Source organism: Roseovarius sp. (assembly GCF_027019125.1).
Lineage (GTDB): Bacteria > Pseudomonadota > Alphaproteobacteria > Rhodobacterales > Rhodobacteraceae > Roseovarius.
Genome location: NZ_JALUXE010000011.1, coordinates 1 through 49,757, shown reverse-complemented (window position 1 = coordinate 49,757; position 49,757 = coordinate 1). Strand labels below are relative to the sequence as shown.

Sequence of the window (49,757 nt, the reverse complement as noted above, 5' to 3'; positions counted from 1 at the left end):
GCCGGCGCCATCGTCGCGGGCGGCAAGGGCGACGCCGAGAGCAAGATCGAGGCCATGAAATCCGCCGGCATCACCGTGGCCGAAAGCCCCGCTGGCCTCGGCGAAGCCGTGCTCAAGGCGATTGGCTAAAGACCCGTTCGCGCGCGCCCCGGGCCTGACCGGGGCACGCGCGGCCGGGTGGTCCCGGGTCAGGCCCGGGACGTGTTGCGAAAAGGACATCTGACATGACCGACCAATCCCCCAACGACCTCTTTCATGCCTCCTCTTTCATGCAGGGGCATAATGCCGAGTATCTCGAACAGCTTTATGCGCGCTATGCCAATGACCCGAACGCGGTCGACGCGGCGTGGAAAAGCTTTTTCGACGCGCTGGGCGATGGTGATGATGATGTGAAGGCCGAGGCCGCTGGCCCTTCCTGGGCGCGCACCGATTGGCCCCCCATGCCGTCGGACGACCTGACCGCGGCTCTTACGGGCGAATGGCCTGCCGAGCCGGAATTAAAGGACGCCGGCAAGAAGATCGCCGCCAAGGCCGCCGAGAAGGGCGTGAGCCTGACCGATGAGGACGTGAAACGCGCCGTGCTCGATTCCGTGCGCGCGCTGATGCTCATTCGCGCCTACCGTATTCGCGGGCATCTGGCCGCCGATCTCGATCCGCTGGGCCTGCGCGAGACGCCGAACCGCCCGGAGCTCGATCCGAAATCCTACGGGTTTACCGAAATCGACATGGATCGCCCGATCTTTATCGACAACGTGCTGGGCCTGCAAATTGCCAGCCTGCGCGAGATCCTTGCCATCGTGAAGCGCACCTATTGCGGCACCTTCGCGCTGCAATACATGCATATTTCCGACCCCGAGCAATCGGCCTGGCTGAAAGAGCGGATCGAGGGCTATGACAAGGAAATCACCTTTACCCGCAACGGGCGCAAGGCGATCCTGAACAAGCTGGTAGAGGCCGAAGGCTTTGAGAAATACCTGCATGTGAAATACATGGGCACCAAGCGCTTTGGTCTGGACGGTGGCGAGAGCCTCATCCCCGCGATGGAGCAGATCATCAAGCGCGGTGGCCAGTTGGGCGTGCAGGACATCGTGATCGGCATGCCGCACCGTGGCCGCCTCAGCGTGCTGGCCAATGTGATGGGCAAGCCCTATCGCGCGATTTTCAACGAGTTCCAGGGCGGCAGCTTCAAGCCCGAAGAGGTCGATGGGTCGGGTGACGTGAAATACCACCTCGGCGCCTCGTCGGACCGCGAATTCGACGGCAACAAGGTGCACCTCAGCCTGACCGCCAACCCCAGCCACCTCGAGGCTGTCAACCCGGTGGTTCTGGGCAAGGTCCGCGCCAAGCAGGATCAGTTGAACGACACCGAACGCACTAAGGTGTTGCCGATCCTGCTGCATGGCGATGCGGCCTTTGCCGGTCAGGGGGTCGTGGCGGAATGTTTCGGTCTGTCGGGCCTCAAGGGGCATCGCACCGGCGGCACCATTCATATCGTCGTGAACAACCAGATCGGTTTCACCACCGCGCCGCATTTCAGCCGCTCGTCGCCCTATCCCACGGATATCGCGCTGATGGTCGAGGCCCCGATCTTCCACGTCAATGGCGATGATCCCGAAGCGGTGGTGCATGCCGCCCGCGTTGCCACGGAATTCCGCCAGAAGTTCCACAAGGACGTGGTGATCGACATGATCTGCTATCGTCGGTTCGGCCATAACGAGGGCGACGAACCGATGTTCACCAACCCGGTGATGTACAAGAAGATCAAGCAGCAGAAGACCACGCTCAGCCTCTATACCGAGCGGTTGGTCAAGGATGGTCTGATCCCCGAGGGCGAAATCGAGGACATGAAGGCCGCGTTCCAAGCCTATCTCGCGGATGAGTTCGAGGCCGGCAAGGATTACCGCCCGAACAAGGCCGACTGGCTGGATGGCAAATGGTCAGATCTGAACGCGCATCGTGGCAAGTATGAGCGCGGCGAAACCGCGATCAAGCCCGAGACCATGGCCGAAGTGGGCCGTGCGCTCAGCACCGCGCCCGAAGGCTTTCCGCTGCACAAGACCGTCGAGCGGCTGCTCGAGGCCAAGGCCGCCATGTTCGAGAGCGGGGAGGGCTTTGACTGGGCCACCGCCGAGGCGCTGGCCTTTGGCTCGCTCTTGACGGAAGGCTACCGGGTCCGCCTCTCGGGGCAGGATTGCACGCGCGGCACCTTCAGTCAGCGCCATTCCGGCCTGATCCATCAGGACAATGAAGAGCGGTATTACCCGCTCAACCATATCCGCGAGGGGCAGGCGCATTACGAGGTCATCGACTCGATGCTTTCGGAATACGCGGTGCTGGGGTTTGAGTATGGCTACTCGCTGGCCGAACCCAACGCGCTCACCCTCTGGGAGGCGCAGTTTGGCGATTTCGCCAATGGCGCGCAGATCATGTTCGATCAGTTCATCTCGTCCGGGGAGAGCAAATGGCTCCGTATGTCCGGTCTCGTCTGTCTCTTGCCGCATGGCTATGAAGGGCAAGGGCCGGAACATTCCTCGGCCCGTCTGGAACGCTTCCTGACCATGTGCGGCGGGGATAACTGGATCGTGGCCAATTGCACCACGCCGGCCAATTATTTCCACATCCTGCGCCGCCAGATGTATCGCACCTTCCGCAAGCCGCTCATCCTGATGACGCCGAAATCGCTCTTGCGGCACAAGATGGCGGTGAGCAAGGCCGAAGAGTTCACCACCGGGTCGTCGTTCCACCGTGTCCTGTGGGACGATGCGCAATACGGCAATTCGCAGACCAAGCTGGTGGCGGATGACAAGATCCGGCGTGTCGTCATGTGTTCCGGCAAGGTCTATTACGACCTGCTCGAGGAACGCGATGCGCGCGGGATCAATGACATCTACATTCTGCGACTGGAGCAGTTCTATCCCTTCCCGGCCATGTCCATGGTGCGCGAACTGGAACGCTTCAAGGGCGCGGAAATGGTCTGGTGTCAGGAAGAGCCCAAGAACCAGGGGGCATGGTCCTTTATCGAGCCCAATATCGAGTGGGTTCTGACCCGGATCAAGGCCAAGCATCTGCGGCCGACCTATGCCGGTCGCCCCGCCTCGGCGTCGCCCGCCACGGGCCTCGCGAAACAGCACAAAGCACAACAAGAAGCGCTGGTGGATGCCGCGCTGACCATCGAAGGGAACTAACCCATGAGTACCGAAGTCCGCGTCCCCACCCTTGGCGAATCCGTGACCGAGGCGACTGTCGCCACCTGGTTCAAGAAACCCGGTGATCCGGTCGCCGCCGACGAGATGCTGTGCGAGCTGGAAACCGACAAGGTGACGGTCGAGGTGCCAAGCCCCGCAGCTGGCACCATGGGCGAGATCGTGGCTCCCGAGGGCACGACCGTTGGGGTCGATGCGCTGCTGGCGACCATCTCCGCAGGTGAGGCCAAATCGGCCCCGGCAAAGGCCGAGAAATCCGAAAAGCCCGCCAAGTCCGAGAGCGCCGACTCCGGGTCGAGCGTTGACGTGATGGTGCCGACCCTGGGCGAGAGCGTGACCGAGGCCACCGTGTCCACCTGGTTCAAGAAGGTGGGCGATCAGGTCGCCGCCGACGAAATGCTCTGCGAGCTGGAAACCGACAAGGTTTCGGTCGAGGTGCCGGCCCCCGCCGCAGGCACGCTGACCGAGATTCTCGCGGCCGAAGGTTCCACGGTTCAGGCCGGGGGCAAGCTTGCGATCCTGTCCTCGGGTGCCGGGGCATCCGCCCCCGCCGCCGCCCCCAAGGCCGAAGAGACCGCAGCGCCCGCCGCTGCCGGTGGCAAGGATGTCGAGGATGCGCCCTCGGCCAAGAAAGCCATGGCCGAGGCCGGTCTCAGCCGTGATCAGGTGCAGGGTTCGGGCCGCGACGGCCGCGTGATGAAAGAGGATGTGGCCCGCGCCGCCGCCGCCGCCACACAGGCCCCCGCCGCTTCCGCTGCCCCCGCTCAGGCGCCGCGCGCGCCCGCCCCGGCCGAGGATGTGGCCCGCGAAGAGCGCGTCAAGATGACCCGCCTGCGCCAGACCATCGCGCGCCGCCTCAAGGACAGCCAGAACACCGCTGCCATGCTCACCACCTACAACGAGGTGGACATGACCGAGGTCATGGCGCTGCGCAATCAGTACAAGGACGAGTTCTACAAGAAGCATGGCGTGCGCCTCGGCTTCATGTCCTTCTTTACCAAGGCCTGCGTGCATGCCCTGAAAGAGGTGCCCGAGGTCAACGCCGAGATCGACGGCACCGATATCGTCTACAAGAACTTCGTCCATATGGGCATCGCGGCGGGCACGCCCACCGGCCTTGTCGTGCCGGTGATCCGCGACGTCGACTCCATGGGCTTTGCCGCGATTGAAAAGGCCATCGCCGAAAAAGGCGCGCGCGCCCGTGACGGCAAGCTCTCCATGGCGGAAATGCAGGGCGGCACCTTCACCATCTCGAATGGTGGTGTCTATGGCTCGCTCATGTCCTCGCCCATCCTCAACCCGCCGCAATCGGGCATTCTGGGGATGCACAAGATCCAGGATCGCCCCATGGCGATCAACGGCCAGGTGGTGATCCGCCCGATGATGTATCTGGCGCTCAGCTACGATCACCGGATCGTGGACGGCAAGGGGGCTGTGACCTTCCTCGTGCGGGTCAAGGAAGCGCTTGAGGATCCCCGCCGTCTGTTGATGGATTTGTGAGGAAATCGTGGGTTGGCACCCACCCTACGATGTCGCGTAGGGTGGGTGAAACCCGCTACGAGGAAACCAGATGACCCACGAACTCACCGCCCTCACCCTCGCGGCGCTCTGGCAGGTCGTGCAATTCGTCCTCTATGCCATCCCCGCCAATCTCGAGCTTGGGCCGGGCTACACGATGTCCGCGCGCGATCACGAGCCGCCGCGGCCCCTCTCCCCGCAAACCGCCCGCCTTGGCCGGGCGCTTTCGAACCATTTCGAGGGGCTGATCCTCTTTACCATCGCGTGTCTGGTGATCACCCTGTCCGGCCAGTCCAGCCACTTCACCGCCTGGTGCGCCTATAGCTACGTCGCCGCCCGCATCCTCTATGTGCCTGCCTATTACGCCGGGCTCAGCCCCGCGCGCTCCTTCATCTGGGCGGTGGGTCTGCTCGCCACGCTTCTCATGCTTTTGGCGGCGCTCTTCTGATGTTTCATCTGGCTCAAAATACCTCGGGGGAGGCGCGCGCAGCGCGACGGGGGCAGCGCCCCCAGTCTCCCCCGCCCGCACCGACGCAATACCGATAGACGACCGACGCGGCTGCGGCCGCGAAAAACGAAAGGATCTGACCCATGGCCTCTTACGACGTAATCATCATCGGTGCTGGCCCCGGCGGCTATGTCTGCGCCATCCGCTGCGCGCAACTGGGGCTGAAAACTGCCGTGGTCGAGGGGCGCGCCACTCTGGGCGGCACCTGTCTCAACGTGGGCTGCATCCCCTCCAAGGCGCTCTTGCACGCGAGCCACATGCTGCACGAGGCCGAGCATAATTTCGCGGCCATGGGCCTCAAGGGAAAATCCCCCTCGGTCGATTGGAAGCAGATGCTGGCCTACAAGGATGACGTGATCGGCCAGAACACCAAGGGCATCGAATTTTTGTTCAAAAAGAACAAGGTAGACTGGATCAAGGGTTGGGGTTCCATCCCCGAGGCGGGGCGCGTCAAGGTGGGCGATGATATCCACGAGGCCAAGAAGATCGTCATTGCGTCCGGCTCTGTGCCCGCCTCTCTGCCCGGTGTCGAGGTCGATGAAAAGATCGTCGTCACCTCTACCGGCGCGCTGGAACTGGGCAAGATCCCGAAATCACTGGTGGTGATCGGCGCGGGTGTGATCGGGCTCGAGATGGGCTCGGTCTATGCCCGCCTGGGGGCCGAGGTGACGGTGATCGAATATCTCGACGCGATCACGCCCGGCATGGATGGCGAGGTGCAAAAGACCTTCCAAAGAACATTGAAGAAACAAGGGCTTAACTTCATCATGGGCGCCGCCGTGCAATCGGTCGAGACACTCAAGACCAAAGCCAAGGTGAATTACAAACTACGCAAGGACGACAGCACGCATCAGCTGGATGCCGATACCGTTCTGCTCGCCACGGGGCGCAAACCCTATACCGACGGGCTGGGGCTGGCCGAGTTGGGCGTCGAGATGACCAAGCGCGGCCAGATCGCCACGGATGACCATTGGCAAACCTCGGTCAAAGGCATTTACGCCATCGGCGACGCCATCGAAGGCCCGATGCTGGCCCACAAGGCCGAGGACGAAGGCATGGCCGTGGCCGAGGTGCTGGCGGGCAAACATGGGCATGTGAATTACGGCGTCATTCCCGGCGTGATCTACACGCATCCCGAAGTCGCCAATGTCGGCGCGACCGAAGAAAGCCTGAAAGAACAAGGACGTGCCTATAAGGTCGGCAAGTTCTCCTTCATGGGCAATGGCCGCGCCAAGGCGGTCTTTGCGGGCGACGGTTTCGTGAAAATCATCGCCGACAAGGAAACCGACCGCATTCTGGGCGCGCATATCATCGGGCCAGCGGCGGGCGATCTCATCCACGAGATTTGCGTGGCGATGGAATTCGGGGCCTCTGCGCAGGATCTGGCGCTGACCTGCCACGCGCATCCCACCTATTCCGAGGCCGTGCGCGAAGCGGCTTTGGCCTGCGGGGATGGGGCAATCCACGCTTGAGCGGGGGGGCTCTGCGCCCTTCGGGCCGCAGGCCCGGCTGCTTTACAGAACTCCGGCGGGCGGCATGGCGGTTGCAGGGTGCGATGAAAGCACCCTACTTCCGTGCCGGCCGATCGGGATCAAATCCCGCCTCGCGCATCAGCGCGTCCGAGGCCCCTTCGACATCCTGCTCCAGCCGCGCCATGAAAGAATCCCGGTCAAGGCCTTTCGGTATCGCGGGCAGGAATTCGACCACCGCCAGCCCCGGTTTGCGGTAGATGCCGCGTTTGGGCCAGAACACACCCACATTGGTGGCCGCAGGTACGCAGGGCACGCCCATCTGTTCATAAAGCACGGCGGTGCCAATCTTGTAGGGCATCTTGGCGCCGGGGGCCACGCGTGTGCCCTGGGCGTAGATGATCAACTGGCCGGGGGTCTGCGCGCCGCGGGCCACATCCTCGACCATCTTCTTGATCGCAGCGCCCCGCTTGCCACGGTCCACCGGCACGCAGCCGATCCGCATGCCGTAGAGGCCGATGACCGGTGTCCAGAGGATTTCGCGTTTCATGATGAAACGCCCCGCGGGAAGTTCGCTGAAAATCAACAAGATATCGAGAAAGGATTGATGTTTGGAGGCAATCAGAACCTGCCCGTCGGGCGGCGTGCCGCGCACTTCGGTGCGCAGGCCCACCATCCAGGCGGCGGTCCAGCGGACCCAGCGGCAATAGGCCTTGCAGGCCGCAAGCGCGCCCTTGCGGCTGACAATGGCGGCGGGCATGTAGATCAGCCCGACCACGGGCAGCATGACATACATCTGCGCCACAAAGAGCAGCGACCGCACCCATTGAACGGCGTATTTCATGGCATGTCCTTTAACGTGCGTTGCGCGGCAAGGCGGGTGGCGACAAAGGCCACGCCTGCCGCCAGCAGAGGAATGATCAGGGGCCAGATCCAGTGCCAGCCCTGAAACCCCAGCCCGGTCAGGAACCCGCCCTCGATCTGTGCGCGCGGCAAGAGCAGGATCGCGCCGCAGCCCAGAACCACGCCGACACTGGCCCCGCTTAGCGCGCGGAGTGTGAAACGGCGCACGAAAGCGTGGGCGATATAGGTATCCTGCGCGCCCACAAGGCGCAGCACGCTGATAACCTGTGCATTGGCCGCAAGGGCGGCGTTGGCCGCCAGCGTGATCATCGCGCCGACCGCCGCGCCGATGAGGATCAGCGAAACCCACCCCAAGAGCCGCAACCGGCTGGCCGCGCGCACCAGGGGTTGCCGCCAGCGCGTGTGATCGTCGAGCATGGCGCCCGGCACCTCGGCGCTCAGGCGCAGGCGCAGGCCCTCGGCGTCAAAGCCTTCTGAGGTTTCGATCACCTCGATCAGGCGCGGAATCGGCAGATCGGAAATGGGCAGGCCGGGGCCGAACCACGGGGCCAAGAGGGCGGCCTGTTCCTCATCCGTCAGGGCGCGGGCGTGGTCCACCCCGGAGGTGGTTTCAAGTACGCGGAGCGCAGCCGCGGTTTGGGCCGCCATCTGGCCTTCGGGGGCCGAAATCCGCACGGTCGCGGTGCGGGCAAGCTCGTTGCCCCAGCGATCCGCCAGCCGGCCAGTGGCCAGCGACAAGGCGAGCGCGAAGACCGCCAGAAAGGCCATCACGCCCGCGCTGAACAATGTAAGCCAGGCTGTGAATCCGGTGGGCGGCACCACACGGTCGGCCTGCCTGTCGGTCAGAAGCAGAGCCTTGACCTGTGAGAGGTCGAGCTTCATAGATCCGCCCCCGCCAATTGCAGCTTGCGCGATGCAATCCGCAGGACACGGGCCTGAACGTGGCTCTTGGCGGCACGGATCAAGGCGAGATCATGGGTCGCGATCAGGATGGTCTTGCCCATGCGGTTCAACTCGATCAGCAGGCGCAAGAGGCGCTGCGACATCTCCCAGTCGACGTTGCCGGTCGGCTCATCCGCCAGCACCACATCGGGGGACATGATGACGGCACGGGCAAGGGCCGCGCGCTGGCGCTCGCCCCCGGACAATTCCGGCGGCAGGGCATTGGCGCGGTCCTTGAGGCCGACCCAGCCGGTCAACTCGCGCAGGTTGGCATCCTCGGCCAAGAGATCGCGGCCCGAGACGGCCAGCGGCAGGGCGATGTTGTCCGAGACGCTCAGGTGATCGAGAAACTGGCAATCCTGATGCACCACACCGATCCGGCGTCGGACCATGGCGATGTCGTCACGCTCCATTGTGCGCCGTTCCTGCCCGAACAGGCGCACCTGTCCCGCTGTGGGCACAAGAGCGCCATAACATAGCTTGAGCAGCGTTGTTTTGCCCGATCCCGACGGCCCGGTCAGGAAATGAAACGAACCGGGGCTGAGCGCCAGCGACACATCCGCCAGCAACTCGCCGCCGCCATAGCTATAGGCCACATTCTCCAGCTCGATCACGGCTGTCCCCTTGTCACTCACCGCCCCTAAATGCCCCAGAGGCCACACATGTGCAATGATCCTGCACGTGATTCGCTTTGGCCTTTTCCGAAAGCTGCGAACCGCCTATGCTTATGGCTAATGAGAGGGGCCGGACAACGGCGGCAAGAAGCAGGTGGCAGAATGAGGCTGATTTGCCCGAATTGCGGTGCACAATACGAGGTGCCCGACGAGGTGATCCCGGAGAGCGGGCGCGACGTGCAATGCTCCAACTGTGGGGACACCTGGTTTCAGCATCATCCGTCGCACACGCCCGATACGTCGAGCGACGACGATCTGGACGTGCAGTCGCGCGATGACGACGTGCCGCCCCCCGCGCCCGCCGAAGACGGACCGGAGGCCAGTGACGATTCCCTGACCGATGAGTTCGACGACGACTACGACGATTACGACGACGATATGTTCGACGAGGACCTGCCAGAGTCGGAACCGGAGCCTGAGCCTGAGCCTGAGCCGGTGTCTGCCCGCCCTGAGCGGCGCGGCATCGACCCTGCGGTCGCTGATATCCTGCGACAAGAGGCCGAGCGCGAACGACAGGTCCGCGCGGCCCCCGGCGGGATCGAGATGCAGCCCGATCTGGGCCTGACGGAGCCCGACCTCTCCGAAGACGAGCGCACAAGGCAGGCCCGTGCCCGGATGGAGCGCCTGCGCGGTGCCTCTGGCCCGTCTGCACCGGCAGCGCCCGAGATGACCGATGCACATGCTGGCATCGACCCCTCATCCCGGCGCAATCTCTTGCCCGATATAGAAGAGATCAATTCCTCGCTGACATCGACTGGCGACCGCGCAGAACCGGCGCAGAGCCCGATTCCCGAGAATACCGAATTGCCGGTCGGGCGTGGCGGTTTTCGCAGCGGCTTTCGCCTTGCGATCATCACCTTCGGTCTCGCGGCCCTTGTCTATGCGCTGGCTCCGCGTCTGGCCGCGTCCATCCCCGCAGCCGAGGCACCGCTCACGCAATATGTGAATGCGGTCAACATGGCGCGGGTTTGGCTGGATCAACTGGTCGCGGGCTGGTTCTAGGCGGGGCTGCTGTTCGGCCGGGGCTGCGACACGCGGCCCCTTGGGTCTTGACCTCTGGCCAAGGGCAGCGCATGTCGCGTGCATGCGCCTCAGAGGAGACCTGCCATGAGCCTCAATCGTTCGATCAAGATCGCCCCTTCCATTCTCTCTGCCGATTTCGCCAATTTCGGGGCGGAAATCCGGGCCATCGAGGCGCAGGGATGTGACTGGGTGCATGTCGATGTGATGGATGGGCATTTCGTGCCCAACCTCACCTTTGGTCCGCCGCTCTGCGCCGCCATCCGCCCGCATATCAAGACGGTGATGGACGTGCACCTGATGATCTCGCCGGTCGATCCCTATATCGACGCCTTCGCGCAGGCCGGGGCCGACATCCTGACCGCGCATCTCGAAGCGGGGCCGCATATCCACCGCACCTTGCAGGCCATTCGCGGGGCAGGGTGCAAGGCGGGTCTCGCGCTCAATCCCGGCACGGGGATCGACGCGGTCGCGCATCTGCTCGACATGGTCGACCTGATTTGCGTAATGACGGTGAACCCCGGTTTCGGCGGGCAAAAGTTCATTCATAGCCAGATCGACAAGGTCAAACGCCTGCGCGCGATGATCGGCGACCGGCCCATCCATATCGAGATTGACGGTGGCATCACCACGGAAACAGCACCTTTGATGGCGGCGGCGGGGGCCGATGTGCTGGTGGCGGGCTCTGCGGTCTTCAAGGGCGGCAGCGTCGATAACCCCGGCGTTTACGGCGAGAATATCCGCGCAATCCGCCGCGCGGCAGAGGCGGCGACCGGTTCCATGGCATGAGCCGCGCAGTCATTTTTGACCTCGACGGCACGCTTATCGACAGCGCGCCGGATATTCACGCCGCCGCGAATCGTGTGATGGCGCGGCATGGGTTTGCGCTGTTCACACCAGAGGAAACCCGCAGTTTCATCGGCAGCGGCGTGCCGCATTTCATCACCTGCTGTCTGACGGCGCGCGGACGGGCAGGGGATGGCGCGCTGCGCGCCCGTCTGATCGAAGAGTTCATCGCCGATTACGAAACTGCCGTGACCCTGACACGGGTTTATCCGGGGGTCATGGGCGCGCTTGACGTCCTGGCGGGGGCCGATCTGGCGCTGGGACTTTGCACCAACAAGCCCGAGGGGCCGGCCCATTCTGTCCTGTCTCATCTGGGGCTGGACGGTTATTTCCCGGTGATCATCGGAGGGGACAGCCTGACCGTGCGCAAACCGGACCCGGCCCCGCTTCAGGCCACGGCGGCAGCGCTTGGCGCGCGGGACGTGGTCTTTGTCGGCGACAGCGAGGTCGATGCTGAAACGGCGGCACGGGCGGGGGTGCCCTTTGTTCTTTATACTCAAGGCTATCGCAAGGGGCCGGTCGAGCGGATCACCCATGATCGCGCGTTTTCGGATTTCGCGCACTTGCCGGGGCTGATCACAGACCTCTTGTCCTGAGGGCGATTGCGCGGGCATACTCAGCCCATGCGAACCCGTTTGACCGAGGTCCTTGGCCTGACCCATCCCATTCTCTGCGCGCCGATGGCCTTTGCCGCCGGGGGGCGTTTGGCGGCGGCTGTGACCCACGCTGGCGGACTGGGCCTGATTGGGGGCGGCTATGGCAATGCCGATTGGCTGGACGGGGCCTTTGCCGAGGCGGGGAATGCGCAGGTGGGCTGTGGATTCATAACATGGAAAATGGCCGAAAACCCTGCGGTTCTGGATCAGGTTCTGGCGCGCAAACCGGCGGCGCTGTGCCTATCGTTCGGCGATCCCGCGCCATTCGCGCCCCGGATCGCGGCGGCGGACGTGCCGCTCATCTGTCAGGTCCAGACCCTGCGAGACGCGCAGCGCGCGGCTGAGTGCGGTGCGCGGATCATCGTGGCGCAGGGGGCCGAGGCGGGTGGCCACGGCGAGCGGCGCGGCACGATCACGCTGGTTCCCGAGGTGGCCGACTGGCTGGCGCGGCAGGCCCCCGAGGTGCTGCTCTTGGCGGCGGGGGGCATTGCCGATGGGCGGGGATTGGCCGCGTCGCTCATGCTGGGGGCGGACGGCGTTCTGATCGGATCGCGCCTCTGGGCCTCTGCCGAGGCGCAGGTATCTCAGGCGATGACCGATGCCGCGATTGCCGCGACCGGGGATCAGACGATCCGCTCGACCGTGATGGATGCCGCGCGCGATCTGCGTTGGCCTGCACGCTACACGGCGCGGGTGCTGCGCAATGCGGTGACAGAGCGTTGGCATGACGATCCCGACGGTTTGCGCAAGGATTTGCCCGCGCGCGACGACTGGGCGACGGGCTGGGCAGCGGGTGATCCGACCCGCGCCAATACCTTTGTGGGTGAGGCAACGGGGTTGATCCATGATCGCCCGCCGGTGGCCGACATCATCGCGCGGATCGTGGACGAGGCCGAAGCGCTGCTCCGGCGCGCGCCGGGCTGGGCCGGATGAGTGTAGCGGACCGTCTGAAGGCCGAAATATCGGCGCGGCGGGACGATCTGATCGCGCTCACGCAGGATCTGATCCGCATTCCCACCCTCAATCCACCGGGCGAGAATTACCGCGAGATTTGCGACTATCTCGACCGTCGCCTGCGCGCGGCGGGGTTCGAGACCGAATTGATCCGCGCACAGGGCGCGCCGGGCGACAGCGACCGGCATCCGCGCTGGAATATCGTGGCGCGGCGCGCGGGCGCGCGCCCCGGCGCTTGCGTGCATTTCAACAGCCATATCGACGTGGTCGAGGTGGGCCATGGCTGGAGCGTGGATCCCTTTGGCGGTGTGGTGATCGACGGCAAGATCTATGGGCGCGGCGCCTGTGACATGAAGGGCGGACTTGCGGCAAGCATCATCGCGGCAGAGGCGTTCATCGCCACCTGTCCCGATTGCGCCGGGGCCATCGAGATCAGCGGCACGGCGGATGAGGAATCGGGTGGCTTTGGCGGCGTCGCCTATCTGGCCGAGCGCGGCTATTTCAGCCCCGGCCGGGTGGATCACGTCATCATCCCCGAGCCCTTGGGCAAGGATCGCATTTGCCTTGGGCATCGTGGCGTCTGGTGGGCCGAAATCGAGACGCATGGCGAGATTGCGCATGGCTCCATGCCCTTTCTCGGGGATTGCGCCGTGCGGCACATGGGCGCCGTGATCGAACGGATGGAGGCGCAGCTCTTTCCGGCACTGGCGGCCCGGCGCACCGAGATGCCGGTGGTGCCCAAAGGCGCGCGGCACTCCACGCTCAACATCAACTCGATTCATGGCGGCGAGCCGGAGCAGGACGCTGAGTATACCGGCCTGCCCAGCCCTTGCGTGCCCGACCGCTGCCGGATGGTGATCGACCGGCGGTTCCTGATCGAGGAGGATATTGGCGCGGTCGAATCCGAAATCCGTGATCTGCTGGAAAGCCTGCGCAGTGGCAGAGCGGGGTTTGACTATACCTTGCGGGAATTGCACCGTGTCCTGCCAACGATGACCGACCGCGATGCGCCGGTTGTGGGGGCGGTGGCGCGGGCGGTGGATCAGGTGTTCGGCCATGCCGCCGATTACGTGGTCAGCCCCGGCACCTATGACCAGAAACATATCGACCGGATCGGGCGGCTGAAGAATTGCATCGCCTATGGCCCCGGTATTCTCGATCTGGCGCATAAGCCGGATGAATATGTAGGGATCGAGGATATGGAGCAGTCCGCGCTTGTCATGGCGCTTGCGCTTGCAGAGTTGCTCGGGGCGTGAGTTCCCTGTTATGAAAATACTCAAGATTCAGGCCCTGCGGCAGGTGCTGGGTTTTGAGTATTTAGAGAACGATGAAACCGCTCAGGTGCCGATGGCGATATTGTCGATCAGGCGCACCCCTGCCAGCCAGACCGCCGCAAAGAGCCGGGCGGGGCGGGTCGGGGCAGCCAAGCTCGACAAATCGTCCTGGGCGCGCAGATCGAGGTAATCGACCCCGGTAAAGCCCGCCCGTTCCAGCCGCGTTACCGCCTCGGCGTGCAGCGTGCCAAACTCGGTGCCTGCGCGCAGCCCTTCGGCGATCTGCTCCATCACCTCATGCAGCACGGGGGCCGTGGTGCGGGCGCGGTCCGACAAAAGCAGGTTGCGTGAGGACATGGCCAGGCCGTCGATCTCCCGGATCGTCGGGCAGCCATGCACGGTGATCGGAATATCCAGATCCGCCGCCATGCGGCGCACGACCATCAGCTGCTGATAGTCCTTTTCGCCAAAAAAGGCATCGGTGGCTGCTGTCTGGGTAAAAAGCTTGGTCACGACCGTGGACATCCCGTCGAAATGGCCGGGGCGATAGACGCCCTCCATCACATCCGTGAGGCCCGCGACAGAGACGGTCGTGGCGAAATGCTCGGGATACATCTGGTCGCCATCCGGCACCCAGAGGGCATCCACGTCGAAGCGTTCCAGCTTGCGTGCGTCCTCGGTTTCCGTGCGAGGATAGTTCTTGAGGTCCTCGGGATTGTTGAACTGTTTTGGATTGACAAAGATGGTCACGATCACCCGGTCGCAGGCTGCCTTGGCCGCCGCCACCAGCGACAGGTGCCCGTCATGCAGCGCGCCCATGGTGGGCACGACGCCAATCGTCTCGCCTGCCAAAATCCAGGGACGGGTGGCGGCACGCAGCGCGCTGAGGTCGCGCAGGATGGGCGCGCTCATCCGCGCGGCGCCTTGTCGGCAAAGGTATGTTCGGCTGCGGGGAAGGTCCGCGCGCGCACCTCGGCGGCATAGGCGGCAATCGCGGCCTCGCCATCCGCGCCCAGATTGCCGTAACGCTTGACGAATTTCGGTTTGAAGGCAGTGAAGAGCCCCAGCATGTCATCGACCACGAGAATTTGCCCATCGCAGCCCGCAGAAGCGCCAATGCCGATGGTGGGAATGGCAATCTCTGCCGTGATCCGGTCGGCCAGCGAGGCCGTGACCTTTTCCAGCACGACCGAAAAGGCCCCCGCCGCACTGACCGCGCGGGCATCGGCCAAGAGCGTCTCGGCGGCATCGCCGCGCCCCTGCACCTTGTAGCCGCCCAGCGTGTTGATGGATTGTGGCGTGAGGCCGATATGCGCCATCACCGGCACACCGCGCGCCACGAGAAAGGCGATGGTGTCCGCCATGTGCCGCCCGCCTTCGAGCTTGACCGCCGCAGCCCCCGTTTCGCGCATGATCCGCGCGGCGTTGCGAAAGGCCTGCTCGGGGCTTTCCTCATAGGAACCGAAGGGCATGTCGATCACCAGCATGGCATGGCTGAGGCCGCGCGCGACTGCCTGACCGTGCAGGATCATCATCTCCATCGTGACACCAAGGGTCGAGGGCAGGCCGTGCACCACCATGCCCACGCTGTCGCCCACCAGCACGAAATCGCAGGCGGCATCCATCATCCGCGCCATCGGCGTCGTATAGGCTGTCAGGCTGACGATGGGCGTGCCGCCTTTCATCGCGCGGATATCCTCCGGCAGGGGGGCGGTCTTGGTGGCGGTGGCGCTCATGGGCTGAAGTCCGGTCATTTCTGCATTGCGGCGCACGCTATCAATCCTCGTCAGAGAAATCCACACCTCTGTTTTCGCATGCGATCTGGCGTGACGTCGCTTTCGTGCGGCGTTGCGTCGGATGGGCTGCGCGCGAAATGGCAGGATTGATAAACATCGGCCCAACTTATGTTACCCGAAGGGAGTCGCACGTCATGAAAACCCAGGTCAAAGCCCTCGTCGTTGGCGGTGGGGCCGTTGGCACCTCGATTGCCTATCATCTCGCCAAGGCCGGGTGGGAGGATGTGATGCTGCTGGAGCGGGACGAGTTGACCTCCGGCTCTACCTGGCACGCAGCGGGGCTTCTGCCGCTCTTCAACATGTCCTTTGCGACCACCCATATCCACAAGTATTCTGTGGAATTCTACAAGACGCTGGAGGCCGAAACCGGGCTCAACGCGGGCTTTGCCGTGGTGGGCAACCTGCGCATGGCGCAGACCCAAGAGCGCATGGACGAGTTCATGCTCTACGCCTCGACCGCCGAGACCTGCGGCGTGCCCTATCAGTGGCTGACCCCGGACGAGATCAAGGAACGGTGGCCGCTGATCAACACCTCTGATCTCAAGGGTGCGCTCTATCACAACACCGACGGCTATATTAACCCCGCCGATGTGACGCAGGCCATGGCCAAGGGCGCGCGTCAGCGCGGCGTGATGATCGAGCGCAAGTGGCAGGCGGATGCGTTCCACTGGACCGGCAGCGCCTGGGAAGTGACCTGCACCAAGATGGTGGAAAAGGGCGGCAATCTGGTTCCTTCGGACGAGCAGATCGTCATCACTGCAGAGCATGTCGTGACAGCCTCGGGCAACCATGCGCAGACCACCGCCAAGAAATTGGGCATCAAGATTCCGGCAATCCCCGTCGAGCATCAGTTCGTCGTGATGGATCAGGACCCGGCGCTGGTCGAATTCCGCAGACAGGGCGGCAAGGAACACCCGGTCGTGCGCGACGCCGATGCGCAGAGCTATGTGCGTGAAGAGCGCGGCGGCTGGATTCTGGGTGTGTATGAAAAGAATGCCCCTGCCTGCTTTGAATATGGCGTGCCGGACAGCTTCCGCGCCGACCTCTTCCCGCTCGATCTGGAGCGGATCGAAGAACAATACATGGCGATGATCCACCGTATTCCTTCGTGCGAGGAAAGCGGCCTCAAGGATGATTTCAACGGGCCGATCTGCTACACGCCCGATGGCAACCCGCTGGTCGGTCCCGCGCCGGGGCTGCGCAACATGTGGCTGGCCGAGGGGTTCAGCTTTGGCATTACCGCGGCGGGCGGCACCGGCTATTACCTCGCGCAGTTGATGGTGAATGGCGAGGCCGAGATCGACATGGCGAGCCTTGATCCCAAGCGCTATTCCTCGAACTGGATGACGACCGAGTTTGCCGCGCGCAAGAACGAGGAATGCTACGACCACGTCTATATTCTGCATCACCCGGATGAAGAGCGCCCGGCCTGCCGTCCGCTGCGCACCTCGCCCGCCTATGACCGTCAGAAGGCGCGCGGCGCGCAGTTCGGCTTTGTCAATGGCTGGGAGCGCCCCAACTATTACGGGCCCCTCGACGCGCCGGAAAACTTCGACCATGACGCGCGCAGCTTCCGCCGGGGCGGCTGGTGGCAATATGCCGTCGAAGAGGCCAAGGCCATCCGCGAGGGCGTGGGCCTGATCGACGCGACCGCCTTTTCCAAGCACATGGTCAAGGGGCCGGGGGCGACTGCGTTCCTCGATTGGTTCACCTGCAACAAACTGCCGAAAGTGGGCCGTATCAACCTGACCTATGCGCTGACCGATCACGGCACGACGCGCACGGAATACACCATCGTGCGCCTCAAGGAGCATGAATACTACCTCGTCTCTGCCGGGGCCTGGACGGAATACGATGCCGATTACCTGCGCAAATCGGCCGAGGATATGGCGGGCGAATTCGGCTATATCGAAATCCAGGATGTCACGACGCAATGGGGTGTCTTTGCCATCGCCGGGCCGAAATCGCGCGACGTGCTGAACGAGGTCATCAAGGACGCGGATCCGGCGACTGCGCTCAGCAACAAGCGGTTCCCCTGGCTCTCGGCGCAGCGGATCGAGCTGGGCATGTGCCCGGTCAATGCCATCCGCGTGGCCTATACCGGCGAATTGGGCTGGGAATTGCATCACCCGATCGAGATGCAGAACTACCTGTTCGATCTGCTGGAAAAGGCTGGCGCAAAGTATGGAATGAAGCTGGTCGGCGCGCGGGCGCAAAACTGGTTGCGGCAGGAGAAATCCTATCGCGCCTTTGGCAACGAGCTTGGCCGCGACGCGACCCCGCTCGAGGCGGACCTGCCCCGCTTTGTCGATCTGGACAAGGACTTCCGTGGCAAGGCCAAGATGGTCGAGACCGGCGTGCGCGCGAAATGCTGCACGCTGCTGATCGACGGGCCTGCCGATGCCGATCCCTGGGGCCGCGAGGCGCTCTATACGCCCGAGGGCGAGCGCGTCGGTCGCCTGACCTCTGGCGGCTATTCGGTGGCGTTCGGCAAGTCCATCGGCATGGGCTATGTCAAGCCCGAGCAGGCGGTCGAGGGCACCAAGCTCAAGGTCAAGATGCTCGATCAGCTCTGGGATGCCGTCGTGACCTGCGACAGCCCCTATGATCCCAAGAACGAGACCATCCGCAAGGACGGGTAACACAGCATAGGGGGCGCCAATCGGCGCCCCCTATTTCCAATGCGCCCCGAGCCAGGTTTTCCAATCCCCCTCGGACCCGGCAAAGACGTTGATATCGACGCCGCCCTCGATCCCCGGCACGATTCCGGTGCCGGTATATTGCCAAAAGGTCCAGCGTTTGCCGGGATAGACCTGGTCGGGCGTCTTGGCGACCGAGCGCAACCAGAATTCCACCCCCTCGATCTGTCCGATGCCGGTTTGCTCGTAGAATTCCGGGGTCGTGTAGATGATCGGGCGCTGGCCGTAATAGCGCTCGACGATATCGAGGAAAATCTGCGCTTGCCTGCGCACCTCTGCCCCCGGTGGGCGCACCGTGCAGGTGGGCGAAAACGGGTTCCACTCCATATCGAGCACGGGCGGCAGCGCCTTGCCCCGGCGCGGCACGTTCTGGATGAACCATTGCGCCTGCACCTCGGGCGGGGTGCAGAAGTAATAGAAATGATAGGCCCCGCGCGGTACGCCATTTCGCGCGGCCAATTGCCAGTTGCGGTCGAATTGCGCGTCCTTGAGATCGCCGCCTTCGGTCGCCTTGATAAAGGCAAAGGCCACCCCAGAGAGCGCCGTGCGCCGCCAGTCGATTTCGTTCTGAAAGCGCGCCACGTCGATGCCATGAACCGGATAGCGTGACGGGCCGTGCGGGCCGAAATCGACCGGGGCGTAATCGCCGTACCGCTCGGTTGCCAGTGCGGGTCCGCACAGGAGGGCGAGGCAGAGGAAAAGAGCACGCAGCATCTGGAAACCCGTTACAGTGACTCCTGTCTCGAGCCTAACGCAAACCCGGCCGCCCGGTCAGGCGTTTTCGTGCCTGCTACTCTTTTTCCGCCAGTTCATCGTAACAGGCGAGCGCCTTGGCGGCATACATCATCGCCGGGCCGCCGCCCATCTGGATCGACATGGCGAGCACGTCACCCACTTCTTCGCGGGTAGCCCCTGTGCGAATGAGCGCTTCCATATGCAGGGCGATGCAGGGTTCGCATTTGGTGGCAACCGCAATGCCCAGGGCCACGAATTCCTTGACCTTGAAGTCAAGCGTGCCGCCTTCCTTGACGGCCTTGCCCAAGCCACCGAAGGCGCGGGCGGTGTCAGGAATGAGCGCGTTGAGCGTGCGCAACTCCTGCCGGGTGGTCTCGATCCTGGTTGGCCAAGTCATTTGCGTGCGCTCCCTCTGCCTGTCTCTGTTCCGGCAGAAACCATGCCGCGCCGCGCATGGCCTTGATCCAGATCAGGCGGGCCGCTCTGCAATCAAGAGGACATTGTTGGCGGGCATCGCGCGGGTGTCGATCAAGGTGAGCCCCGCGTCGCGCAGCCAATGCTGGACCTCTTCCAGATCCTTGTAGCCGATGGCGGGGTCCTGCGCGATCAGGCTCGCGTGGAACCGGGCGTCGCCCTCGGATGTGGCCTGCCCCTCGCGCAGGAACGGCCCGTACAGCGCAAAGCGCCCCGCCGGGGCGAGGGCACGGGCCACCTCTTGCACCAGCGTTTGTGCCTCTGGCGTCGAAATGAGATGCAGGAGGTTGATGAGCACGATCAAGGCGCGCTCGCCCGCCTCTGTGCCCCAACCCGCTTGCGTCGCGTTGAGGGGCATGGCCGCGCGCAGATTGGGCAATCCGGCCTCGGCCGCCCAAGCGTCGATACTGGCGCGCCGCGCAGCGTCCACCTCGGTCGGTTGCCAGTCGAGACCGGGCATCGCATGGGCAAAGCCCACGACATGCTGACCCGTGCCGCTGGCAATTTCGAGTGCGCGGCCTGTCGCGGGCGCAATGCTGACCAGTGCCTCGGTGATGGCCGCCGCGTTGCGTTCGGCAGAGGGCGCATGCAACTTGGCCCCGTCGCCCGCATGTGCGACCGAAGCGGTGGGCGGCAGGCTGCGTTGCGCCATTGGCTCAGGCCTCTTCGGTGCGGTCGGTGGCGGGGGGCGGTGCAGGGCTGAGGGCGGCAAGCCGTGCATAGAGGGCCGCGTGCATCTCGAAATCGAGGGCGGCCAGCGATGGCGCGATCTGCGCGGCAGAGCGCCCGGAAATGATCGGCACGGGCTTGGCCGGATGCTGCGCTGCCCACGCCACCGCGAGGGTGGCAGGATCGGTGCCCAACTCTTGCGCAATCTCGACAAGGGCAAGCGCCGCCTCTTGCATCCAGCCCTGACCATAGCGGATGGCGTAGCGTTCATTGCCCGTGAGCCGCCCGGTTTCGCCCCGCGCATATTTGCCCGTGAGCAATCCGCCGGCCAGCGGCGAATACCCCGCCACCACCATGCCTTCGGAGGCGGCCATCGGCAGGATTTCAACTTCGGCCTGCCGTTTCACGAGGCTATACATCGGTTGCAGGATCGAAATGGTCAGATCGAAACGCGCGGCAATGCAGGCGGCCTTCATCGCCTGCCACGCGGCGAAATTCGACAGGCCGACATGGTCGATCTGTCCGCGCGCGCGCAACTCGGCGAAGGTTTCCAGAGTTTCCTCAAGCGGCGTCTTGGGATCAAAGCGGTGGAGGTAGAGAATCTCGACCTTGTCCATGCCCAGACGCTGGCGAGAGATGTCGAACTGCGCGAGGATGTTCTCGCGCCCAGCCCCGCCCGAATACCCGGCCTTGGTGGCAATGGTCAGCCGGTCGCGATGCGCGGCGGCGAACCGACCCAAGAGCGTTTCCGCAGCGCCATCGGTATAAAGATGCGCGGTATCGAAATGGGTGATGCCCGCGCCGAGGCAGGCGTCGAACATGGCGCGCGAAGCGGCCTCGTCTGCGGCATCGCCGAATTGCATGGTGCCAAAGGCAAAGCGGCTGGCCGGGGTTCCGTCGGGGGAGGTGATTTGCATGGTCATGGCGCAGAGATTGCCATGTGGATGTTGCAAAGAAAAGCTGTCACCTTGAAAGTTGAGAGCCATGGGCTTAGGCGGGGGGAAACGGAAGCAAACCCGAACCCGTCGCAAGGAGCGCACGCGCATGAAAATGCATGAAACCTTCATCAAGCCGATGCACCCCGAGGGGCGCAAGTTCGTGGCGATCTTTGCGCTCGTCACGCTTGCGCTCTTCATGGTCTGGGATGTGCTGGGCTGGATCGGCGCGGGCCTCACGGTGTGGTGCTACTATTTCTTTCGCGACCCCGCGCGCGTGACCCCCGAGCGCCCCGGCCTGATCATCAGCCCCGCAGACGGCATCGTGTCGCTGATCGAACCGGTGGTGCCGCCTGCCGAACTGGGCCTGCCGGACACGCCGCTCACCCGCGTCAGCGTGTTCATGAGCGTATTTAATTGCCATGTGAACCGCGCGCCGGTCGCAGGCACCATCAAGACGGTGGCCTATCGCCCCGGCAAATTCCTCAACGCCTCTCTCGACAAGGCGAGCGAGGACAACGAGCGCAATGGCGTGGTGATCGAGATGGCCGATGGGCGGCTCTTGCCGGTGGTGCAGATCGCCGGATTGGTGGCGCGGCGCATCGTGTGTTTCGTGAAACCGGGCGCGGCCATTGGGCGCGGAGAGCGGTTTGGTCTCATTCGTTTTGGCTCTCGTCTCGATGTGTATCTGCCCCAGGGTGTTGCCCCGAGTGTGCGCGTGGGTCAGACCATGGTGGCGGGGGAAACCGTGATCGCGGAGTTGGAGCAATGACGCCAGACCCCGAGCCCCACGCGCGCCGCGAGGTAACGCTGGCGCAGCTTTTGCCCAACATGCTGACCGTGGCCGCGATCTGTGCCGGGGTGACGGCGATCCGGCTCGGCGTGCAGGGGGACTATGTGCGCGCGGTGCAGCTCCTGCTCATTGCCGGGGTTCTGGACGGTCTCGATGGTCGTCTGGCGCGGCTTTTGCGCAGTTCGAGCGCCATGGGGGCCGAGCTTGATTCGCTGGCGGATTTCGTCAACTTCGGCGTCGCGGCCCCGCTGGTGATCTATTACTGGGGCCTTCAGGATGCGCGGCAGGCGGGGTGGATCGCGGTGCTCTTCTTTGCCGTGTGCTGCGTCATGCGTCTGGCGCGGTTCAACGTCAGCGCGCGCGAAGAGGGCGGCAAGGGCGGATCGGGGGCCTATTTCCAGGGATTGCCTTCGCCCGCAGGCGCGCTTCTGGCGATGCTGCCGATGTTCGTGACCTTCGCGCTGCCCGATATGTCCCCGCCGCCTGCGTTCCTCACCGGGCTCTACATGGCCGGTGTCGGTCTCTTGATGATTTCGCCGGTGCCGGTCTGGTCGTTCAAGAAAACCCGCATCTCGCGCGAGAACGTCAAGTTCTTCCTCCTGGCCTTTGCCTGTGTCGCGGCGGCGCTGGTGATCTTTACCTGGGCGGCGCTGATCGTGATGTGTCTGGCCTATGTCGGCATGGTGATCTGGGCTGCGCTCTTCTGGTATCCCAACGAGGGTTAGTCGATATAGGCATCGGCCCGCAGACCTGCACGCTCGTGATGGATTGGCAGGGTGCGGCCGTAAAGCTGTTGACAGCGTTCGGGCGTGCCCACCATTCCCGGCTCTTCGACATACGACAGGATGGCGACGTAACGCGGGGTCGCGCCCCGCAAGGGGGCGACCCGGTGGAGCGAATAGCGCCCCCGGAAAATCTGAAGATCGCCGGGTTCCAGCACAAGCGTTCTGACCTTGTTCGAGGTGCCATCCAGCACCTTTTCCACCTCGGCGAAATTCTCGCCCCCGGCACGGATATTGGGCGCGTATTCAAACGCGCCTCCCTCATCGGCATTCTGAAGCGCGATGGTGACGGTGAAATTGTTGGTGTCGAAATGCCACGGGAATCCGTTGCCTTCATCAGCGGCATTCACGATCACATCGGCCAGCGGATCGGCATAGGGATAGAATTTTTCCTCCTCCAGACAGTCCTGAATGAACGTGGTCAAGGCGGGATATTCATAGAGCGCGCGCAGCGGGCTTGCGGGTGGAAAGTTGTCCGCCGGGATAAAGCTGTTGGAGCGTTCGAAGAACCGTCGGCGTGGATCGGTGGCGGGCAGGCTCGGGTCGTCCTTGGTGAAATAGGGGTTGGTGCGGTTGAAGGATCGAAACGCCTTGTCCGCAACGCCCTCTGCCTGCGCGCGCAGGATCTCCACCCCGGCCGGGGTGAGGAACCCCTTGAGCACCGCGCAGCCATCGTGCCCAAGATCAGCCCGGACACGGGCAAGGACCGCGTCGCGCGCCAGCCCCATTTGGTGAACTGGGTAGCGGTCTAGATCAATCAGGGCTTCGGGGCTGTTCATGGTCTGTCTCCTGGCGGTCCATGCGCCAAAGAGTATGGCCTGCCTCGCGCGCGTCTGTTCTGAAACCGACCGGTGGCGATGTCGCGCCAATGACCCCCGCGATGAACGCAAACAGCCGCCGGAATCCCGGCGGCTGTCCTATCCAGACCTGTCCCGGCGGTTAGTTCGGAATCTCGCCTGTCAGCCCCTCGACATAGAAGTTCATCCCCAAAAGCGTGCCGTCATCGGCGACCTCGCCCTCGGCCAGCCAGTCCGACCCGTCCTGCTTTTTCAGCGGGCCGGTGAAGGGATGATAGCTGCCCTCGGCCATGGCGGCCTTGAGGGCCAGTGCCTCTGCCTTGACATCTGCAGGCACCGCATCGGAAATCTCGCCAATACCCACCATGCCCGGCCCGATGCCATCCCATGTCTGCGTGCTCTCCCATGTCCCGTCAATCACCGCCTGCGTGCGGGCGATGTAATAGGGCGCCCAGTTGTCGATGATCGACGACACGCGCGGGAAGGGGGCGTATTCGCCCATGTCCGAGGCCTGTCCGAAGGTCACGACATTGCCGGCCTTTTCGGCGGCGGCCTGCGGCGCGGTGGAATCGGTGTGTTGCAGGATCACGTCGGCGCCTTGCTCGATCAGGGCAGTGGCGGCGTCGGCCTCTTTCGCGGGGTCAAACCATGTATAGGCCCAGATGATCTTGAACTCGACATCCGGGTTGACCTTTTTCGCGTGGATATAGGCCGAATTGATGCCGCGAATGACCTCGGGGATGGGATAAGACGCGATGTAGCCCACGATGTTCGATTTGGTCATCTTGCCTGCGATATGGCCCTGCACCGCGCGCCCCTCGTAGAAGCGGGCGGAATAGGTCGAAACATTGGGCAGGGTCTTGTAGCCGGTGGCGTGTTCGAATTTCACGTTCGGGAATTTCTCGGCCACCGCCAGCGTCGCCTCCATGAAGCCAAAGGAGGTGGTAAAGATCAGGTCCGCGCCCTGGAGCGCCATCTGCGTGATCGCGCGCTCGGCATCGGCGCCCTCTGGCACGCTCTCTTGATAGACGGTTTCGACGGCATCGCCGAATTGCGCCTCGACCGCCAGACGCCCCTTGTCATGCTCATAGGTCCAGCCGCCATCGCCGATGGGGCCCACGTAGATAAAGCCGACCTTGGTCTTGTCCTGCGCGACGGCGGCACTTGTCAGACCAAGGGCCAGTGCGGCAGAGGTCAGTAGATGCGTGAGTTTCATTCGGGGTCTCCCTGTTGTGATCTTTTGATATGATCTTATTGCGAGGCGTGAAAGATGCGGCCCAGAGAGCCGGGCGCGCGGGATTTGTCCGCCGACATGATGACCAGCACGAGGATGGTGATCAAGTAGGGCGACATGGAAAGATATTCCACCGGGATGGCGACACCCGCCGCCTGAAGGTTGAGTTGCAGCACCGACACCCCGCCAAAGAGCCACGCGCCAAGCAGCACGCGCCCCACTTTCCACGAGGCAAAGACCACGAGCGCCAGCGCGATCCAGCCCGCCCCCGAGGTCATGCCTTCGGTCCATTGCGGCACGCGCACGAGGCTGAGATAGGCCCCGCCCAGACCCGCGCAGGCCCCGCCAAAGAGGATCGCCAGAATACGGATGCGCACCACCTTGTAGCCAAGCGCATGTGCGGCCTCGTGGTTCTCGCCCACCGCGCGCAGGATCAGCCCGGCGCGGGTATATTTCAACAGCCCCCAGACCAGAGCCACAAGCGCAAGGGCGACATAGACCATCAGATCATGGGAAAAGAGCACCCGCCCGACAAAGGGCAGATCGCTCAGGACAGGCAGGTCGAGCCGGGTGGTCGGCGGCGGCTTGATCCCGACATAGCCCTGCCCCAGCAGGGACGACAGGCCTAGGCCAAAGAGCGTGAGCGCCAGACCGCTGGCCACCTGATTGGCAAGGGCCAGTTGCGTCAAGAGCGCGAAGAGCAGCGCCAGAATGGCCCCCCCGGCGGCGGCGGCGACAAAGCCCACGACCGGCGAGCCGGTATTGACGGCCATCGCAAAGCCGCAGATTGCGCCGGTGATCATCATGCCCTCAACCCCGAGGTTGAGCACCCCCGCCCGCTCGACGACCAGCTCGCCAAGGGCTGCCAGCAGGATGGGGGTCGAGGCCACGATGAGCGAGGCCAGAAGCAGCGCCGGATCAATCGACGAGAGGACCATCACGCCACCTCCTTTGTCGCCAACCGGATGCGGTAATTCGTCAGCAGGTCAACGGCCAGCAGAAAGAACAACAACATCCCCTGAAAGAGCTGGATCGCGGCGGCGGGCAGGCCCATGTTGGATTGCGCCAGTTCGCCCCCGATATAGGTGAGCGCCATCAAGAGCCCCGCAAGCAGGATGCCAAACGGGTGCAACCGGCCCAGAAAGGCCACGATGATCGCGGTAAACCCATAGCCCACGTTGAAATCAATGCTGACCTGCCCCGCGGGCCCCGCCACCTCGAAGAGGCCAGCCAGACCGGCCAAGGCCCCCGAGGTGCCAAGACAGAAGAGCACGAGCCGTGCCGGGCGCACCCCGGCGAACCGCGCCGCGCGTGGGGCCTGACCAGCCAGCCGGATGTGATACCCAAGAAGGTGTCGGCTGAGCAGCACATAGGCGAAAATGACCGCGATCAGCGCCGCCACCACCCCCCAATGCATGCCGGTGCCGGTGATAAGCTCCGCGTTATGGGCGCTGTCATATTGGCGCAGGTTGCGCGAGCCGGGAAAGCCGCGCCCCTCGGGGTTCTTCATCAGGCCAAGGGCCATGGCCGCCAGCAATTGTTCGGCCACATAGACCAGCATCAGCGAGACGAGGATTTCATTGGTGCCGAACCGCAGCTTGAGAACCGCCGGGATCATGCCCCAGGCCCATCCGCCAACGGCCCCTGCCAGCACCATCAGCGGAAAAATCAGCGCGCTTTCAGCTGGGTAAAAGGCAAGCGCCACCCCGGCACCCGCAAGCGCGCCGACGATATATTGCCCCTCGGCCCCGATGTTCCAGATGCCGGCGCGAAACCCGAGGCTGAGGCCAATGGCAATCAGCACCAGAGGCGCGCCCTTGATCAGAAGTTGGGGCCGGTAATAAAACGCGAACTCGCCAAAAAGCGGCTGCCAGAAGATCGTCGAGATCGCCGCGACCGGGTCCTGGCCCAGGGCGGCAAAGAGCGCACCCCCCGCCACCATGGTGATCAACACCGCCAGAACCGGCGTGGCCCATGTCCAGAGTTGCGAGGGTTGGGGGCGCTTCTCGAGTTTCAGCATGGCACGCGCCCAGGCTTCTTCTTGGTAAAAATACTCGAAAACAACGGGTCAGACATGCGCCACCTCCATGCCATGTGCGCCGCCCATCATCAAACCGATCTCTTCGACGCTCAGGCCTTGGGTGGGCCGTATCTCCGAGAGCCGCCCCTCGCTGAGCGCACCGAAGCGGTCGGAAATCTCGATCAACTCATCCAGATCCTGACTGATGCAGATGACCGCCGCGCCCCCAGCGGCGAGATCGAGCAAGGCTTGCCGGATCGCGGCGGCGGCGGCGGCATCGACGCCCCAGGTGGGCTGATTGACCACCAGAACCTCGGGTCGTTGCAGGACTTCGCGGCCAATGACGAACTTTTGCAAATTGCCGCCCGAGAGCGCCCGCGCGGCGGTGCCGGGGCCCGGTGTGCGCACGTCAAAGCCGGTGATGATCCGGCGGGCAAAGGCCTCGGCTGCGTCCCATTTGAGAAAGCCGCGGTTGACCAGGTTTTCCCGCGCCGCGCCGGTCAGGATCGCATTTTCCGTCAGGCTCATGTCCGGGGCTGCGGCATGTCCCAGCCGTTCCTCGGGCGCGGTGAGCAGACCCATGGCGCGGCGCTGGCTGGGGCCGTGCTGGCCGATGGTCGCACCCTTCAGGCGCAGGGTCTCTGCCGCCACCGGCATTTCCCCCGAGAGCACGGCCAAAAGTTCATCCTGTCCGTTTCCCGCCACCCCGCCGATGCCCAATACCTCTCCGGCCTGCACGGCAAAGGAAATCGCGTGCAGCGCGGTGCCGAACTGTCCCTGTGCCGCGACCGACAGGCCAGATACCTCCAGCAGCACTTCTCCCTTGCCACCCCGGGCCCGCTCCGGCGCGGCAAAGCTGGAGCCCACCATCAATTCGGCCATCGCGCGGGCCGAGGTCTCGCGGGGGGTGCAGGTGCCCACGTTGCGGCCCTGCCGCAAAATGGTGGCATGATCGCAGAGCGCCCGTATTTCCTCTAGCTTGTGCGAGATGTAGAGGATCGCCACGCCTTCGCCGGTCAGTTTGCGCAGGGTCTGAAACAGGATTTCCACCTCTTGCGGCGTGAGCACCGATGTCGGCTCGTCCATGATCAAGAGGCGCGGTTCCTGCAAGAGACAGCGGATGATCTCGACCCGCTGGCGTTCCCCCGCCGAGAGGTCGCCAACCGTGCGATCGGGATCAAGCGGCAGGCCATAGGTCTCCGAGACATCGCGAATGCGGGCTGCGAGATCGCGCAGCGCTGGCGGTTTCTCCATCCCGAGGGCCACGTTTTCTGCCACGCTCATCGCATCGAAGAGCGAGAAATGCTGAAACACCATCGCGACCCCGGCCAGGCGCGCGGCGTGGGGATCGTGTGGGGCATAGGGCGCACCGCGCAGCGTCATGGTGCCGCTGTCTGGCTTGACCAGACCATAGATCATCTTGACGAGGGTGGATTTCCCGGCGCCATTCTCGCCCAGAAGGGCATGCACCTCGCCCTCGCGGATGGCAAAGGATACGGCGTCATTGGCGACAACCCCGGGGTAGGCCTTGGTCAGACCCGAGACGGTCAGCAAATCGCCTGTCACGCGGTTCTCCTTCGGTCTGCGGCCCTGATGCCCGGTTCTTTCAGTAGCGCAGCCGCCACGCCAAGCGCAATGGCTTGCGGGTGTTTGCCCAGGTTCGGATCGCCAATGGGGCAGGAAATGCGTGAAATCTGCGCGTCGGAATGCCCGAGGGCCGCCAATCGCTGCCGAAACCGCGCCCATTTGGTCGCAGAGCCGATCAGCCCCGCCCGCGCGAAAGGCCGGTGCAAGAGCTGATGGCACAGCTCGAGATCGAGCGCATGATCGTGGGTCACGATGATATGCGCGGCACTGTCCTGGGCATCGCCGAGCGCGCGCAGGGGATGATCCGAAGCTGTTATCGACGCGGGCAGGTCTCGCAGCATCTCTGGTCGGGAATCCGCCAGCGTCACCGCCAGATCGGGCAAGGGGGCGAGCATGTCTGCCAAGGCGCGGCCGACATGGCCCGCGCCATGGATTACAACCGGATACCGGGGCGGCAGGCGCTCGATCAGCCAACCCTCCGACCACGAGATCGCGGCATCTGCCCCTTGCCACGCCATGCGGGGGGCGCGGTCCGCGCCGGGTTCGATCCGCCGCGCCCAGACGCCTAAGTGTGTGAGCGCCTCTGCTGCCTCTTCTACCCGGTGATCGTCGAACCGCTCGATCACCAGCACCACCGCCCCGCCACAGCATTGCCCAAGGGCAGGGCCGAGCGCCTGGCGCAGCACGCGGGTGCCCGCGCCTTCGGCCAGAAGCGCGCGCGCGGCACCTGCTGCCGCATGTTCCAGCCGACCACCGCCGATGCTGCCCGATTGCCCATCGGGCCAGACCAGCATCGCGGCCCCGGCCGCGCGCGGGGTAGAGCCGCGGGTCGAGGCGATGACAACCCGCGCAATCGCGTCCTCGCGTGCGACGGCTCTGCGCAGATCGTCAAGGTCACGCATCGGCATGCGCCCTCTGGCGCGCGATGGCGCTCAGCACGCGTTCCGGCGTCGCAGGGGCATCGAGCGACGGATAGCCCGGACCAAACGCCGCCACCGCAGCGCTGAGTGCCATCAGGGCCGAAATCCCCAGCATGAAGGGCGGCTCGCCCACGGCCTTGGAACGGTAGATCGTCGGGCGCGGGTTCTCTCCCTCCCACAGCGCCACGTTGAACACCGCGGGCCGGTCCGAACAGGCGGGGATCTTGTAGGTCGAGGGGGCGTGGGTGCGGAGCCGTCCGGCGGCATCCCAGACCAGTTCCTCGACCGTGAGCCAGCCTGCCCCTTGCACATAGCCGCCCTCGATCTGCCCGATGTCGAGCGCGGGATTGAGAGAGGCCCCGCAATCATGCAGGATATCGGCGCGCAGGATGCGGTACTCGCCGCTCAGCCCGTCCACCACCACCTCGGTCACGGCGGCACCATAGGCGAAATAGTAAAAGGGGCGACCCTCCCCCTTGATCCGATCCCATGCCAGATCGGGCGTCTTGTAGAACCCGGTCGCGGACAGGCTGATGCGCTGCTCGTAGCAGAGTTTGGCGGCTGCGGCAAAACTCAGGCGCCGAGTGCCGATCTGCACATGGCCCGCGCTGAACTGCACCGCGTCTGGCGCACCGCCATAACGCTCTGCCAGACAGGCGGCCATCCGGTCGCGGATCGTGTCACAGGCCGCCTTGACCGCCATGCCATTGAGATCGCTGCCGGAACTTGCCGCCGTGGCCGAGGTGTTGGGCACCTTGGTGGTATCGGTCGCGGTGATCTTGATCGCCTCCAGCGGCAGGCCAAAGCGCGCGGCGGCCACCTGCGCCACCTTTTGAAACAGGCCTTGCCCCATCTCGGTGCCGCCATGATTGAGATGCACCGAGCCATCCTGATAGACATGGACCAAGGCCCCGGCCTGGTTGAGGTGGCTGAGCGTGAAGGAGATGCCGAACTTGACCGGCGTCAGCGCGAGCCCCTTCTTGAGCACGGGGTTTTGAGCGTTCCACGCCGCCACCGCAGCCCGCCGCGCGGCATAGTCCGAGGTGTCCAACAGCCGCTCGGTCATCTCGTGCAGGATGAAATCCGCGACCTCCTGCCCATAGGGGGTGACCTGCGGGTTCATCTGGCCCGAAATACCTTCGGGGGGGCGCGCAGCGCGGGGGGCAGACAGCCCCCCTCCGGCACTTGCCGCATAGTAGTTGCGGCGACGCACGGCGAGCGGGTCCAGCCCGAGGGTGTGGGCCACGTGATCCATCACCCGCTCGATGCCCAGCATGCCCTGCGGCCCGCCAAAGCCGCGAAAGGCGGTGGCCGAGGCGGTGTTGGTGCGCAACCGATGGCTCTCGATCCGCACGGCGGGCAGGTGATAGGCGTTGTCGGCATGCAGCATGGCGCGGTCGGCCACGGGCAGCGACAGGTCTTGCGACCAGCCGCAGCGCGCGTAATGCACGAACTCCACCCCGGTCAGTCGACCGGTGTCGTCAAACCCGGCCCGATAGGTGATGCGGAAATCATGGCGCTTGCCGGTGATCACCATGTCATCGTCGCGGTCATAGCGCAGCTTGCAGGGTTGGCCCGTGTGCCGCGCCGCGACGGCGCAGGCGATGGCGGGGGCGTTGGCCTGACTTTCCTTGCCGCCAAAGCCGCCGCCCATGCGCCGGGTTTCTACCCGCACCGCATGCATGGGGCGACCGAGCGCCTCGGCCACCTTGTGCTGCACCTCGCTGGGGTGCTGGGTCGAGGCGTGGATCACCATGTCGCCCCCCTCTTGGGGCAGGGCGAGCGCGGCCTGACCTTCGAGATAGAAATGCTCTTGCCCGCCCATCTCGATCATGCCGTCAATCGTGTGGGCTGCCTCGGCGATGGCGCGGGCCGCGTCGCCCCTTTGCCAGATGCGCGGCCCCTCCTCGAAGCGGCTATTGGCGGCAAGGGCCGCGTCGATGCTCAGGAGGGGGGGCGTTTCTTCGTAACGGACCTGCCCTTGGCGTGCGGCGCGGCGCGCGGCAAGGTGACTGGTGGCGATCACCAGAAAGAGCGGCTGGCCATGGTAATGCACATCGCCCGTGCACAAGAGCGGCTCGTCATGCGCCGAGGGCGAGCAATCGGCCCCCTGTGGCAGATCGGCAGCGGTCAGCACGGCAACGACCCCCGCGCTCTGGCGCACCGGAGCAAGGTCCATTTCGGTCACGCGCCCCGCCGCAATGGTGCTGAGGCCAAAGGCCAGATGCAGCGTGCCGCTTGGGCAGGGAATATCGTCGACATAGCGCGCTGTCCCCGTCACATGCAGACGCGCGGCATCATGGGGCAGAGGGCGGGCGACGGTCATGGTGCCACCTCGAGAACCGAAGTGGCGATGCCCTGATCCTCGAGAAAGTAGCGCATCAAGAGGTTGCGGGCCACGTCGAGGCGATAGTCGGCAGAGGCGCGCATATCCGAGAGCGGCGCGAAATCCTGCGCCCAAGCCGCGTGGCTGTCGGCAATCGTGGCCTCGGACCAAGGCTGGCCGACCAGCGCCGCTTCGACCGCCTGCGCGCGTTTCGGGATGCCCGCCATCCCGCCAAAAGCGATCCGCGCGGCGCTGATCCGCCCTGCCTCGACCGCGATGTTGAAACAGCCCAGAAGGGCCGAGATATCCTGGTCAAAGCGTTTCGAGATCTTGTAGCAGCGCAGGCGGTCAGGTTGGCGGGGCAGGGTGATGGCCTCGACCATCTCACCCGGCGCGCGGTCCTGCTGGCCGTAGTCGAGAAAGAACGCCTCGAGCGGCATCTCGCGGCGGGTCTCGCCATGGCGCAAGTGCAGAGTGGCCCCGAGGGCTATGAGCGCGGGGGCGTTGTCGCCGATGGGCGAGCCATTGGCGATATTGCCCCCAAGCGAGGCCGCCGCGCGCACCTGTTCCGAGCCATAGCGCCGCAGCATCGCGGCATAGGAGGGGTGAAAGGGGGCAATCGCCTGCATCAGCGCCGCGATGGTAACCCCGGCGCCAAGGCGGATCTCCGTATCCGAGATGTCGATCTTGCGCAGATCGGCGCAGCCCCCGAGAAAGATCGGAAGGTCGAGATCGCGCAATTGCTTGGTGATCCAGAGGCCCACGTCGGTCGCCCCCGCGATCAGCGTGGCCTCGGGGTGGGCGGCATAAAGGCGCGCAGCCTCATCGGCGCATCGGGGGTGAAGCGAGGAAGGGGGGCTGTCTGCCCCCCGCCCTGCGGGCCCCCCCGAAGGTATTTCCGGCCAGATGAAGGCGCGGTCCTCGGTCATCCATGCGGGAATGGGGGCGGTTTCGGCGGCGCGGGCGGCGCGCAGGATCGGGGCATAGCCCGTGCAGCGGCAAAGGTTTCCCGCCAGAACCCGATCGTGATCCCGCTCGCCATTGAGATGCGCACAGGCCATCGAGGTGATGAACCCCGGCGTGCAGAAGCCGCATTGCGAGCCGTGATGCGTGATCATCGCCTCCTGGACCGGGTGCAACTGGCCCTCGGGGCCGCTGACCCCTTCGACCGTGCGCACCGCGCGCCCGGCGAGTTGCGGCAGGAGCAGGATGCAGGCGTTGAGCGGGCGTGCGCCGGTCTCGTCACTGACGATCACCGTGCAGGCGCCGCAATCGCCTTCGTTGCAGCCTTCCTTGGTGCCGGTGAGGCCGCGCGTCTCGCGCAGCCAGTCGAGCAGGGTTGTCGTCGGGGTCACATCCCGAAGCGCCACGCTCTCTCCATTCAGAAGAAACGTGAGGGTCATGAGCCGATGCCCGCCGCGTTACCTGTGTCCGCCCCGGATTGCCTGACCTTCGATGCGGCGTAGAAGGCGGCGGGCTTTGCCTGTCATGAGATGATGAAAGCCGGGGGCGGGCGTTTTGGCAAGTCTTTTGTTCCCCCGCAGCCGGGGCTAGGGTGGCATGCATGAGCACTGATCCCCGATTCATCCACCTGCGGGTGCATACCGAATATTCCCTGCTGGAGGGGGCGATGCGGCTCAAGAAGCTGCCCGGTCTCTGCGTGGCCGCCGGCATGCCCGCCGTGGCCGTGACCGATACCAACAACATGTTCTCCGCCCTCGAATTTTCCGTAAGCGCACAGGGGGCGGGTGTGCAGCCCATCATGGGCTGTCAGGTGGATCTGGCCTATCTCAGCCCCGCCCCCGGTGAGCGCGCCAAACCGCCTGCGCCCATCGTTCTTCTGGCGCAGAGCGAGCGGGGGTATGAGAACCTTATGAAGCTCAACTCGTGCCTCTACTTGCGGGGTGACGGCAGCCTGCCGCATGTGACGCTGGACGAGCTGGAGCGGCATGCCGGGGAGGTGATCTGCCTGACGGGTGGGCCGGATGGGCCGGTGGGGCGTCTTTTGCAAGCCGGGCAACGCCCGGCGGCAGAGGCGCTGATGCAGCGCCTGTCGGGGGCGTTTGGCGACCGGCTCTATGTCGAGTTGCAGCGTCATCCCGGCGAGGGCGGCGCGCCCGAGGTCGAACGCCTGACCGAGCGTGGGCTGATCGAGATGGCCTATGCCATGGGCCTGCCCTTGGTGGCAACCAACGATGTCTATTTCCCCAAGCCGGACATGTATGAAGCGCATGATGCCATGCTCTGCGTGGCCGAGGGCGCCTATGTCGATCAGAGCGCGCCGCGCCGCCGCCTGACCCCGCAGCATTATTTCAAAAGCCAGGACGAGATGGCGGCGCTCTTTGCCGATCTTCCGGAGGCGCTTGAAAACACGGTCGAGATTGCGCGCCGCTGCGCCTTTGGGGCCTACAAGCGCAACCCGATCCTGCCGAAATTCGCCGATGACGAGGTCGATGAACTGCGCCGTCAGGCGCGGGCCGGGCTGAGCGCGCGTCTGGCCGTCATCCCCCATGCCGCCCCGGTCGAAGAGTATGAAAAGCGGCTGGAATTCGAACTGGGCATCATCGAGGGGATGGGCTTTCCGGGCTATTTCCTGATCGTGGCCGATTTCATCAAATGGGCCAAGGATCACGCGATCCCGGTGGGACCGGGGCGGGGGTCTGGTGCGGGCAGCCTGGTGGCCTATGCGCTGACCATCACCGACCTTGATCCGCTGCGCTACAGCCTGCTTTTCGAGCGGTTCCTCAACCCGGAGCGGGTCAGCATGCCCGACTTTGACATCGACTTCTGCATGGATCGCCGCGAGGAGGTGATCCAGTATGTGCAAGAGAAATACGGCCGCGACCGGGTAGGGCAGATCATCACCTTCGGCGCGCTCTTGTCCAAGGCCGCCGTGCGCGACATCGGGCGCGTGCTGCAAATGCCCTATGGGCAGGTGGACCGGCTGTCCAAGATGATCCCGGTCGAGGGCGTCAAGCCGGTGAGCATCGAAAAGGCGCTGGCGGACGAGCCGCGCCTGCGCGAAGAGGCCAAGAATGAAGAGGTCGTGGACCGGCTCTTGACCTATGCGCAGCAGGTCGAAGGGCTGTTGCGCAATGCCTCGACCCATGCCGCCGGTGTGGTGATTGGCGACCGGCCCTTGGATGAGCTGGTGCCGGTCTACCAGGACCCGCGTTCGGACATGCCGGCCACGCAGTTCAACATGAAATGGGTGGAACAGGCGGGACTGGTCAAGTTCGACTTTCTCGGTCTCAAGACCCTGACCGTGATCCAGAACGCGGTGGACATGATCCGCAAGGCGGGCCGTCCGCTGAATGTGGCGGCGGATGGCACCGTGCTCTATGATCCCCCTGCGGGGTTCGAGTATGACATCGGGGCAATCCCGCTCGATGACGAGAAATCCTACCGGCTCTATGCCAGCGCCAAGACAGTCGCGGTGTTCCAGGTGGAATCCAGCGGCATGATGGATGCGCTCAAGCGGATGAAGCCGACCTGCATCGAGGACATCGTGGCGCTTGTGGCGCTCTATCGTCCCGGTCCGATGGAGAATATCCCGACCTACTGCGAGGTGAAGAACGGCCTGCGTGAACTCGAGTCGATCCACCCGTCGATTGACCATATCCTCGAGGAGACCCAGGGCATCATCGTCTATCAGGAACAGGTGATGCAGATCGCGCAGGTCATGGCGGGCTATAGCCTTGGCGGTGCCGACCTCTTGCGCCGCGCCATGGGCAAGAAGATCGCCGAAGAGATGGCCAAGGAACGCCCCAAGTTCGAAAAGGGCGCGATGGAGAATGGCGTCGACAAGAAAAAGGCCAGCGAGGTCTTTGACCTGCTCGAAAAATTCGCCAATTACGGCTTCAACAAATCCCACGCGGCGGCCTATGCGGTGGTCAGCTATCAGACCGCCTGGCTCAAGGCCAATCACCCGGTCGAGTTCATGGCCGGGGTTATGAACTGCGATATTCACCTGACCGACAAGCTGGCGGTGTATTTCCAAGAGGTGAAAAAGGGGCTGGGCCTGCCCTGGGCCGCGCCTTGTGTCAACCGCTCCGAGGCCACGTTCGACGTGCGGGATGGCGTGCTGCACTACGCGCTGGGCGCGCTCAAGAACGTGGGCGTCGAGGCGATGAAGCTGATCACCGCGGGGCGTGGCGACCGGCCCTTTGCCACGCTCTACGACGTGGCGCAGCGGGTCGATCTGAAACGGGTGGGCAAGCGCCCGCTCGAAATGCTGGCCCGCGCCGGGGCGTTTGACGCGCTCGACCGCAATCGCCGCCGCGTGTTCGAGAGCATCGAGGCGCTGATGAGCTATTCGGCGGCGATCCATGATCAGAAGAATTCGAGCCAGGTCTCGCTCTTTGGCGAAGCGGGTGATGACCTGCCTGAACCGCGCCTGGCGCCCGTGAACGATTGGCTGCCCGCCGAGCGGTTGACCGAAGAGTTCAAGGCCGTGGGGTTCTATCTCTCGGGTCATCCGCTTGACGATTACATGACCGTATTGCGGCGGCAGGACGTGAAAACGCTGGACGAGGTGACGGCGCAGGCCGAACGCGGTCCGGCGCTGGTCAAGATGGCCGGGGTCGTGGCCGGGCGGCAAGAGAGGAAATCGGCGCGCGGCAACCGTTTTGCCTTTGCGCAGTTCAGCGATACGACCGGCGGGTACGAGGTGACGATTTTCTCGGACACGCTCGAGAAATGCCGCGAGTTTCTGGAAACCGGCGCGCAGGTGGTGATCACCGCCGAGGCCACGATGGAGGCGGATCAGTTGAAGCTGCTCTGCCGCGCGGTACAGCCGATTGACGGGATGGTGGCGGGCGCGGGCGCGGTGGGCTTGCGGATTTTCGTGGATCAGCCGGGGGCGATTGGGTCTGTGGCCGCCGTATTGCAAAGCGCCAGCCAAGCTGCCCGTGGTGCGCGCCCCGGGCCGATCCATTTCTGCCTCATGGGCGCAGACCTGCCCGGCGAGGTCGAGATCGACAGCGGCGCGGAATACCCCGTCACGCCGCAGATCAAGGGCGCCATCAAGAGCCTGACCGGTGTGGTGATGGTCGAGGAAATCTGACCCTTGATGGGGGGCGTTCCGGGCCTGACCCGGGGCCTCTTGCCTCACGAGAGCCCGGATTGAATCCGGGGTGACACGGGCCTTGATCGGCCCGTGTCAGTAATGCGGCGGGCGCTCGTCGGCCAGGATCACGCCGCCATCAGTCTCGGCTTGTCGGGCTGCCTCGCGCGCGAGCAGCATCTCGACCCGCAGGCGCAGGCGGTCGATTTCGCGGTCCTGGCGCGCGATCACATCCGACAGGTCGTCAACCGTGCGGATCAGGTGGGCCAGTTTTTCTTCGATCTCGGTCATGGCATGGCATTACGCGCGACAGCGCCTTTGGTCAATCGTGCTGCCGCCTTGCCCCGGCGCGGCCCTTGGGCTAGACCGCGCCACGACAGATGCCGCAAGGACGCATTCCATGGCCAAGCCCAAGAAAGAGCCCCGCCCCAAGGCCGAAACGCCCAAAGGGTTCCGCGATTATTTCGGCGCCGAGGTGACGACGCGCGCCGCGATGCTGAACGCGATTGCCGGGGTCTATCATCGCTATGGCTTTGACGCGCTGGAATCGAGCGCGGTCGAAACGGTCGAGGCGCTGGGCAAGTTCCTGCCCGACGTGGACCGGCCTAACGAGGGTGTCTTTGCCTGGCAGGACGAGGACGAGAAATGGTTGGCGCTGCGCTATGATCTGACGGCGCCCTTGGCCCGCGTCTATGCGCAGCACCGCAACGATTTACCGACGCCATACCGACGCTATGCCATGGGTCCGGTCTGGCGCAATGAAAAGCCGGGACCGGGGCGGTTTCGCCAGTTCTATCAATGCGACGCGGATACGGTGGGCGCGGCCAGCATGGCCGCCGATGCCGAGATCTGCGCCATGCTGGCCGATGCCCTGGAAGAGGTCGGCATCCCTCGCGGCGACTACGTGGTGCGGGTGAACAATCGCAAGGTATTGAACGGGGTTCTTGAGGCGACGGGCGTCTCGGACCCAGAGCAGCAGGCCGCTGTCCTGCGCACCATCGACAAGTTCGACAAGGTGGGCGAGGCAGGGGTGCGCGAGTTGCTGGGCAAGGGGCGGCTCGATGCCTCTGGCGCTTATATCGACGGTGTGGGGTTAAGTGGCGAGCAAGCGGCCCCTGTGCTGGCCTTTCTCACGTCAAAGGGCAGCGATACTGCTGAAACCCTGGCCAATCTGCGCGCGGCAGTCGGAGGCTCGGAGATGGGCATGCAGGGCGTCGGCGAGCTCGAGGAAATCGCCAGCCTGCTCGCCGCCCAAGGCTATGGCTCCGACCGCATCGTCATCGACCCTTCGGTCGTGCGCGGTCTTGGCTATTACACCGGCCCGGTGTTCGAGGCCGAACTGACCTTTGAAATCCTTGATGAAAAAGGCCGCCCGCGCCAGTTTGGCAGCGTGGCGGGCGGCGGGCGCTATGACGATCTCGTCGCGCGCTTCACCGGGCAGCAGGTGCCGGCGGTGGGGGTCTCCATCGGTGTCGACCGCCTGCTTGCCGCGCTCCATGCCAAGGGTAAGGTCAGTGGCGCAGAGCGGGGGCCGGTGGTTGTGACCGTGATGGACCGCGACCGGATGGCCGATTATCAGGCGATGGTGGGCGAGTTGCGTCAGGCGGGCATTCGCGCCGAAGTCTACCTCGGCAATCCCAAGAATTTCGGCAACCAGATGAAATATGCCGACCGGCGCGGCTCTCCGGTGGCGATCATCGCAGGGGGCGATGAATTCGCCAAAGGCGTGGTGCAGATCAAGGACCTGATCCTTGGGGCGCAGATTGCCGAGAATGCCACGCTGGAGGAATGGAAGGAACGCCCCAGCCAATACGAGGTGCCGCGCGCCGGGTTGGTGGAAAAGGTCCGCGAAATTCTCTCGGAGCAAAGCTGATGCCGGAACGTGCTGCGATCCGCGCCGAGGCCGCACGCCTGCGCGCGCTCTTTGAGGGGGCGGGCGCGCTGCCGGTGGAAACCTCTGTCTTGCAACCCGCCGAGGTGCTCTTGGACCTTTACGGCGAGGATATTCGCGCGCGGGCCTATGTGACCTCGGACGCGCTGCGCGGAGAACAGATGCTGCGCCCCGATTTCACCGTGCCGGTGGTGCAGATGCATATGGAGCATGGCGCGGAACCCGCGCGCTACACCTATTCCGGCGAGGTGTTTCGCCGTCAGGAAGAGGATGCGGCCCGCGCCAATGAATACACGCAGGTAGGGTTCGAGATCTTCGAGCGCGCAGCGCCCGAGGCAGCGGATGCCGAGGTGTTCTCGATGTTTTTCGATATCCTGCGACCGCTTGGTCTGCGCGCGGCGACGGGCGACATCGGCATCCTGATGGCAGCGGTCGAGGGGCTGCGCACGACCGAGCGCCGCAAGGCGGCGCTCCGGCGGCATATCTGGCGGCCCCGGCGGTTCCGGGCGCTGATGGAGCGCTATTCGGGGCGGGCGGTGGTGCCCGAGGCGCGGGCGACCCTTCTGGCGGCGACGGACCCGATGGCGGGGGTCGAACCGATGATCGGGTTGCGCGGCCCGGACGAGATTGCAGGCCGCATCACGGCGCTGCGCGAGGATGCGGCGGCCGGGCCGATTTCCGCCTCTGAGGTGCAGTTGCTGGATGCCATCCTCGCGGTGCGCGAAACCAGCGACAACGCGCTGGAACGGCTGCGCGATATCGCGGTGGACATGCCCGCCATTCATGGCGCGGTGGACCGTCTGGCGCGGCGGCTGGCGGCGATGACGGCGCGTGGGCTCGACATCACCAGACTGGATTTCGAGGCCAGCTACGGGCGCACGCAGATGGAATATTACGATGGCTTTGTCTTTGGTTTTTACGCCGAAAACCGCCCTGATCTGCCCCCCATTGCCACGGGCGGGCGCTATGACGCGCTGACCCGGCATTTGGGGCGCGGTCGGGAAATCCCTGCCGTGGGCGGAGTGATCCGGCCCGGTCTGGTGCTGGGCCTTGGGGGTGCGACATGACCCTGAAACTTGGGGTGCCGTCCAAAGGGCGGCTGATGGAGAAAACCTTTGACTGGTTCGCCAAGCACGGCATCACGCTGGGGCGCTCGGGGTCCGAGCGCGAGTATGCAGGGTTCGTGCAAGGCATCGAGAATGTCGAACTGGTCCTGCTCTCTGCCGGGGAAATTCCGCGCGAACTGGCTGCCGGGCGCATCCATCTTGGGGTGACGGGCACGGATCTGATCCGTGAAAAACTGGCGCAATGGCAAAATCAGGTGGCGGAACTGGCGGAGCTGGGCTTTGGGCAGGCCGATCTGGTGCTGGCGGTGCCGCGCTGTTGGGTGGATGTGAGCCATCTCGACGATCTTGACGCTGCCGCCGCCGCTTTTCGGCTCAAGCATGGGTTTCGCTTGCGCATCGCCACGAAATATCACCGCCTGGTGCGGGATTTCCTGCGCGAGAATGGCGTGGCGGATTATCAGCTGGTTGATAGTCAGGGCGCGACCGAAGGCACCGTCAAGAACGAGACCGCCGAGGCCATTGCCGACATCACCTCGACCGGCGATACGCTGCGGGCCAATCACCTCAAGGTGCTGGAGGACGGGCTGATCCTCAAATCACAGGCGACGCTGTTCAAATCGCGTGTGGCCCCGATGGAGCCTGTCGATCGGGACACGCTTCGCGCGCTCAAGAAGAGGCTGGATCTGGAATGAAAACGGGGCGGTCCATCACGACCGCCCCGTTTCGTTCTGAGGATCAGAAGCGGAACGCCGCCCGCGCCTGAACCGTGGTGGCATCCACATCAACACCGGCCGTGCCGAAATTGTCGAACTTGTGATAGAGCACCTCACCGCCCAGAGACACGTTCTGGGTGATCATGTGTTCATAGCCCGCGCCAAAGAAATAGCCGTTGTCATCGCCAAGGTTGTCGGTGTCGGCCCAGGCATAGCCGCCGGTGCCGTAGAGCAGGCCATTGCCGATCTTGTAGCCGAGGCGCGATTTGATCCGGAACACCTCTTCCAGCGACGCGGCCGCGCCAAGGTCGATGTCTGCGAGATCGTAATCGAGGCCCAAACCAACGACCCAGTTGTTGCCGTAGTCATAATCGTACCCGGCGATCAGACCGCCGATCAGGCCATCCCCGTCAACCCCTGCGGCCTGCGTGTCGACATCGCCATACCCAAGCTGGCCACCCGCGTAAAAGCCGGTCCAGTTCGGGCCAACCGGGGCCGGGGGCGCGACCGGGGCTGCGATTACAGGCTCAGGTGTCGGCTCTTGCACGTTGCCGGCAAAGGCCGGGGCAGCCATCAGTGCAGTTGCGGTCATCAGCGCTGTGGTTGTTTTCAACATCGTATCTTCCTTTCACTCTGGTCTTGCCACTCGGCTATGGGAGGAGAACTCCGAGGGCACACGGTTGGTTCCGTCCTGAGGCATATCGGGTCACACTCCCATGGCGACAAGGGCAGCGCACGCGCGCGGGCTTCACACTCGCTTGAGTGGCGACGATATGCTGACCGGAGCCGCCCTTCGGCGGATTTTCGCGAAAACCTGTGTGGCTCGCGCAACCCTTTGGGGAAATTTTCGGCGCGTCCCTTGTTGCCAGGCGGGCGGGCACGCTGGAGGACGCACCCGCCCTATTGACCGCACCTGTCCTCAAAATCGAAAGGTGGCGCGGACCTGAACCGTCGTGGCCTCGATGTCTCTACCGGTCGAATTGAAGTTGTCGAACTCGTGGTAGAGCACCTCTGCCCCGATCGAAAATTGCCGCGATACCATGTAGTCGTAACCGCCACCGATGAACCATCCATCGTCGCTGCCCGCATTGTCGGTATCGGCGTTGGCCCACCCCGCGGCAGCATAAAGAAGACCATTGCCGATCTTCGGTCCCCCGCGCAGCTTGACGCGAAATATTTCTTCAACCGAGATGCCGGGACCAGCGCTTATATCGGCGAAATCGTAGTCGAGGGCGCCGCCCAGAACCCATCGGCCAAAGTCATGGTCATAGCCAAGGGTGAACCCGCCGATGATATCCTCGTCATTGCCAGAGAGGTTGCTGTCGACGCTGCCAAATCCCAATTGGCCGCCAAGATAGAAGCCGGTCCAGTTGGCAGAGCCGCCGGGTGTCAACACGCCCTGAGTTGAGAGTGTGGCGAGGGTCGTATCAGCTGACCTGTCAAAGCTGAGCGCCGCAGGTGTCTGCAAGGGCAACAGTTGCATTTCCGCGACGGCGGGTGCGGTCATGGTGATCAGGCTGACGGCCACAGAAGGGAGCAGCACACGCATGGTTCCGATCCTTTCGGGTTAGTCCGAATGATGGGATCAGGATCGGCCCGTCTGCGCCGTCAAGCAATGAACGATATCGTCGCGCAGGATCAAGAAGGGGTGACGCGGGCGTGTGCCGTTCGGCGATACGCAAGGGCGCGACGGCTTATAGCACGCCAATCTCGGCCAGCGCCGCCGAGAGGGCGGGGGGCAGTTTATCATCCTTGGCGCGCGCCGTGCCAAGATCGGGGGGCGCATCCGATCCGGGTAGATAACGCCAGCCCTGAAAGGGGCGTTTCTGTGCTGTCGCGGTGCGAATGAGTCCGGGTGCCAGCACGATGGCGCAGCGGCGGATCCCGTCGCTGCCCGTCACCTCGTCCAGACGCAGGATGGGCTGGCGGCATTGCACAATCCCTTGAATCACCCAGTAGATCGAGCCGCCATCCAGCAATTCCGCCTCACGCTTGGGCCACATCCGGGTGACATGGCGCGGCAGCCCGTCCGGCCCTTGGGCGCGGGGGTCTTTGTGCCAGTCCTCCAGATCCTCGACCGAGGTGGTGCCGACGCTCAGTTTGATCAGGTGCAGGGTCACGTCAAAGAATCTCCTGTATGGGCAGATAGGGTAGTGGAAATACGGGCAGCTTCAAGCTATTGTGGTTCTCTGCCCGCCAATGGAGACCGACGTGACCCGTTTTGCTGCCCCTATTTCCGAACAGATCTGGAACATGAAATACCGGTTCAAGAACGGGGATGGAGGTGACGCCAGTGTCGAAGATACCTGGCGGCGCATTGCCCGGGCTTTGGCTGTGGTCGAAAATGAACCGCAGGTCTGGGAAGAGCGGTTCTATCAGGCCCTTGAGGATTTCAATTTCCTGCCCGCAGGCCGTATTACTGCGGGTGCTGGCACGGCGCGCAAGGTGACGCTGTTCAACTGTTTCGTGATGGGCACGGTCCCTGACGATATGGGGGGCATCTTCGACAATCTGCGCGAGGCGGCGCTGACCATGCAGCAGGGCGGCGGCATCGGCTATGATTTCAGCACGATCCGGCCCAAGGGGGCCGAGGTCAAGGGCGTGTCTGCGGATGCAAGCGGGCCGCTCAGCTTCATGGATGTGTGGGATGCGATGTGCCGCACCATCATGTCGGCGGGCAGCAGGCGCGGCGCGATGATGGCCACCATGCGCTGTGACCACCCCGACATCGAGTCGTTCATCGCCGCGAAATCCGATCCGGCGCGGCTACGGATGTTCAACCTGTCGGTGCTGATCACCGATGCCTTCATGGAGGCGGTCAAGGCCGATGGCCCATGGGAGCTTCAGTTTGGCGGCAAGGTCTTTCATACCGTGCAGGCGCGCGATCTGTGGAACCGGATCATGCAGGCCACCTATGATTACGCCGAACCGGGGGTGATCTTTATCGACCGGATCAACAAGGCCAACAATCTGGCCTATTGCGAAACGATCGCGGCGACCAACCCTTGCGGCGAACAGCCTTTGCCACCCTATGGTGCGTGCCTCTTGGGGTCGATCAACCTTGCGCGGCTGGTGGCAGAGCCCTTTGCCACGGATGCACGTCTTGATGAGGCGGCGCTGAGCGATCTGGTGCGCGTGGCCGTGCGGATGATGGACAATGTCGTCGATGTCAGCGGCTTTCCCTTGCCAGCCCAGGCCGCCGAGGCGCAGGCCAAGCGGCGGATCGGCCTGGGTGTGACGGGCCTTGCCGATGCGCTGCTGATGGTTGGTCTGCGCTATGGCTCGGACGCTGCCGTGAAGCAGACCGAGGCGTGGCTTCGTGCCATCGCGCGGGCGGCCTATCTGGCCTCGGTCGATCTGGCGCGGGAAAAGGGCGCCTTCCCGCTCTTTGATCGTGACGCCTATCTCGCCTCTGGAACGATGCAGGCGATGGACGAGGATGTGCGCGCCGCCGTAGCCGAACACGGTATTCGCAACGCACTCCTGACCAGCATCGCGCCCACCGGCACGATCAGCCTCTATGCCGGCAATGTCAGTTCCGGGATCGAGCCGGTCTTTGCCTATAGCTACACCCGCAAGGTGCTGCAAAAGGACGGCAGTCGCACCGAGGAAGAGGTGGTCGATTACGCCGTTCAGATGTGGCGCGACAAGATGGGCGATGCGCCTTTGCCCGAGCATTTCGTCAACGCCCAGACCCTGCCGCCCGAGGATCACGTCAAGATGCAGGCCGCGGCCCAGAAATGGGTGGACAGCAGCATTTCGAAAACCATCAACTGCCCCGAGGATATTTCCTTCGAGGCGTTCAAGGATGTCTATCTGCAAGCGTGGGATCTGGGCTGCAAGGGGTGTACCACCTATCGGCCCAACGATGTGACGGGATCGGTTCTCAGCGTGTCCGAGACCACCGACAAGGCCCCCGGCGAGACGCGCGGCGATGTTCCCGCCACCGGCGGCGAGGTGGTCTATATGTCCGAGCCGCTCGACCGGCCCAAGGAACTGGAAGGCGCCACGTACAAGCTGAAATGGCCCGACAGCAACCATGCGATCTACGTTACCGTCAATGATATCGTGCTGGGTGGCCATCGGCGACCCTTCGAGGTGTTCATCAACTCCAAGAACATGGAGCATTATGCCTGGACCGTGGCGCTGACCCGGATGATCTCGGCCGTGTTCCGGCGCGGTGGGGATGTATCCTTTGTGGTGGAAGAGCTGAAAGCGGTGTTCGACCCGCGCGGCGGGGCGTGGATGCAGGGCAAATATGTGCCCAGCATTCTGGCGGCCATTGGCGGCGTGCTGGAGCAGCATATGGTGCAGATCGGCTTTCTTGAAGGAGAGGGCATGGGCCTCAAGGAAGACCCGCAGACACAGGTCGCGGGTCTGGACAGCACCCGCAAAAGCCCCGCCTGTCCCGCCTGCGGCCAATACGGCATGCGCATGATCGAAGGCTGCATGACCTGTGCAAGCTGCGGTCACAGCAAATGCGCCTGACGGGGTGACGGGCACAGTATTTGTCGTTGCGGGCGTAGTTATGCCAAATCGGCGGATTTTGCTGCCACGCGTCGGCGAAAGTTTTGCCAGCTTCTGCCAGCTTCTGTCAGGTTCTGTGAAATAAAGACTTTTTCGAAGCAGATCTTGACCCCCAAACCTGCCTCTAAAGACTGAGTTTGTACTCCAACACCGGCACGGATTGCCCGGCACGGCCCTCCCTGATGAGGCCGCGCCAAGCAAGCCCGTGCCGAAGATGACGCGGACGGGGCCACCGCCAGCGAGCCTGACATCCGTCGAGACATCGACCAATCTGACGCCGCCATAGCCCTGAACCAGCGCGCCGTGTTCCTCATGCAGCACATACCCATGTGCCGCGTCGGACTGCATCCAGCTTTTACAACTCTTGACGCAAGAAACCTCAAAGACAGAACGCTCTGCGCGACCGAAGCCCAGCAAGGCCAAGACCGAGAACGACAAGAAATCTGGCAATCGAGGGGTTATTCGTAGCCCAAAAGCTGCCGCTCAAAGTCAGACAGTCCAGCCGGACTTCTCGACCACGTTATGCCTTCTCGAATTTTCCGGGCCGGAACTCCAGCGTAAATGCTGTTCCGCTCCATGTCTGAGGTCACGCAGGATCCCGCAGCCACGATAGATTCACGCCCAATCGACACATCGGGCATGATTATCGCGCGGCGCCCAATCCAGACGTGCTCGTCGATTTTCACGTGGCGACGGCCACCGTTGATCGGCTTGAGTGTGTTTAGGTCTATTATTCCGTGCTGATCGTTCGACTGAATGATGATTTCGTCCGACCATAAGCCGTTTCGCCCAACATGAATATCGGCATTGTCACACACAATCCGGGCCTGATTGATCGTCACGCCCTCTTCAATATGTATGAAACAGTCCCTGAATAGCCGAAAGGACACATTCATCGGGCCGGTGCCGTCAATACGGATTTCGCATCGGCCTGGCCCTAGCAGGAAATGTAAATTCCCACGAAAGGTCTCCTCTGCCACGACTATCCTGTAAGCGGCTGATTTCCCGGCCGTGGTAGCGGCAGTAAAGGCTATCTGCTTGAGTATTTTCTCAGGCCCAACGAAAATACAGTCTGCAAATTCGGCGCGCCTTTCGGATGCAACGTAATCCGCGATCGAAGCTTCTATAATGCTGCTCATCTATCAGGCGGCCCCTGAAAAAGAGCGGATTCCCCACAATCGCCGGAAACGCGATCAGATGAGATATGTGGAAGCGTCGTAAAACTTGTCATCGTCGATTCCGGTTTCGGTTGGCGCAGCACACCAGTGTTGATCAAGTTGCTCTCTGCCCACGCACATGCCCAGAATACGTTGGTGCTGCGCGGTCATGCCTTCTTCTCAGTTCTCGGGTTCCGCTTGATTGATACGAGACAAGGCTCAGGCCATTCCACTAGAGATACTCGAACCGGAGTTCAACTACAGACAGGCGAAATCTGGAGGCTGATAATCAGGCCTGAATTCATGGCGTTGGTTCGTCCAAGAGCGCAAGCCGTTGCAGGCGCGCCCCCTTCATTCGCCCCAGACCTTCACGGAGAGCACTTGGATCGCTCGCAAGCGTCAGCGGATCGTCGACGTGGTTCTGTCGGAACCAGAGGGCGTCTGTGGGCAGCAGGCGTCTTATTCCGACAGGTCAAGGAACCCTTTGCCACCGGCATCGCGGACCGCGTCCGCCGCCGAGCGGAACAGCTTGGAATGCTGTTCGAGCAGGCTGCTCAGATACGGGGTCGGCCCCTTGAACGGATCCTGACGCGGCTGAAAGCTCTTGCGCCCGCGCGCGGTATAGTCGTCCAGCCGCGCGCGCTGCTCTGCGGACATCGCTTCGCGGATCGGCGCAAGGCAGGCCTCAATCGCGAGCGGCGTCTTTTCATAGGGCACAACGTATGTGCGGGGCATCTGCGCGGCCACCGCCCACTTTCGCGCGAACCCGGTCAGATACTCGCGTTGTTCCGACAGGAACGTCGCAACAGCCTCTGCGTCGGGAATGACGGCCGCCTCATCCAGAAGCGCATAGGCCCGGGACAGAACCGCAGGTTCGTGGAGGTAAACGATCTTTTCGAAGCGGATGTCATTGGCGGCCAGAATATCCTTGTTCTTGGCCAGCAGATGCAAAAGCCAATGCGATGTCAGCACATAGAGGGGATCACGGACGAGGATGAGGCGTTGCAGGCCCGGCGTGACGGGATAAACCGGATCCTTGAGGTCGAAATCATGGGATTTCAGCATACGGAGCGCAGCCCCACCATCCACCGCATGGGGAAAGAACGCGCAGGGCATCCGTTTGCAACACCCCGGCTCCTGATACCATTCGCAAAAGCTGAACCGATCCTGAAACAGATGTGCGAATTGCCGCTTCATGAAATGCAGGCCAGAGCGCGGGATGGATTTCACATCCAGAATGATATGGCGATCAGCATGGGCCGCGGCAGCCTCGGTCGTCTTGCGATATACCTCCAGATTGAAGGTCTGCGCCCCGAGAGACTGTGAGGTGAGTGCCGATGTCGGGCTGTCCAGCGCCTCGAGCCATCGCAGGACGGCAGGCGACAGCGGACGCGCCCGCTCGGAGGCGCGCGTCAGCTCCAGTCGGATTGCATGGCGATAGGTGTCGCTGAGAATGCCGATCCGGTCCTTCTCTTGTTGCGTCGCGGCGACCATCTTTTGCGCGGCTTCGCGTTCGGCCTCGACCGCGCTCACCGCGTCTTGCAGGCGCGTAATCTCTTCCTCCTGAGATGCCGCTTTCTGCCTGACCGCGTCGCGGGCAGAGGCAACCTCGTCTCGTTCGGATGCAAGGCGCTCGATTTCGGTTTGGGCCCTCTTCAGCTCTTCGCGCAGCCTGTCGCGCTCGGTGGCGAGCGCCATCTGCACCGGGTTCAGCCGGAGATGGGCAAACGCGAGGTCCGGGTCGGACATGTCCCGGCTTTCGACCTTGAATCCGGCCTCTTCGAGCCGGATACGGATCTCCTGTCCGCTGCCCGCCCCCTCATAGAGGGGCAGGCGCGGCAAGGGGACGATCACATGCGTGAACCGCTGCAGCAGGCCGAGCTTTGCAAGCTGTCCGATCGCGCTCAGTTCCTCGCCCGCCAACCCCAGGATGAGAACGTTGTCGGCCTCGCGGTCGAGATCGACCTCCTGAACGACCGCCGCGACAGTTTGTGTTTCGACTTCGACTTGCCCTGTCTCGCACAGACCCGGGAACAGGGTCTTGAGCCCGGTCGGGGCACGAAACGAGGTGGCATGCGAGAGGTTGAAGCGTCGCAGCTTGGCAGGGCCAGCCGTCTCGGCAATTGCGACAGGCAGGATCGTGACGGACGAGTCCGACGCGTGCTGGCGCTGCAGCGCCCGCGCACGCCGGGGATCGGGCTCTGCCCGTATCACCCGCGTCGTGGCCGCAAGCGGCAAACTCCCGAGCAGCGCCTCGCCGCCGGGCCCGAGCATCAGAACGGTACCCAGACGACAGGCGGCCAGATCCGTGGCCACGATCTCGGGCCAGGATCTAGTCATGCGCCCCCCCTGCCAAACAGGGCCCAGAGGCGGCGAAGGGGGGCGGTGATGCGGATCGAGCGAGAATTCATTATTCGCTGGATTTCGCCTTCGAGCGCCTGAACCTGGCCCTTTCCTGTCTTCAATGCCTCGTTCAGCTCAGCGATCCGGCCGTCGCGCTTTTTGAACCCTAGATCACGCTCCTTGCTGACCCGGTTTATATCCTTCTGCACCGCGCCGAGGGCCGCATTCAGCCCGGCAAGATCGGTGCGCAGACTGGTGATCTCCGCCGCGCGCGCCTGCAGGCTCGCATCCTGCTCTGCCAGCCGGGCATTAAGACTGCCGCGTTCCGTCCGCAGCGCCTCGATTTCCTCGGCGCGCGCCTGCAGGCTTTCATCCTGCTCGGCCAGCCGGACGCTAAGACTGTAGCGCTCCGCCCGCAGCGCCTCTATCTCCGCCGCGCGGGCCTCGAGACTCGCCTCCTGTGATGCGGTTTCCGCCCTGAGGACCTTCAGGCTCTCCAAGCTCGCCTGGGTCTGGCTCTTCGCTGAATCCCGTTCGTGCTGGGCTTCCGCAAGGCGCAGGGCTTGGGCGCGGTAATCCTGAAGCGCCAACTCGGCAGAGAGGGGGGGCACCAGAGACGCGTCATTCGACAGAAGCTGCGCGCTGGCATCCAGTTCCTCTCGCAAGTCTACGACATCCGGGCGGGATTGGAGGTAGGCCTGTGCGATCAGCCATTGCAACGGAGAGCCTTGTGGCTCCTCTTCAAGCGTGGCGCTCAGGATCACGCTGCCCGATGAGAAACCAAGCCGAGCCAGACCGGTATCGGAATAACGGCAGAGGTGAAGCGCTTCGAAGAGCAGGCTGCGCCCCCGGTTCTGCCGGTGCAGGGCAAGCATCTTGCGCGCCTCGTCCGCCCATGTCCCGAGCGCCGCTTTAAGATCGCCCCCATCCCGAACCGCCCGCGAGAGAAAGCGCTCCGGCGAGGTGTATATCTGGCATGTTATCGCGGCGCCATCCGAACGCAGCATCGCCTCTGCCGTCTGCGGGTCCGGACAGATCTCCACCTTCACGCGCTCGTCCGGGCTGTCGGCGATCTGTTGCAACCTCTCCGCCATCAGGGCGGCCTCTGTGTCGGGCCGGACCCAGATGATCAGGCGGGATTCTTCGGACATGGCGGGTTCCATCTGTTTTTGCGCGCTGCGCCCGTCAGCCACGCGCGTAAATGTCTTCATAGCGGATGATGTCATCTTCACCCAGATAGGACCCTGTCTGCACCTCGATCAGCACCATGGGCACCTTGCCGGGGTTTTCCATCCGGTG

The 49,757-nt window shown here is 63.9% G+C and carries 42 protein-coding genes and 1 pseudogene; 18 read left to right on the top strand and 25 right to left on the bottom strand.

Going from position 1 to position 49,757, the window contains the following annotated elements; translation table 11 throughout:
- The 5 genes and pseudogenes from MVC20_RS06015 to lpdA form a co-directional block, all read left to right on the top strand.
- Positions 1-129 (top strand): annotated as a pseudogene (locus MVC20_RS06015) (succinate--CoA ligase subunit alpha); the annotation flags it as partial.
- A gap of 95 nt (positions 130-224) precedes the next feature.
- On the top strand, positions 225-3,185 hold the full coding sequence (locus MVC20_RS06010; RefSeq protein WP_297539438.1) for a 2-oxoglutarate dehydrogenase E1 component: 2,961 nt from the start codon (positions 225-227) through the stop codon (positions 3,183-3,185).
- A gap of 3 nt (positions 3,186-3,188) precedes the next feature.
- Positions 3,189-4,703: a 2-oxoglutarate dehydrogenase complex dihydrolipoyllysine-residue succinyltransferase gene (odhB, locus tag MVC20_RS06005; protein ID WP_297539436.1), complete on the top strand. Its 1,515-nt coding sequence runs from the start codon at positions 3,189-3,191 to the stop codon at positions 4,701-4,703.
- Positions 4,704-4,773: 70 nt separating this feature from the next.
- A complete protein-coding gene (locus MVC20_RS06000; protein ID WP_037270064.1) occupies positions 4,774-5,169 on the top strand; it encodes an MAPEG family protein in 396 nt (131 codons plus the stop codon).
- A 143-nt stretch (positions 5,170-5,312) separates the two neighbouring features.
- Positions 5,313-6,701 carry a dihydrolipoyl dehydrogenase gene (gene lpdA / locus MVC20_RS05995; protein ID WP_297539434.1) on the top strand — a complete coding sequence of 463 codons (1,389 nt, stop codon included), beginning with the start codon at positions 5,313-5,315 and terminating at the stop codon, positions 6,699-6,701.
- Positions 6,702-6,795: 94 nt separating this feature from the next.
- Here the strand turns inward: lpdA and MVC20_RS05990 are convergent, their stop codons facing one another.
- Genes MVC20_RS05990 through MVC20_RS05980 form a run of 3 tightly spaced genes read right to left on the bottom strand, consistent with a single transcriptional unit; the run spans position 6,796 to position 9,118 of the window.
- Positions 6,796-7,542 carry a lysophospholipid acyltransferase family protein gene (locus tag MVC20_RS05990; RefSeq protein ID WP_297539433.1) on the bottom strand — a complete coding sequence of 249 codons (747 nt, stop codon included), beginning with the start codon at positions 7,540-7,542 and terminating at the stop codon, positions 6,796-6,798.
- Positions 7,539-8,444 carry an FtsX-like permease family protein gene (locus MVC20_RS05985; protein ID WP_297539432.1) on the bottom strand — a complete coding sequence of 302 codons (906 nt, stop codon included), beginning with the start codon at positions 8,442-8,444 and terminating at the stop codon, positions 7,539-7,541. Before MVC20_RS05985 ends, MVC20_RS05990 begins: the two co-directional genes overlap by 4 nt.
- On the bottom strand, positions 8,441-9,118 hold the full coding sequence (locus tag MVC20_RS05980; protein ID WP_297539431.1) for an ATP-binding cassette domain-containing protein: 678 nt from the start codon (positions 9,116-9,118) through the stop codon (positions 8,441-8,443). The genes MVC20_RS05985 and MVC20_RS05980 overlap by 4 nt, the downstream gene beginning before the upstream one ends.
- 162 nt (positions 9,119-9,280) lie before the next feature.
- Here MVC20_RS05980 and MVC20_RS05975 point away from each other — a divergent pair, with 162 nt between their 5' ends.
- From MVC20_RS05975 to MVC20_RS05955, 5 genes are all read left to right on the top strand, one after another.
- On the top strand, positions 9,281-10,180 hold the full coding sequence (locus MVC20_RS05975) for a zinc-ribbon domain-containing protein (protein WP_297539429.1): 900 nt from the start codon (positions 9,281-9,283) through the stop codon (positions 10,178-10,180).
- 105 nt (positions 10,181-10,285) lie between these two features.
- Positions 10,286-10,987: a ribulose-phosphate 3-epimerase gene (gene rpe, locus MVC20_RS05970; protein WP_297539427.1), complete on the top strand. Its 702-nt coding sequence runs from the start codon at positions 10,286-10,288 to the stop codon at positions 10,985-10,987.
- Complete coding sequence (gene gph / locus MVC20_RS05965) at positions 10,984-11,640, top strand: phosphoglycolate phosphatase (RefSeq protein ID WP_297539425.1); 657 nt, start codon at positions 10,984-10,986, stop codon at positions 11,638-11,640. Before rpe ends, gph begins: the two co-directional genes overlap by 4 nt.
- Before the next feature lie 27 nt (positions 11,641-11,667).
- Positions 11,668-12,633, top strand: a complete 966-nt coding sequence (locus MVC20_RS05960) for a nitronate monooxygenase (RefSeq protein WP_297539423.1) — start codon at positions 11,668-11,670, stop codon at positions 12,631-12,633.
- On the top strand, positions 12,630-13,910 hold the full coding sequence (locus MVC20_RS05955; protein WP_297539420.1) for an acetylornithine deacetylase/succinyl-diaminopimelate desuccinylase family protein: 1,281 nt from the start codon (positions 12,630-12,632) through the stop codon (positions 13,908-13,910). The genes MVC20_RS05960 and MVC20_RS05955 overlap by 4 nt, the downstream gene beginning before the upstream one ends.
- A gap of 81 nt (positions 13,911-13,991) precedes the next feature.
- Here MVC20_RS05955 and panC read toward each other — a convergent pair whose 3' ends face one another.
- Positions 13,992-14,840, bottom strand: coding sequence for a pantoate--beta-alanine ligase (gene panC / locus MVC20_RS05950; protein ID WP_297539419.1), 849 nt, complete (start codon positions 14,838-14,840; stop codon positions 13,992-13,994).
- A complete protein-coding gene (gene panB, locus MVC20_RS05945) occupies positions 14,837-15,664 on the bottom strand; it encodes a 3-methyl-2-oxobutanoate hydroxymethyltransferase (RefSeq protein ID WP_297539417.1) in 828 nt (275 codons plus the stop codon). The genes panC and panB overlap by 4 nt, the downstream gene beginning before the upstream one ends.
- 194 nt (positions 15,665-15,858) lie before the next feature.
- Between panB and MVC20_RS05940 the strand changes: the two genes are divergently transcribed.
- Positions 15,859-18,366 (top strand): FAD-dependent oxidoreductase, encoded by a 2,508-nt coding sequence (locus tag MVC20_RS05940; RefSeq protein WP_297539415.1) that lies wholly within the window; start codon positions 15,859-15,861, stop codon positions 18,364-18,366.
- A 30-nt stretch (positions 18,367-18,396) separates the two neighbouring features.
- Here the strand turns inward: MVC20_RS05940 and MVC20_RS05935 are convergent, their stop codons facing one another.
- From MVC20_RS05935 to MVC20_RS05920, 4 genes are all read right to left on the bottom strand, one after another.
- Positions 18,397-19,137: a GH25 family lysozyme gene (locus MVC20_RS05935; protein ID WP_297539413.1), complete on the bottom strand. Its 741-nt coding sequence runs from the start codon at positions 19,135-19,137 to the stop codon at positions 18,397-18,399.
- A gap of 76 nt (positions 19,138-19,213) precedes the next feature.
- Positions 19,214-19,555, bottom strand: a complete 342-nt coding sequence (locus tag MVC20_RS05930; RefSeq protein ID WP_297539411.1) for a carboxymuconolactone decarboxylase family protein — start codon at positions 19,553-19,555, stop codon at positions 19,214-19,216.
- 72 nt (positions 19,556-19,627) lie between these two features.
- Complete coding sequence (locus MVC20_RS05925) at positions 19,628-20,284, bottom strand: DUF938 domain-containing protein (RefSeq protein WP_297539409.1); 657 nt, start codon at positions 20,282-20,284, stop codon at positions 19,628-19,630.
- Positions 20,285-20,288: 4 nt separating this feature from the next.
- Positions 20,289-21,224, bottom strand: coding sequence for an aldo/keto reductase (locus MVC20_RS05920; RefSeq protein ID WP_297539407.1), 936 nt, complete (start codon positions 21,222-21,224; stop codon positions 20,289-20,291).
- A gap of 121 nt (positions 21,225-21,345) precedes the next feature.
- Between MVC20_RS05920 and MVC20_RS05915 the strand changes: the two genes are divergently transcribed.
- Positions 21,346-22,008, top strand: a complete 663-nt coding sequence (locus tag MVC20_RS05915; protein WP_297539405.1) for a phosphatidylserine decarboxylase — start codon at positions 21,346-21,348, stop codon at positions 22,006-22,008.
- Entirely contained in the window at positions 22,005-22,754 is a 750-nt protein-coding gene (locus MVC20_RS05910; RefSeq protein WP_297539403.1) for a phosphatidylcholine/phosphatidylserine synthase, read from the top strand. The genes MVC20_RS05915 and MVC20_RS05910 overlap by 4 nt, the downstream gene beginning before the upstream one ends.
- On the opposite strand, the gene MVC20_RS05905 is transcribed toward MVC20_RS05910, so the two are convergent.
- The 8 genes from MVC20_RS05905 to xdhA form a co-directional block, all read right to left on the bottom strand.
- Positions 22,751-23,590 carry a hypothetical protein gene (locus MVC20_RS05905; protein WP_297539401.1) on the bottom strand — a complete coding sequence of 280 codons (840 nt, stop codon included), beginning with the start codon at positions 23,588-23,590 and terminating at the stop codon, positions 22,751-22,753. The genes MVC20_RS05910 and MVC20_RS05905 overlap by 4 nt on opposite strands.
- A 160-nt stretch (positions 23,591-23,750) precedes the next feature.
- On the bottom strand, positions 23,751-24,824 hold the full coding sequence (locus MVC20_RS05900; protein WP_297539399.1) for a BMP family ABC transporter substrate-binding protein: 1,074 nt from the start codon (positions 24,822-24,824) through the stop codon (positions 23,751-23,753).
- Positions 24,825-24,859: 35 nt separating this feature from the next.
- Entirely contained in the window at positions 24,860-25,780 is a 921-nt protein-coding gene (locus MVC20_RS05895) for an ABC transporter permease (protein ID WP_297539397.1), read from the bottom strand.
- Entirely contained in the window at positions 25,780-26,862 is a 1,083-nt protein-coding gene (locus tag MVC20_RS05890; RefSeq protein WP_297539395.1) for an ABC transporter permease, read from the bottom strand. Before MVC20_RS05890 ends, MVC20_RS05895 begins: the two co-directional genes overlap by 1 nt.
- A 48-nt stretch (positions 26,863-26,910) precedes the next feature.
- Positions 26,911-28,428 carry an ABC transporter ATP-binding protein gene (locus MVC20_RS05885; protein ID WP_297539393.1) on the bottom strand — a complete coding sequence of 506 codons (1,518 nt, stop codon included), beginning with the start codon at positions 28,426-28,428 and terminating at the stop codon, positions 26,911-26,913.
- The gene (gene xdhC / locus MVC20_RS05880; protein WP_297539391.1) at positions 28,425-29,357 is read right to left on the bottom strand and encodes a xanthine dehydrogenase accessory protein XdhC; all 933 of its coding nucleotides are present in this window, start codon (positions 29,355-29,357) and stop codon (positions 28,425-28,427) included. The genes MVC20_RS05885 and xdhC overlap by 4 nt, the downstream gene beginning before the upstream one ends.
- Positions 29,344-31,695 carry a xanthine dehydrogenase molybdopterin binding subunit gene (gene xdhB / locus MVC20_RS05875; protein WP_297539389.1) on the bottom strand — a complete coding sequence of 784 codons (2,352 nt, stop codon included), beginning with the start codon at positions 31,693-31,695 and terminating at the stop codon, positions 29,344-29,346. The genes xdhC and xdhB overlap by 14 nt, the downstream gene beginning before the upstream one ends.
- On the bottom strand, positions 31,692-33,098 hold the full coding sequence (gene xdhA, locus MVC20_RS05870) for a xanthine dehydrogenase small subunit (protein ID WP_297539386.1): 1,407 nt from the start codon (positions 33,096-33,098) through the stop codon (positions 31,692-31,694). The genes xdhB and xdhA overlap by 4 nt, the downstream gene beginning before the upstream one ends.
- A gap of 161 nt (positions 33,099-33,259) precedes the next feature.
- Here xdhA and dnaE point away from each other — a divergent pair, with 161 nt between their 5' ends.
- Positions 33,260-36,760, top strand: a complete 3,501-nt coding sequence (gene dnaE / locus MVC20_RS05865; protein WP_297539384.1) for a DNA polymerase III subunit alpha — start codon at positions 33,260-33,262, stop codon at positions 36,758-36,760.
- 96 nt (positions 36,761-36,856) lie between these two features.
- Here the strand turns inward: dnaE and MVC20_RS05860 are convergent, their stop codons facing one another.
- Complete coding sequence (locus MVC20_RS05860; protein WP_297539382.1) at positions 36,857-37,051, bottom strand: SlyX family protein; 195 nt, start codon at positions 37,049-37,051, stop codon at positions 36,857-36,859.
- Positions 37,052-37,160: 109 nt separating this feature from the next.
- On the opposite strand from MVC20_RS05860, the gene hisS reads away from it, so the two are divergent.
- The 3 genes from hisS to hisG are packed head-to-tail and all read left to right on the top strand — an operon-like array spanning position 37,161 to position 40,410.
- The gene (hisS, locus tag MVC20_RS05855) at positions 37,161-38,633 is read left to right on the top strand and encodes a histidine--tRNA ligase (RefSeq protein ID WP_297539380.1); all 1,473 of its coding nucleotides are present in this window, start codon (positions 37,161-37,163) and stop codon (positions 38,631-38,633) included.
- Positions 38,633-39,718, top strand: coding sequence for an ATP phosphoribosyltransferase regulatory subunit (locus MVC20_RS05850; protein ID WP_297539378.1), 1,086 nt, complete (start codon positions 38,633-38,635; stop codon positions 39,716-39,718). Before hisS ends, MVC20_RS05850 begins: the two co-directional genes overlap by 1 nt.
- Entirely contained in the window at positions 39,715-40,410 is a 696-nt protein-coding gene (hisG, locus tag MVC20_RS05845; RefSeq protein ID WP_297539376.1) for an ATP phosphoribosyltransferase, read from the top strand. The genes MVC20_RS05850 and hisG overlap by 4 nt, the downstream gene beginning before the upstream one ends.
- Before the next feature lie 43 nt (positions 40,411-40,453).
- Here the strand turns inward: hisG and MVC20_RS05840 are convergent, their stop codons facing one another.
- From MVC20_RS05840 to MVC20_RS05830, 3 genes are all read right to left on the bottom strand, one after another.
- Entirely contained in the window at positions 40,454-41,047 is a 594-nt protein-coding gene (locus tag MVC20_RS05840; RefSeq protein WP_297539374.1) for an outer membrane beta-barrel protein, read from the bottom strand.
- A gap of 303 nt (positions 41,048-41,350) precedes the next feature.
- The gene (locus MVC20_RS05835; RefSeq protein WP_297539372.1) at positions 41,351-41,980 is read right to left on the bottom strand and encodes an outer membrane beta-barrel protein; all 630 of its coding nucleotides are present in this window, start codon (positions 41,978-41,980) and stop codon (positions 41,351-41,353) included.
- Positions 41,981-42,125: 145 nt separating this feature from the next.
- The gene (locus tag MVC20_RS05830; RefSeq protein ID WP_297539370.1) at positions 42,126-42,551 is read right to left on the bottom strand and encodes a DUF1489 domain-containing protein; all 426 of its coding nucleotides are present in this window, start codon (positions 42,549-42,551) and stop codon (positions 42,126-42,128) included.
- A 91-nt stretch (positions 42,552-42,642) separates the two neighbouring features.
- Between MVC20_RS05830 and MVC20_RS05825 the strand changes: the two genes are divergently transcribed.
- A complete protein-coding gene (locus MVC20_RS05825) occupies positions 42,643-44,919 on the top strand; it encodes an adenosylcobalamin-dependent ribonucleoside-diphosphate reductase (RefSeq protein WP_297539368.1) in 2,277 nt (758 codons plus the stop codon).
- Positions 44,920-45,416: 497 nt separating this feature from the next.
- On the opposite strand, the gene MVC20_RS05820 is transcribed toward MVC20_RS05825, so the two are convergent.
- From MVC20_RS05820 to MVC20_RS05805, 4 genes are all read right to left on the bottom strand, one after another.
- The gene (locus MVC20_RS05820; RefSeq protein WP_297539366.1) at positions 45,417-46,097 is read right to left on the bottom strand and encodes an acyltransferase; all 681 of its coding nucleotides are present in this window, start codon (positions 46,095-46,097) and stop codon (positions 45,417-45,419) included.
- Positions 46,098-46,574: 477 nt separating this feature from the next.
- On the bottom strand, positions 46,575-48,455 hold the full coding sequence (locus MVC20_RS05815; RefSeq protein WP_297539364.1) for a hypothetical protein: 1,881 nt from the start codon (positions 48,453-48,455) through the stop codon (positions 46,575-46,577).
- Positions 48,452-49,609, bottom strand: a complete 1,158-nt coding sequence (locus MVC20_RS05810) for a hypothetical protein (protein ID WP_297539362.1) — start codon at positions 49,607-49,609, stop codon at positions 48,452-48,454. Before MVC20_RS05810 ends, MVC20_RS05815 begins: the two co-directional genes overlap by 4 nt.
- Before the next feature lie 34 nt (positions 49,610-49,643).
- The coding region (locus tag MVC20_RS05805) for a hypothetical protein (protein ID WP_297539439.1) at positions 49,644-49,757 on the bottom strand (114 nt) is incomplete at its 5' end.

Bases quoted from the DNA above. Each gene is read 5' to 3' on its own strand.
- MVC20_RS06010 (WP_297539438.1), top strand. From the start codon at position 225: ATGACCGACCAATCCCCCAACGACCTCTTTCATGCCTCCTCTTTCATG.
- odhB (WP_297539436.1), top strand. From the start codon at position 3,189: ATGAGTACCGAAGTCCGCGTCCCCACCCTTGGCGAATCCGTGACCGAG.
- MVC20_RS06000 (WP_037270064.1), top strand. From the start codon at position 4,774: ATGACCCACGAACTCACCGCCCTCACCCTCGCGGCGCTCTGGCAGGTC.
- lpdA (WP_297539434.1), top strand. From the start codon at position 5,313: ATGGCCTCTTACGACGTAATCATCATCGGTGCTGGCCCCGGCGGCTAT.
- MVC20_RS05990 (WP_297539433.1), bottom strand. From the start codon at position 7,542: ATGAAATACGCCGTTCAATGGGTGCGGTCGCTGCTCTTTGTGGCGCAG.
- MVC20_RS05985 (WP_297539432.1), bottom strand. From the start codon at position 8,444: ATGAAGCTCGACCTCTCACAGGTCAAGGCTCTGCTTCTGACCGACAGG.
- MVC20_RS05975 (WP_297539429.1), top strand. From the start codon at position 9,281: ATGAGGCTGATTTGCCCGAATTGCGGTGCACAATACGAGGTGCCCGAC.
- rpe (WP_297539427.1), top strand. From the start codon at position 10,286: ATGAGCCTCAATCGTTCGATCAAGATCGCCCCTTCCATTCTCTCTGCC.
- gph (WP_297539425.1), top strand. From the start codon at position 10,984: ATGAGCCGCGCAGTCATTTTTGACCTCGACGGCACGCTTATCGACAGC.
- MVC20_RS05960 (WP_297539423.1), top strand. From the start codon at position 11,668: ATGCGAACCCGTTTGACCGAGGTCCTTGGCCTGACCCATCCCATTCTC.
- MVC20_RS05955 (WP_297539420.1), top strand. From the start codon at position 12,630: ATGAGTGTAGCGGACCGTCTGAAGGCCGAAATATCGGCGCGGCGGGAC.
- panC (WP_297539419.1), bottom strand. From the start codon at position 14,840: ATGAGCGCGCCCATCCTGCGCGACCTCAGCGCGCTGCGTGCCGCCACC.
- panB (WP_297539417.1), bottom strand. From the start codon at position 15,664: ATGAGCGCCACCGCCACCAAGACCGCCCCCCTGCCGGAGGATATCCGC.
- MVC20_RS05940 (WP_297539415.1), top strand. From the start codon at position 15,859: ATGAAAACCCAGGTCAAAGCCCTCGTCGTTGGCGGTGGGGCCGTTGGC.
- MVC20_RS05935 (WP_297539413.1), bottom strand. From the start codon at position 19,137: ATGCTGCGTGCTCTTTTCCTCTGCCTCGCCCTCCTGTGCGGACCCGCA.
- MVC20_RS05930 (WP_297539411.1), bottom strand. From the start codon at position 19,555: ATGACTTGGCCAACCAGGATCGAGACCACCCGGCAGGAGTTGCGCACG.
- MVC20_RS05925 (WP_297539409.1), bottom strand. From the start codon at position 20,284: ATGGCGCAACGCAGCCTGCCGCCCACCGCTTCGGTCGCACATGCGGGC.
- MVC20_RS05920 (WP_297539407.1), bottom strand. From the start codon at position 21,224: ATGACCATGCAAATCACCTCCCCCGACGGAACCCCGGCCAGCCGCTTT.
- MVC20_RS05915 (WP_297539405.1), top strand. From the start codon at position 21,346: ATGAAAATGCATGAAACCTTCATCAAGCCGATGCACCCCGAGGGGCGC.
- MVC20_RS05910 (WP_297539403.1), top strand. From the start codon at position 22,005: ATGACGCCAGACCCCGAGCCCCACGCGCGCCGCGAGGTAACGCTGGCG.
- MVC20_RS05905 (WP_297539401.1), bottom strand. From the start codon at position 23,590: ATGAACAGCCCCGAAGCCCTGATTGATCTAGACCGCTACCCAGTTCAC.
- MVC20_RS05900 (WP_297539399.1), bottom strand. From the start codon at position 24,824: ATGAAACTCACGCATCTACTGACCTCTGCCGCACTGGCCCTTGGTCTG.
- MVC20_RS05895 (WP_297539397.1), bottom strand. From the start codon at position 25,780: ATGGTCCTCTCGTCGATTGATCCGGCGCTGCTTCTGGCCTCGCTCATC.
- MVC20_RS05890 (WP_297539395.1), bottom strand. From the start codon at position 26,862: ATGCTGAAACTCGAGAAGCGCCCCCAACCCTCGCAACTCTGGACATGG.
- xdhC (WP_297539391.1), bottom strand. From the start codon at position 29,357: ATGCCGATGCGTGACCTTGACGATCTGCGCAGAGCCGTCGCACGCGAG.
- xdhB (WP_297539389.1), bottom strand. From the start codon at position 31,695: ATGACCGTCGCCCGCCCTCTGCCCCATGATGCCGCGCGTCTGCATGTG.
- xdhA (WP_297539386.1), bottom strand. From the start codon at position 33,098: ATGACCCTCACGTTTCTTCTGAATGGAGAGAGCGTGGCGCTTCGGGAT.
- dnaE (WP_297539384.1), top strand. From the start codon at position 33,260: ATGAGCACTGATCCCCGATTCATCCACCTGCGGGTGCATACCGAATAT.
- MVC20_RS05860 (WP_297539382.1), bottom strand. From the start codon at position 37,051: ATGACCGAGATCGAAGAAAAACTGGCCCACCTGATCCGCACGGTTGAC.
- hisS (WP_297539380.1), top strand. From the start codon at position 37,161: ATGGCCAAGCCCAAGAAAGAGCCCCGCCCCAAGGCCGAAACGCCCAAA.
- MVC20_RS05850 (WP_297539378.1), top strand. From the start codon at position 38,633: ATGCCGGAACGTGCTGCGATCCGCGCCGAGGCCGCACGCCTGCGCGCG.
- hisG (WP_297539376.1), top strand. From the start codon at position 39,715: ATGACCCTGAAACTTGGGGTGCCGTCCAAAGGGCGGCTGATGGAGAAA.
- MVC20_RS05840 (WP_297539374.1), bottom strand. From the start codon at position 41,047: ATGTTGAAAACAACCACAGCGCTGATGACCGCAACTGCACTGATGGCT.
- MVC20_RS05835 (WP_297539372.1), bottom strand. From the start codon at position 41,980: ATGCGTGTGCTGCTCCCTTCTGTGGCCGTCAGCCTGATCACCATGACC.
- MVC20_RS05820 (WP_297539366.1), bottom strand. From the start codon at position 46,097: ATGAGCAGCATTATAGAAGCTTCGATCGCGGATTACGTTGCATCCGAA.
- MVC20_RS05815 (WP_297539364.1), bottom strand. From the start codon at position 48,455: ATGACTAGATCCTGGCCCGAGATCGTGGCCACGGATCTGGCCGCCTGT.
- MVC20_RS05810 (WP_297539362.1), bottom strand. From the start codon at position 49,609: ATGTCCGAAGAATCCCGCCTGATCATCTGGGTCCGGCCCGACACAGAG.